The organism is Vreelandella boliviensis LC1 (assembly GCF_000236035.1).
Classification (GTDB): domain Bacteria; phylum Pseudomonadota; class Gammaproteobacteria; order Pseudomonadales; family Halomonadaceae; genus Vreelandella; species Vreelandella boliviensis.
In genome coordinates, this window is the sequence record NZ_JH393257.1 from 1,263,551 (window position 1) to 1,321,221 (window position 57,671).

The 57,671-nt window shown below is 51.7% G+C and carries 54 protein-coding genes and 1 other RNA gene (1 of these 55 cut by a window edge); 30 read left to right on the forward strand and 25 right to left on the reverse strand.

The genetic code is table 11. From position 1 onward, the window contains the following. The 4 genes from KUC_RS05575 to KUC_RS05590 form a co-directional block, all read right to left on the reverse strand. Window positions 1–1,229: UbiH/UbiF/VisC/COQ6 family ubiquinone biosynthesis hydroxylase (locus KUC_RS05575; protein ID WP_040480298.1), on the reverse strand; the 1,229-nt coding region annotated here is incomplete at its 3' end. A gap of 92 nt (window positions 1,230–1,321) precedes the next feature. Beyond that, complete coding sequence (gene ubiH, locus KUC_RS05580; protein WP_007112158.1) at window positions 1,322–2,551, reverse strand: 2-octaprenyl-6-methoxyphenyl hydroxylase; 1,230 nt, start codon at window positions 2,549–2,551, stop codon at window positions 1,322–1,324. Window positions 2,552–2,646: 95 nt separating this feature from the next. Next, window positions 2,647–3,987: a Xaa-Pro aminopeptidase gene (gene pepP / locus KUC_RS05585; protein WP_040479621.1), complete on the reverse strand. Its 1,341-nt coding sequence runs from the start codon at window positions 3,985–3,987 to the stop codon at window positions 2,647–2,649. 35 nt (window positions 3,988–4,022) lie between these two features. Then, window positions 4,023–4,601, reverse strand: a complete 579-nt coding sequence (locus KUC_RS05590) for a UPF0149 family protein (protein ID WP_007112160.1) — start codon at window positions 4,599–4,601, stop codon at window positions 4,023–4,025. Between the two features lie 286 nt (window positions 4,602–4,887). On the opposite strand from KUC_RS05590, the gene KUC_RS05595 reads away from it, so the two are divergent. The 3 genes from KUC_RS05595 to KUC_RS05600 all read left to right on the forward strand — a co-directional run bounded on the left by KUC_RS05595 (window position 4,888) and on the right by KUC_RS05600 (window position 6,100). Further along, a complete protein-coding gene (locus KUC_RS05595; protein ID WP_040479624.1) occupies window positions 4,888–5,187 on the forward strand; it encodes a cell division protein ZapA in 300 nt (99 codons plus the stop codon). Between the two features lie 92 nt (window positions 5,188–5,279). After that, window positions 5,280–5,462, forward strand: a non-coding RNA gene (gene ssrS, locus KUC_RS19265) — 6S RNA. A gap of 23 nt (window positions 5,463–5,485) precedes the next feature. After that, window positions 5,486–6,100: a 5-formyltetrahydrofolate cyclo-ligase gene (locus tag KUC_RS05600; RefSeq protein WP_007112162.1), complete on the forward strand. Its 615-nt coding sequence runs from the start codon at window positions 5,486–5,488 to the stop codon at window positions 6,098–6,100. A gap of 498 nt (window positions 6,101–6,598) precedes the next feature. On the opposite strand, the gene ilvA is transcribed toward KUC_RS05600, so the two are convergent. From ilvA to KUC_RS05615, 3 genes are all read right to left on the reverse strand, one after another. Then, window positions 6,599–8,113, reverse strand: coding sequence for a threonine ammonia-lyase, biosynthetic (gene ilvA, locus KUC_RS05605; RefSeq protein WP_007112163.1), 1,515 nt, complete (start codon window positions 8,111–8,113; stop codon window positions 6,599–6,601). A 179-nt stretch (window positions 8,114–8,292) separates the two neighbouring features. Continuing rightward, window positions 8,293–9,132, reverse strand: a complete 840-nt coding sequence (locus KUC_RS05610) for a MotB family protein (protein ID WP_040479627.1) — start codon at window positions 9,130–9,132, stop codon at window positions 8,293–8,295. Beyond that, window positions 9,125–9,931 carry a MotA/TolQ/ExbB proton channel family protein gene (locus KUC_RS05615; RefSeq protein ID WP_040479637.1) on the reverse strand — a complete coding sequence of 269 codons (807 nt, stop codon included), beginning with the start codon at window positions 9,929–9,931 and terminating at the stop codon, window positions 9,125–9,127. The genes KUC_RS05610 and KUC_RS05615 overlap by 8 nt, the downstream gene beginning before the upstream one ends. Before the next feature lie 243 nt (window positions 9,932–10,174). Here KUC_RS05615 and rpiA point away from each other — a divergent pair, with 243 nt between their 5' ends. Next, entirely contained in the window at window positions 10,175–10,849 is a 675-nt protein-coding gene (gene rpiA, locus KUC_RS05620; protein ID WP_007112167.1) for a ribose-5-phosphate isomerase RpiA, read from the forward strand. Between the two features lie 25 nt (window positions 10,850–10,874). Here the strand turns inward: rpiA and waaA are convergent, their stop codons facing one another. Genes waaA through KUC_RS05635 form a run of 3 tightly spaced genes read right to left on the reverse strand, consistent with a single transcriptional unit; the run spans window position 10,875 to window position 14,684 of the window. Continuing rightward, window positions 10,875–12,167, reverse strand: coding sequence for a lipid IV(A) 3-deoxy-D-manno-octulosonic acid transferase (waaA, locus tag KUC_RS05625; RefSeq protein WP_007112168.1), 1,293 nt, complete (start codon window positions 12,165–12,167; stop codon window positions 10,875–10,877). Further along, complete coding sequence (hldE, locus tag KUC_RS05630; protein ID WP_007112169.1) at window positions 12,167–13,597, reverse strand: bifunctional D-glycero-beta-D-manno-heptose-7-phosphate kinase/D-glycero-beta-D-manno-heptose 1-phosphate adenylyltransferase HldE; 1,431 nt, start codon at window positions 13,595–13,597, stop codon at window positions 12,167–12,169. Before hldE ends, waaA begins: the two co-directional genes overlap by 1 nt. Next, a complete protein-coding gene (locus KUC_RS05635) occupies window positions 13,587–14,684 on the reverse strand; it encodes a glycosyltransferase family 9 protein (protein WP_007112170.1) in 1,098 nt (365 codons plus the stop codon). The genes hldE and KUC_RS05635 overlap by 11 nt, the downstream gene beginning before the upstream one ends. On the opposite strand from KUC_RS05635, the gene KUC_RS05640 reads away from it, so the two are divergent. The 6 genes from KUC_RS05640 to KUC_RS05665 all read left to right on the forward strand — a co-directional run bounded on the left by KUC_RS05640 (window position 14,683) and on the right by KUC_RS05665 (window position 20,788). Beyond that, on the forward strand, window positions 14,683–15,390 hold the full coding sequence (locus KUC_RS05640; protein ID WP_040479641.1) for a 3-deoxy-D-manno-octulosonic acid kinase: 708 nt from the start codon (window positions 14,683–14,685) through the stop codon (window positions 15,388–15,390). The two genes, KUC_RS05635 and KUC_RS05640, sit on opposite strands and share 2 nt — an antisense overlap. A gap of 77 nt (window positions 15,391–15,467) precedes the next feature. Next, on the forward strand, window positions 15,468–16,232 hold the full coding sequence (locus KUC_RS05645; protein WP_007112172.1) for a glycosyltransferase family 2 protein: 765 nt from the start codon (window positions 15,468–15,470) through the stop codon (window positions 16,230–16,232). After that, window positions 16,229–17,047, forward strand: coding sequence for a glycosyltransferase family 2 protein (locus tag KUC_RS05650; RefSeq protein ID WP_007112173.1), 819 nt, complete (start codon window positions 16,229–16,231; stop codon window positions 17,045–17,047). The genes KUC_RS05645 and KUC_RS05650 overlap by 4 nt, the downstream gene beginning before the upstream one ends. Before the next feature lie 9 nt (window positions 17,048–17,056). Then, on the forward strand, window positions 17,057–18,070 hold the full coding sequence (locus KUC_RS05655) for a glycosyl transferase family 90 (RefSeq protein WP_007112174.1): 1,014 nt from the start codon (window positions 17,057–17,059) through the stop codon (window positions 18,068–18,070). Continuing rightward, a complete protein-coding gene (locus KUC_RS05660; protein WP_007112175.1) occupies window positions 18,057–19,067 on the forward strand; it encodes a glycosyltransferase family 4 protein in 1,011 nt (336 codons plus the stop codon). Before KUC_RS05655 ends, KUC_RS05660 begins: the two co-directional genes overlap by 14 nt. Before the next feature lie 44 nt (window positions 19,068–19,111). Next, a complete protein-coding gene (locus KUC_RS05665; RefSeq protein WP_040479644.1) occupies window positions 19,112–20,788 on the forward strand; it encodes a sulfatase-like hydrolase/transferase in 1,677 nt (558 codons plus the stop codon). Here the strand turns inward: KUC_RS05665 and waaF are convergent. Then, window positions 20,778–21,821, reverse strand: a complete 1,044-nt coding sequence (waaF, locus tag KUC_RS05670) for a lipopolysaccharide heptosyltransferase II (RefSeq protein WP_007112177.1) — start codon at window positions 21,819–21,821, stop codon at window positions 20,778–20,780. The two genes, KUC_RS05665 and waaF, sit on opposite strands and share 11 nt — an antisense overlap. Beyond that, window positions 21,814–22,770: an ADP-glyceromanno-heptose 6-epimerase gene (gene rfaD, locus KUC_RS05675; protein WP_007112178.1), complete on the reverse strand. Its 957-nt coding sequence runs from the start codon at window positions 22,768–22,770 to the stop codon at window positions 21,814–21,816. The genes waaF and rfaD overlap by 8 nt, the downstream gene beginning before the upstream one ends. Before the next feature lie 109 nt (window positions 22,771–22,879). On the opposite strand from rfaD, the gene glyQ reads away from it, so the two are divergent. From glyQ to gmhB, 4 genes are all read left to right on the forward strand, one after another. Next, window positions 22,880–23,851: a glycine--tRNA ligase subunit alpha gene (glyQ, locus tag KUC_RS05680; RefSeq protein WP_040479647.1), complete on the forward strand. Its 972-nt coding sequence runs from the start codon at window positions 22,880–22,882 to the stop codon at window positions 23,849–23,851. Continuing rightward, window positions 23,851–25,917: a glycine--tRNA ligase subunit beta gene (gene glyS / locus KUC_RS05685; protein ID WP_007112180.1), complete on the forward strand. Its 2,067-nt coding sequence runs from the start codon at window positions 23,851–23,853 to the stop codon at window positions 25,915–25,917. Before glyQ ends, glyS begins: the two co-directional genes overlap by 1 nt. A 214-nt stretch (window positions 25,918–26,131) precedes the next feature. Next, entirely contained in the window at window positions 26,132–26,932 is an 801-nt protein-coding gene (locus KUC_RS05690) for a BUD32 family EKC/KEOPS complex subunit (RefSeq protein WP_007112181.1), read from the forward strand. A 9-nt stretch (window positions 26,933–26,941) separates the two neighbouring features. Continuing rightward, window positions 26,942–27,520, forward strand: a complete 579-nt coding sequence (gene gmhB, locus KUC_RS05695) for a D-glycero-beta-D-manno-heptose 1,7-bisphosphate 7-phosphatase (protein WP_007112182.1) — start codon at window positions 26,942–26,944, stop codon at window positions 27,518–27,520. A gap of 198 nt (window positions 27,521–27,718) precedes the next feature. Here gmhB and gyrB read toward each other — a convergent pair whose 3' ends face one another. The 4 genes from gyrB to dnaA all read right to left on the reverse strand — a co-directional run bounded on the left by gyrB (window position 27,719) and on the right by dnaA (window position 34,041). Next, entirely contained in the window at window positions 27,719–30,139 is a 2,421-nt protein-coding gene (gyrB, locus tag KUC_RS05700; protein ID WP_007112183.1) for a DNA topoisomerase (ATP-hydrolyzing) subunit B, read from the reverse strand. A 40-nt stretch (window positions 30,140–30,179) separates the two neighbouring features. Beyond that, window positions 30,180–31,283: a DNA replication/repair protein RecF gene (gene recF, locus KUC_RS05705; RefSeq protein WP_007112184.1), complete on the reverse strand. Its 1,104-nt coding sequence runs from the start codon at window positions 31,281–31,283 to the stop codon at window positions 30,180–30,182. Window positions 31,284–31,410: 127 nt separating this feature from the next. After that, window positions 31,411–32,514 (reverse strand): DNA polymerase III subunit beta, encoded by a 1,104-nt coding sequence (gene dnaN / locus KUC_RS05710; RefSeq protein ID WP_007112185.1) that lies wholly within the window; start codon window positions 32,512–32,514, stop codon window positions 31,411–31,413. Between the two features lie 60 nt (window positions 32,515–32,574). Next, window positions 32,575–34,041: a chromosomal replication initiator protein DnaA gene (gene dnaA, locus KUC_RS05715; RefSeq protein ID WP_007112186.1), complete on the reverse strand. Its 1,467-nt coding sequence runs from the start codon at window positions 34,039–34,041 to the stop codon at window positions 32,575–32,577. A 534-nt stretch (window positions 34,042–34,575) separates the two neighbouring features. Between dnaA and rpmH the strand changes: the two genes are divergently transcribed. The 4 genes from rpmH (at window position 34,576) to mnmE (ending at window position 38,419) form a co-directional block, all read left to right on the forward strand. After that, on the forward strand, window positions 34,576–34,710 hold the full coding sequence (rpmH, locus tag KUC_RS05720) for a 50S ribosomal protein L34 (RefSeq protein ID WP_008959105.1): 135 nt from the start codon (window positions 34,576–34,578) through the stop codon (window positions 34,708–34,710). Between the two features lie 13 nt (window positions 34,711–34,723). Then, window positions 34,724–35,116: a ribonuclease P protein component gene (gene rnpA, locus KUC_RS05725; RefSeq protein ID WP_082906530.1), complete on the forward strand. Its 393-nt coding sequence runs from the start codon at window positions 34,724–34,726 to the stop codon at window positions 35,114–35,116. A 121-nt stretch (window positions 35,117–35,237) separates the two neighbouring features. Further along, a complete protein-coding gene (gene yidC / locus KUC_RS05730; protein WP_007112188.1) occupies window positions 35,238–36,926 on the forward strand; it encodes a membrane protein insertase YidC in 1,689 nt (562 codons plus the stop codon). Between the two features lie 122 nt (window positions 36,927–37,048). After that, window positions 37,049–38,419 (forward strand): tRNA uridine-5-carboxymethylaminomethyl(34) synthesis GTPase MnmE, encoded by a 1,371-nt coding sequence (gene mnmE / locus KUC_RS05735; RefSeq protein WP_007112189.1) that lies wholly within the window; start codon window positions 37,049–37,051, stop codon window positions 38,417–38,419. Between the two features lie 19 nt (window positions 38,420–38,438). On the opposite strand, the gene KUC_RS05740 is transcribed toward mnmE, so the two are convergent. The 4 genes from KUC_RS05740 to rdgB form a co-directional block, all read right to left on the reverse strand. Then, window positions 38,439–39,284, reverse strand: a complete 846-nt coding sequence (locus KUC_RS05740; RefSeq protein ID WP_007112190.1) for a 23S rRNA (adenine(2030)-N(6))-methyltransferase RlmJ — start codon at window positions 39,282–39,284, stop codon at window positions 38,439–38,441. A gap of 90 nt (window positions 39,285–39,374) precedes the next feature. After that, window positions 39,375–40,049, reverse strand: coding sequence for a YiaD family glycine zipper/OmpA-like lipoprotein (locus KUC_RS05745; protein ID WP_007112191.1), 675 nt, complete (start codon window positions 40,047–40,049; stop codon window positions 39,375–39,377). Window positions 40,050–40,086: 37 nt separating this feature from the next. Beyond that, the gene (hemW, locus tag KUC_RS05750; protein WP_040479654.1) at window positions 40,087–41,295 is read right to left on the reverse strand and encodes a radical SAM family heme chaperone HemW; all 1,209 of its coding nucleotides are present in this window, start codon (window positions 41,293–41,295) and stop codon (window positions 40,087–40,089) included. Then, window positions 41,288–41,896 (reverse strand): RdgB/HAM1 family non-canonical purine NTP pyrophosphatase, encoded by a 609-nt coding sequence (rdgB, locus tag KUC_RS05755; protein WP_007112193.1) that lies wholly within the window; start codon window positions 41,894–41,896, stop codon window positions 41,288–41,290. Before rdgB ends, hemW begins: the two co-directional genes overlap by 8 nt. A gap of 280 nt (window positions 41,897–42,176) precedes the next feature. On the opposite strand from rdgB, the gene KUC_RS05760 reads away from it, so the two are divergent. The 6 genes from KUC_RS05760 (at window position 42,177) to KUC_RS05785 (ending at window position 46,437) form a co-directional block, all read left to right on the forward strand. Further along, window positions 42,177–42,875, forward strand: a complete 699-nt coding sequence (locus KUC_RS05760) for a response regulator transcription factor (protein ID WP_040479658.1) — start codon at window positions 42,177–42,179, stop codon at window positions 42,873–42,875. Between the two features lie 17 nt (window positions 42,876–42,892). Beyond that, the gene (locus tag KUC_RS05765) at window positions 42,893–43,411 is read left to right on the forward strand and encodes a CsgE family curli-type amyloid fiber assembly protein (RefSeq protein WP_007112195.1); all 519 of its coding nucleotides are present in this window, start codon (window positions 42,893–42,895) and stop codon (window positions 43,409–43,411) included. Next, the gene (locus tag KUC_RS05770) at window positions 43,411–43,842 is read left to right on the forward strand and encodes a curli assembly protein CsgF (RefSeq protein ID WP_040479662.1); all 432 of its coding nucleotides are present in this window, start codon (window positions 43,411–43,413) and stop codon (window positions 43,840–43,842) included. The genes KUC_RS05765 and KUC_RS05770 overlap by 1 nt, the downstream gene beginning before the upstream one ends. A gap of 81 nt (window positions 43,843–43,923) precedes the next feature. Further along, entirely contained in the window at window positions 43,924–44,754 is an 831-nt protein-coding gene (locus KUC_RS05775; RefSeq protein WP_040479665.1) for a CsgG/HfaB family protein, read from the forward strand. 289 nt (window positions 44,755–45,043) lie between these two features. After that, complete coding sequence (locus tag KUC_RS05780; RefSeq protein ID WP_007112198.1) at window positions 45,044–45,544, forward strand: hypothetical protein; 501 nt, start codon at window positions 45,044–45,046, stop codon at window positions 45,542–45,544. A gap of 56 nt (window positions 45,545–45,600) precedes the next feature. Continuing rightward, complete coding sequence (locus KUC_RS05785; RefSeq protein WP_007112199.1) at window positions 45,601–46,437, forward strand: Minor curlin subunit; 837 nt, start codon at window positions 45,601–45,603, stop codon at window positions 46,435–46,437. Between the two features lie 79 nt (window positions 46,438–46,516). Here KUC_RS05785 and KUC_RS05790 read toward each other — a convergent pair whose 3' ends face one another. The 5 genes from KUC_RS05790 to KUC_RS05810 all read right to left on the reverse strand — a co-directional run bounded on the left by KUC_RS05790 (window position 46,517) and on the right by KUC_RS05810 (window position 51,346). Beyond that, window positions 46,517–46,786: a hypothetical protein gene (locus tag KUC_RS05790; RefSeq protein ID WP_141243448.1), complete on the reverse strand. Its 270-nt coding sequence runs from the start codon at window positions 46,784–46,786 to the stop codon at window positions 46,517–46,519. Between the two features lie 172 nt (window positions 46,787–46,958). Beyond that, window positions 46,959–48,239: a glutamate-1-semialdehyde 2,1-aminomutase gene (gene hemL, locus KUC_RS05795; protein WP_040479668.1), complete on the reverse strand. Its 1,281-nt coding sequence runs from the start codon at window positions 48,237–48,239 to the stop codon at window positions 46,959–46,961. A 36-nt stretch (window positions 48,240–48,275) separates the two neighbouring features. Continuing rightward, a complete protein-coding gene (thiD, locus tag KUC_RS05800) occupies window positions 48,276–49,085 on the reverse strand; it encodes a bifunctional hydroxymethylpyrimidine kinase/phosphomethylpyrimidine kinase (protein WP_007112202.1) in 810 nt (269 codons plus the stop codon). Further along, window positions 49,085–49,516 (reverse strand): protoporphyrinogen oxidase HemJ, encoded by a 432-nt coding sequence (gene hemJ, locus KUC_RS05805; protein ID WP_007112203.1) that lies wholly within the window; start codon window positions 49,514–49,516, stop codon window positions 49,085–49,087. The genes thiD and hemJ overlap by 1 nt, the downstream gene beginning before the upstream one ends. A 9-nt stretch (window positions 49,517–49,525) precedes the next feature. After that, on the reverse strand, window positions 49,526–51,346 hold the full coding sequence (locus KUC_RS05810) for a chloride channel protein (RefSeq protein ID WP_007112204.1): 1,821 nt from the start codon (window positions 51,344–51,346) through the stop codon (window positions 49,526–49,528). Between the two features lie 156 nt (window positions 51,347–51,502). Here KUC_RS05810 and argC point away from each other — a divergent pair, with 156 nt between their 5' ends. The 6 genes from argC to mnmG all read left to right on the forward strand — a co-directional run. Further along, window positions 51,503–52,537, forward strand: coding sequence for an N-acetyl-gamma-glutamyl-phosphate reductase (argC, locus tag KUC_RS05815; RefSeq protein WP_007112205.1), 1,035 nt, complete (start codon window positions 51,503–51,505; stop codon window positions 52,535–52,537). Between the two features lie 327 nt (window positions 52,538–52,864). Beyond that, window positions 52,865–53,218 carry an iron-sulfur cluster insertion protein ErpA gene (gene erpA, locus KUC_RS05825; RefSeq protein ID WP_007112206.1) on the forward strand — a complete coding sequence of 118 codons (354 nt, stop codon included), beginning with the start codon at window positions 52,865–52,867 and terminating at the stop codon, window positions 53,216–53,218. Between the two features lie 174 nt (window positions 53,219–53,392). After that, the gene (locus tag KUC_RS05830; protein WP_007112207.1) at window positions 53,393–54,169 is read left to right on the forward strand and encodes a transporter substrate-binding domain-containing protein; all 777 of its coding nucleotides are present in this window, start codon (window positions 53,393–53,395) and stop codon (window positions 54,167–54,169) included. A gap of 117 nt (window positions 54,170–54,286) precedes the next feature. Further along, window positions 54,287–54,958 (forward strand): amino acid ABC transporter permease, encoded by a 672-nt coding sequence (locus KUC_RS05835; protein ID WP_007112208.1) that lies wholly within the window; start codon window positions 54,287–54,289, stop codon window positions 54,956–54,958. A 23-nt stretch (window positions 54,959–54,981) separates the two neighbouring features. Next, window positions 54,982–55,740 carry an amino acid ABC transporter ATP-binding protein gene (locus tag KUC_RS05840; RefSeq protein ID WP_040479674.1) on the forward strand — a complete coding sequence of 253 codons (759 nt, stop codon included), beginning with the start codon at window positions 54,982–54,984 and terminating at the stop codon, window positions 55,738–55,740. A 595-nt stretch (window positions 55,741–56,335) separates the two neighbouring features. Next, a protein-coding gene (gene mnmG / locus KUC_RS05845; protein ID WP_007112211.1) for a tRNA uridine-5-carboxymethylaminomethyl(34) synthesis enzyme MnmG crosses the window boundary here: on the forward strand, window positions 56,336–57,671 show its 5' portion. The gene runs 569 nt beyond the window's last position; 1,336 of the gene's 1,905 nt are visible here — the first part of the coding sequence; it begins with the start codon at window positions 56,336–56,338; its stop codon lies beyond the right edge, outside the window.

Below are 57,671 nucleotides of genomic sequence, written 5' to 3' on the forward strand. Positions count from 1 at the left end.
AATACCCGCTTCAATGGCACCAACTGGTTCATACCACTCATTCCCAAATTACGCGCCAGCGTCAAAGCCGGGTCGTGGCTGCCAAACAGCACTTTAAAGCCCTTCATGAGCCCCAGCATGGCGCTGTTATCAAAGCGCCGCCGACGCTCATAGCGCCTCAAGGTGCTTAGTTCTCCCCAAGGAGCGCCGCGCTGCCAGGCATGCACCACCTCTTCTGCCAAGACCGCCGCATCCATGAGTCCTAAATTGACGCCCTGGCCCGCCAGCGGATGTATGCTGTGGGCAGCATCCCCCACCAGTGCGAAATGCGGCTGCACATATTGGCGAGCATGGCGCTGCACTAAAGGAAAGCGATGGGCCTTATCGCAGACCGTTACCTCACCTAAGCGGTGGTCAAACGCTTTCCCCAACGCCTCACCAAGCGCTTCTCGAGGCAATTCACTAAGCTCAGCGGCGTGCTCCGGTGTGGTCGACCATACGATTGAGCAGTAATGATCATTACCTTCCATGGTTAAAGGCAGGAATGCCAGTGGTCGGCCATCGATAAATGCTTGCCGTGCCGCTCCACCATGGGGCTTGGCGCACTTAACGGTGGTCACCACGGCCTCCTGCTGCATATCGTCGCTGGCCACCTCAATACCGGCCATTTCGCGCAGCACCGAGTGGGCGCCATCTGCAGCGATTATTAACGGCGCGTGTAGCTGGCGCCCATCGTCAAGTATCAGCCAGTCGCCACGCGAGGCTTGCTTTGAAGGGTTAGCGCTGGTGCGCTGCAGCGCCTGAAGGCGAGCGCCAAAAAACGTGGTGACATTGGGATGGTCAACGACCTGTCTATTGAGTGCGGCCAGTGTAACCTCGTTCTCAACAATATGGCCCAACACTGCTACACCCGCCTCGTCGGCGGAAAAGGCAATTTCACCACTCCCTTCGGCATCCCATACCTGCATGCCTCGGTAGGGGGTTACCCGGGTTTTCTGCATGGCGGGCCAAGCGCCCAAATGGGTTAGCAAGCGTTGAGAGACCGGCGTTAACGCACTGACCCGCGGGGCTGGCAACTTGCTACTGGCATGTTCAATGCTTAAAGGCGCGGCCTTTGCCTCAACAAGTGCCACCTGCATGCCCGCCTGGGCTAACAGCGCACAGAGCGCGGTACCGACCATGCCGCCACCAACAATGATCGCCTCAAAGCATTCCACCGGCGGCTTTGCAATAGATGAGTCCGTATGCATAGAAAAAACCTCTTAAGTAGAGCAAGTGAGCTTTGGGTGATCCGAGGCTTCGTCTGAAAAGTCAGCGAGCGCAGCTATTGCTTATAAATAGCCTAGCGTTCTAACCCCATGGCGCGACGAGCCAGCCCTCGCCGTAGCGGCCCAACCAGATTCAGGCCGATTAACCCCGCTGCGCGGGCATGGGGCAACAGCGGAAAGGAGAGCCCAAACAGCCGCACTAGGCCGTCGCTAAAGCGGATCACGTTGGCGCGATCTCGGGAGCGCTGCTTTTCAAAAGATTGCAGCGTTATCATATCGCCCAATGGTCGCTTGGCCTGCTCACCCTGCTCCAGTGCTTCGACCAGATCCATTACCCCACGCAGGGCTAAGTTAAACCCCTGCCCCGCAACCGGGTGCAAAGCGTGGGCAGCGTTACCTAATACCGCCAGTCCTGGGCGCACCGGTTCTTCAGCGGTAACCAGTGAAAGTGGATAGGCGTGTCGGGTGCCTACCCGGGTAAAGCGACCTACCCGATCACCAAAGGCACGCTGAAGTTGCAGCAGAAACTCACGCTCTGGAAGCTCCATGCGTGCTGTTTCGCTACCACTGGGGTGCGTCCAGATTAGCTCCATGGCCTGGCCGGGCAGGGGCAATAAGGCCATTGGCCCTTGGGAGGTAAAACGCTCGTAAGCGACCCCACGATGGGGCTGGCTCACCCCTACGTGAGCGATAAGCGCCGTCTGCTGGTAAGATTCATGGCGGCTGCCAATACCTAATTGCTCTTTCAGCCCAGAGCGCCCTCCGTCTGCCAATATCGTTAGCCCTGCCGTCAACTGGCTACCGTCTGAGAGTTGCAGATCATGCCCATTAGCCACGGGGGTTAGCCGCTCAACCTTCGCCGGGCAGTGCCACTCCAGCGGCAGCTGGGTAAGCCGTTGGTGCAGCACACGACCCATCCAGGCATTGGGGATTACATGGCCCAACGCTGCGACGCCCAGCTCGTTAGCACTCAGCCGTGTCGCTCCTAAGCGGCCGCGCTCACTAATATGAATGCGCTTGATAGGCGTGGCCTCACCGCGCATCGCTTCCCACACACCCAACTGCTGGAAGCGCTGGGCTGAACCTTCCGCAATCGCGCTGGCCCGGGCATCAAAACTAGGCTGCCAGACATTTTCCTGCGGCTGATCAGCAATAGGCGCCGACTCAATGATCGCCACACGCCAGCCATAGCGCTCAATCAGCGGCGCCAGGGCGCAGCCTAAGCTGGCGCCTACCAGTCCTCCGCCCACAATCACAATGTCATGCGTCAGCGCTCCCTTAATCGCCTGATTAGACTGCTGCATTGGCTTCTCCCGACCACGACGCCGCTTCATAAAAGAGGTAATGATAATTTCGTAACGTAATTTACATAAAGGCTATTGCAAATATTTATGGCTGGTTACTTTTTAGCCATCAATGCTTCGATTTCGACGACCTGTTTAGGTACGTCTGCGGTCAGTACTTCATGACCCTCTTTAGTAACGACTACATTGTCTTCAATACGAATACCCATACCCTGATAAGCGTCAGGAATATCGTCATCACTGGGAATATACAGGCCAGGCTCTACAGTGAGCACCATGCCTGCGGCCAGTGGCCGAGGTGTTTGTTCATCCAACCGGTAGGTGCCGACATCGTGTACATCCAACCCCAACCAGTGTGACGTTGAGTGCAGGTAAAAGCGTCGATAACTCTCGTCATCGATGCGCGCTTGAACTTCGCCCTCCAGCAGGCCAAGCTCAATCAGCCCGGCAGTTAAGTCGTGCACCACGCCCTGGTGGATATCAGCAAGGGTGGCACCCGGCAGGACGGCACTAACAGCGCGCTGCTGGGCGTTGAGCACCACTTGGTAGAGCGCTCGTTGGGCGTCATTAAACCGCCCAGACACCGGGAGTGTGCGAGTGATGTCACCGGCATATAACTCAAACTCGGCACCCGCATCGATTAGCACCAAGCCGTCTTCACACAGCGGTGCGCTGTTTTCAATATAGTGCAGTATGCAGGCGTTGGCACCGCTACCCACAATCGTACTGTAGGCAGGGCCACTGGCCCCATGCCAGACAAACTCATGCTCTAACTCAGCCTGGAGCTGAAATTCGTTCAGCCCTGGGCGCGACACCTGCATGGCGCGCCGGTGAGCATGGGCAGATATCAGCGCCGCATGGCGGAGCAAGGCAATTTCAGCGTCGCTTTTGATTAGCCGCATGGCGTGAATCAACGGGCTGATGTCTAGCCAACCTTTTAGCGGCGGCCGACCACGTCTGAGCCCGGCCTGGGCTTCTTGTAAAGCATCTTCAGCCATGCTGACGGCTTCGGCATTGTCTAGCGGCAGATAAAGCAGCTCGCGACCTGCCAACAATTCGGGCAGCCACTCATCGCGTACTGCGTTTTCAAACGCCTGATTGATGCCGTATTCAGCTACCACGCCTTCGGCGCCCAAGCGGCGCCCCGTCCACGCTTCCATGGTGGGGTCACGATTCTGACAGAACACCACGCTTTCACCTTCAGCGCGCCCAGGTAGCAGCACCAGTAGCGCATCCGGTTCTCGAATGCCCGTCAGGTAGTAAAAATCGCTGTTCTGTCGGAAGGCAAACTCACTATCCCGTGAACGGGTCATCAACCCGGCACCGGGAAGCACCACTGCTGCGTTTTCCGGCAGCTGGGCCATTAAGGCGTCACGGCGGTGGCGATACTCGGCCACGCTGATCGCAGGGGGGGGAGGTAACATTTCGGGCCGCATTGAGGCTCCTAGCATAGTGGTTCAGGCAGAGGCGATTAATGAACGGGCGCGTCGGTTTGTTCGACTTGCGGCATCCCAGGGTGTTGCTCGGTATACAGCAGCATAGCGGCCATGCGGGCATGCTCGGTAAGCGCAAACAGATCGTTTTCATTTTCGGGGCTATCGTCGATATCGGCATCGATACGCCCTAGCGCCTGCAAGTCATCAATCGCCTCACGGAGCGCCTGGGACCAACGCTCGCGCAGCTCGTTGTCGGCAACTTCATCGACTACCTCAATAAAGCCCAGCGTCCACTCTTTAAGGCCCTGCGCCTGCTCGCCCAATGAAAACAGTTCATCAGGTAACAGCGGCGTATAATCCAGGTCGCTGGCGCTGAGCGCCTCCACGGTTTGCCGCCGCCAGCCTAATAGCCGCTCGGCACTGGCTTGATCGCGGGGCTGCTCGACGCCAAGGCTCTGGCAGACTTCGTCCAACCAAGCCTCTGCATTCACATCCCGAAGCGCCAACAGTGCACATAAGCGGCCATCCAAAAAAGCCGGGGACTGCATGCTGCCATGCAGAAGAAAAACATCCGCCACATCAGAGAAGTCCTGACGCTCATCAATCAATGACATAGTCGTTAATAACCTCGTATTCACTGGGTGTATGGCACATCTAGGGTTCGGCACGAGGGCAGGTTTCCGCGAGGGCGCTGTGAAACCATCCCTGGGCGCTACTTTAGCCATCCCTGGGCGAAAGACCCTCGCTTCAACCTGCCCACGTGCTCCTTGGATAATATGTGTAACCGAGATATCTGCGCGTTGACCGCGCACAAGCGCCTCTCTTATAGTGAGCGACACCTATTCCTATGCTGTGATGTTAACGCATTGGGCCCCTTGCTGGCCCGTGCTGGAGTCTTTGATGAGCAACGCCAAGCGGCCAACCAAAGAAATAACCCTGTTAGGGCGCGGCTATATCATTGCCTGCGACACGGGCGAAGAAGCCAAACTTGACCGCGCCGCGCGCTACTTAGACCGCGCCATGCAGGGCATCAATGCCCAAAGCAGCGTGCTGGGGAGTGAGCGTGTGGCGATCATGGCGGCCCTCAATATCGCCCACGAACTTCTTGAAGCCATGGATGAACACCGTGCCGGTGAAGAGAACCTGAACCGATTAAATGATCGCCTTGAGCAAGCATTGGCCAAAACACGCCAGTCCTAGGTATTGTCTAAAAGCGCTGTGAACGGCCTAAAAGCTCTGCGAACGTTTAACCCAGACCTTTGGCATTAGCCGTCGCTCTGTTAGGATGGCGAGGTTCTCTGGGGTGTACGCCAGTCGTTATAGTCCCTCGAGCCTATGCGTAATACCCAGGGGGCCAAATGCTAGCCAGACCCGTGTGCATGTCCGTGCGTCGGAAAGCCTGACGGTCTGGCTGCGGCCACCCACCTGAACCAGTAGGTTCAGGGCCAGAATGACAGCGGCACTCTGGAGAACACCCTCGGTATAAGAGAACATACGAATGGAAAGCCTCCATCTGGATGACGATAAGCGCGCGCTACGCCGCTTTTTACGTCATCAACGCCGAGCCCTTTCTCAGCATCAGCAGCGCCTTGCGGCCCAGCGCTTGTGCCAGCAATTGAAAACCCTGCCTGAAATCCGCCGAGCGCGACGCTTAAGCCTCTATCTGCCCGTCAACGGTGAAATTGATCCTACCCCACTACTTCCCTGGCTGCTTCAGCGTAACATCGATATTTACCTACCGGTTTTACGTCCGTTTAGCGTTAACCACCTCTGGTTTGTTGCCTACCGCCCTGACACCCCAATGGTGAAAAACCGTTTCGGCATTTGGGAGCCTGACGTGCGATTCAGCGCCCAGCGGCGCAATCGGCTGCCGACCTGGGCGCTAGATACGCTGATTGTGCCGGTAGTAGGGTTTGATGCCAACGCTAACCGCATGGGCATGGGGGGGGGATTTTATGACCGCAGCTTGGCGTTTATGCATCGCCCAGGCCCGTCGCCTACCTTGATTGGCGTCGCCCATGCCTGCCAGCAGGTGGCGTCTCTACCCGTAGAGCCATGGGATGTGCCTTTACAGGTGGTGGTCAGTGACCTAGGTTGCGTACGCCGCCAATAATAAGCTGCCCAAGAAAAAGGGCTGACCTGCTAAAGGATCAGCCCCTTCCATATGGTATCTGATATCTGTCACCTTACAGTTGAAAGCGTTGTTGCTGCCATTGTAGGTGTTAACTTGCAGGGGCTAACTTGCAAGGATTAGCTTCCTGACAACGCCTGTGCATAGCCGGTAGCAAGCACCCCTAATGCAAACACCACCATCAACGCCATTACCATATCAGGCTTTTTCCGCCGCATGCCGCTTCTCCAACACCTTTGCCGTTGCCGAATGTGTTAAATCAACCACCCTTTACTGTTTTAAAAGGGTGGCAAACTTGATTAATTTCACTCACGACTATAGGGCTATATGGCTATCGCTGACAACTGGTTTAGCGGCATTTTTTAACCTCATTTCTGAGGATTAAGTTACGTTATGTTACTAGCAGCTCTTACGTTCAAGGTAAGCAACCACTTACCCACAGCTATTTACTCACACCTATACCCTCACCGCTGTGCAACACTAAGCCATAAACAATCGGTAGGCAGGATTATCGCTCTCGCGCCAGTAACGGTAGCCGATTGCGTCTAAATACTCAGCCACATGAGTGCGGTCACCGTTAGGCACTTGCATACCCACCAACACTCGACCATAGGCAGCGCCATGGTTGCGATAATGAAATAGCGAGATATTCCAATCGTGAGGTAATTGCGTCAAAAAGTTCATCAGCGCGCCTGGGCGCTCGGGGAACTCAAAACGGTATACTTCTTCTTCAAAATGTTCGCTTGGGCGACCGCCGCTTAGGTGACGTATATGCAGCTTCGCCAACTCATTTTCGGTCAGGTCTTCCACTTGGTAGCCACCTTCACGCAGCTTGTCGATCACTGCCTGACGGTCTTCACCGCCGGGCTTCACTTGTACGCCCACATAAATATGCGCTTCGCCGCTGTCAGCGTAGCGATAGCTAAATTCGGTCACCATGCGCTTGCCTAGCGTGCGGCAAAACTTTTTAAAACTGCCGGGTTTCTCGGCGATGGTCACCGCCAGAATCGCTTCACGCTGCTCGCCTAGCTCCGTGCGTTCGGCAATGTGCTGTAGGCGATCAAAATTGGTATTGGCGCCAGAGTTAATGCACAGCAGCGTCTCGCCTTCAGCGCCGGACTGCTGGATATATTTTTTCAGTCCCGCCAGAGATAACGCACCGGAGGTTTCCGCCACCGCGCGGGTATCCTCAAAAATATCTTTCACCGCTGCGCAGATTTCATCGGTATTGACGGTAATAACGCCGTCGATAAGGTCTTTCACTAGCGAAAACGGCACCTCGCCAATTTGCGCGACCGCAACGCCTTCGGCAAATACGCCCACTTGATCGAGCACTACCCGCTCACCCGCCTCTAATGCGGCTTTAAGGCAGGCGCTGTCCTCGGCTTCGACACCAATCACTTTGATATCCGGGCGCAGGTACTTCACATAGGCGGCCACACCTGCGATTAGTCCACCGCCACCGACCGGCACGAAGATGGCGTCTAAGCGCCCAGCATGTTGACGTAAAATTTCCACGCCGATGGTGCCTTGACCGGCCACCACATCGATATCGTCAAATGGCGGAATATAAGTGTAGCCGTGCTCTTTAATCAATTCCTGAGCATGCTCGGCAGCAGCGGCGAAGGCGTCTCCTTTGAGGATGACCTTAGCGCCCCGGGCGCGCACCGCCTGTACTTTGATATCCGGCGTGATCCGCGGCATAACAATGACAGCTTTGACGCCCATCAGCTTAGCGGCCATGGCCAGCCCTTGAGCATGGTTACCGGCGGAAGCGGCAATCACGCCTTTATCTTTCTGCTCCTGCGATAACTGCGCCATTTTGTTATAGGCGCCACGAATTTTGAACGAAAACACCGGCTGTAGATCTTCGCGCTTAATCAAAATCTGGTTGTTGAAACGACGCGACAAAAAGGGTGCAGGGGAAATCGGGGTCTCACAAGCGGCTTCATAAACGCGGGCTTGGAGGATCTTTTTGACGGTTGCTTCTAGCATGCGGGTATCCCAAGGGAAGAACGTGAACGTACAAAGCTTTTATTGGTAGCAGATTACGTATAGCGCCGTCTAGGAAACTGACAGACTTTCCGTTTCTCAATGAGATACTGCCTACCGTCATTACCACTCACTAGTACTTAGGACATTGCGTGATAATGACGTCTAGGGGTCTCTACAGTCTAATCCTCGGAAGGTGGTGGCATGGCAGCAGCAAGCACTTCACGCTCCACCGCCTCACCAAGCTGCAAAGTGATCTCCACGCGGCGGTTACTCGCCCTCGCCGCCTCAGAGTCATTGGGTCCCAGCGGACGAGTATCAGCGTGACCTATCACTGTCAGTCGGCCAGATTCTAACTCATCATTATCCAGAAGAATATTTGCTACCGTGGCCGAACGCATGGCCGAGAGGTCCCAGTTGCTGCGAAAGCGGGAGCTGCGAATGGGCACATCATCGGTATAGCCATCAATGGCAATGTCGCCCGGCATCTCTGCTAACGTCACGGAGAGCATTTGCAGCAATTCAGCAAAGTCATCTGTAACTTCAGCGGAACCCGATGGGAAATAGCCTTGCTCATCAATGCGAATCAATACGTTAAAGCCGTGCCGCTCTACCCGCACGCCACCTTCGTCGATGGCAGCACGTAGCGCATCATTGACCTTGAGATGCCACTGATCAAGCAGATGCTCGACCTGTTTCTGAAACTGCTGGCGATAAGTAGCGTGGCGAGTTTGTTCAGCCATTGTCGACTGACGCACCTCATCACGTAAGGTGGGTTCCGGTTCAGCCGGTGAGAAACGGTCGAAGACCGCACTTGTGCCCATGGGAATCACTTCCGCTGGCACTTGGCGCTGCACCCCAAATGCTTCCGACATCTCGCCAGCCAGCTGCTTGAATCGAATCAGATCAATCTCAGCAAACGAGAGCAGCAATACAAAGAAGCAGAGCAGCAGCGACATCAGGTCAGCATAAGTGACCATCCAGGGAGGAATCAGCCCGCTCCTTCGGCCTCGCTTAGCCATTGGGCTCTTCACTAGACGTTGCCTTAGCTGGCTTGACTTCTTTAACATTACGACGATCTCGTACTTCATCTGGCAAGTAGGCCAGCAGCATCTGCTCGACAATTCGAGGATTCTTATCTTCCTGAATCACCAGCAGCGCATCCGTCCATAGCGCTTGTAGCTTTTCCTGCTGATGCATTCGCGTTTCCAGCTTCTCGGCTATCGGCTTGGCAATCACGTTAGCGATCAACACCCCATAGAGTGTTGTCAGCAAGGCCACTGCCATCGCAGGGCCGATGGAAGAGGGATCATCCATGTTAGCAAGCATCTGCACCAGACCGATGAGGGTACCGATCATGCCCATGGCGGGCGCCACTTCATTGAGCATGGTGAAGGCCCTGGCCCCGGCCTGATTGCGGTCCAGGGTCATCAGGCGCTCTTTATCAAGTACTTCCTTAACCGTCTCTGCTGAAAACCCATCGGCAAGCATCTGCAAACCCTGCTTGAGATAGCGGGAACTGGCCTCAAAATCCTCCAATGATAGCAAGCCTCTCTTGCGTGCCAGCTTAGAGATCTCCAACACCTCTTCGATGGTAGAAGCCGTATCGGGGAGGCTGTGTTTAAATGCTCGGCTCACGGCATGCAGTGCCATGCGGCATTCAGAGAAGCGCAGCTGGGAGAGCACTACCATTAGACTTCCTCCCACCACAATCAGCAGACTGATTGGGTTAAGGAAGATCATCGGAGAAGCGCCGAGAGAAATCGCCCCAGTTACCATTGCTATGGCACCGACCATGCCGACTATAGTGGCTAGATCCATCGTTATCCTCTGAGCTTATCTGGGCCAACACACTACTTAAAATTGTCCGTGTACACCTTGATGCCCATCAACAAACAACCTTTATAAGCAGCCGAACGCTCAGCTTTAGCGCTATGCGGCAGCAACATGCTAGACACGCAGATAAACCAAACCGAAAAACGACTAGCTGCATTACCATCGGCAGGCAACGACTAGGTCGCTATACTAGCGCCACTAACTTATCTCTGACCCACAAGGCTTACTATGAACCAGGATGAATTGAAGGCCGCCGTGGCGGACGCCGCGATTAAAGAAATTGCGTCTCAGCTAGAAAAAGACACTGTTTTAGGCATTGGCACCGGCTCCACGGCTAACCTGTTTATCGATCGTCTAGGGCCGTTGCGCGACCGTTTTAAAGGCGCGGTAGCGAGTTCTAAGGCGAGCGCCGAGCGTCTTGAGAGACTGGGCATTGAGGTGTTTGAGCTCAATGACGTTGGCACAGTGCCTTTTTATATAGACGGTGCAGACGAAGTAAATGCTCACTTACATATGATTAAAGGCGGTGGCGCCGCGCTTACCCGCGAAAAGATTGTGGCTGCCTGTGCTAAGCGTTTTATCTGCATTGCCGATGGCTCAAAGTACGTGTCTCAGTTAGGTAATTTTCCGCTGCCGGTAGAAGTCATCCCCATGGCGCGCTCCTATGTCGCCCGTGAGTTGGTAGTGCTAGGGGCTGAGCCTGTCTACCGCCAAGGGGTGGTGACCGACAACGGCAACCAAATTATCGACTGCTTTGAATTTATGATTGCAGACCCGGTGGCTATGGAAGCGCGCATCAACGCTATCGTAGGTGTTGTTACCAATGGTCTGTTTGCCGCCCGCGGCGCCGATGTTCTGCTGCTGGGCAAAGAAGATGGCGTGGAGCGAATAGCGTTGACATAACAGCTCTTCACTTAGCGACACAGCGTTAACGGGGTAGTAGCGATGCCAACCCTGCCAGGGTGCGGGACAGTGCGCCTTTTTGTGCCTTAATCACCTCGCGCCCTGCTTGCCCGGCCTTTTTAGTCCGCTCTGGAGCAGCAAAGTAGCCCGCCAAAACTTCTGCCAAGGCGTCAGGGCTATCGATCAAGGTCAGGGCGCCAACGCTTTTCAGCGGCTCGGCCACATCGGCAAAGTTTTCAATGGAAAGGCCGCTGAGTACAGGTCGGCCTAACGAAGCTGGCTCAAGCACATTGTGCCCGCCCAACGGCACTAGACTGCCCCCCACAAAGGCCACATGGCCTGCCGCATAAAGCATAGCCAGCTCACCGAGCGTATCCCCTAGGTAAACCTGGGTTTGCGCCGTCACGGGCTGCTGTTGGCTGCGGCGGCTAAGTGTCCAGCCTTCTGTTTGGCAAAGCTTTGCTACCTCATCAAAGCGCTGGGGGTGACGTGGCACCAGCACAAGCAGCGCATCAGGGTAACTTTGCAGCAGTTGGCGATGGGCCTTAAGCAGTAGCGCTTCTTCGCCTTCCCGGGAGGAGCCAGCCACCCAAACCGGACGCCCCTTCCACTTTTGAAGTAAGCGCTCACTCTCTTTTATTGCCATGCTTGAAGTGACTAGCTCAAATTTTAACGATCCGACTATGCTAGTGATATCCGTGCTGCAGCCGAGGGTGTTAAAGCGTTCGGCGTCTGCCTGTGATTTTGCAGCTAGCCAGCTAATCTCGGCGAGCGTGCAGGCCATCAGCGGGCGTAGGCGTTGGTAACGCTTAAAGGCACGAGGCGATAAACGCCCATTGACCACTGCCATGGGAATCCCCTGCTGGTGACAGGCGTGGATCAAGTTGGGCCATAGCTCGGTTTCAAACAGAATCGCGAGTTCAGGTTGAACGCTACGTACAAAGCGTTTGGCAGCGCCAGGAAAGTCCAGTGGCAGGAAACGGTGGGCAAGCCTTGTTGCATCGACGGTTGGTTGCTCGCTAATGAGCGCTTGAGTTTGCTGGGCACCCGTCGCGGTCATGGTGGTGAGCAGCAGGCTATGCGATGGATAACATTCTAATAGCCCCTCAATCAGCGGACGAGCGGCGCGCACTTCTCCCACCGATGCACAGTGCAGCCAAATGCGCGGCGCGGGAGGAAGCGGCTGAAGGCTTAAACCCAGCCGCTGAAAACGCGAGTAAGTGGGCACTTGCTCACGCCAGATACGCCAACCAATTAACGGTGAGAGCGCATACAGCGCCGCCGAATAGGCAAGCCGAGGCCAAGTGGGTAAAGCCATTAGCGCTCGCGATCTAAAATTGAACTAATCATCGCCGAGGTCGAAACGCCATCTTCAAAACCCAGTACTTTAACGTTACCACCATTGGCCATAACCGCCGCGCCCCCGGCGATATTTTCCGGGCGGTAGTCGCCACCTTTGACCAAAATATCAGGAAGCACAGCTTCGATTAGCGCCTGGGGGGTATCGTCACTAAACGGCACGACCCAATCGACAGCGCCTAACCCCGCCAATACCTGCATACGACGGTTTAAGGCATTAATCGGCCGCTTAGGCCCTTTTAAGCGACCAATGGAGGCGTCATCGTTAACCGCGACTATCAAACGGTCGCCCAAGCGTTTGGCCTGCTCCAGGTACGCGACGTGGCCAGCATGCAAAATATCAAAGCAGCCGTTGGTCATTACCACCCGCTCACCGCGTAGCTGGGCTGCTCTTACAGCCTCTATCAGCACAGCAGGCTCAATTACCCCAAACTCGGCTAACTTATCGCCGTGTAGCGCAGTGTAGAGCTCGGCGATGGAAAGCGTGGCCGTGCCCGGTTTGGCCACTACCAACCCAGCCCCCAAATTAGCCAACATCATCGCTTCAGGAAAAGCATGACCTGACGCTAGCGCTAATCCCATTAGGCCAATAACGGTATCGCCCGCCCCTGTCACATCGAAAACTTCTTGAGCGCGGGTAGGTAAGTGCAGCGGCGCGTGCCCTTCGCGAATAAGCGTCATGCCTTTTTCGCTGCGCGTGATCAATAGCGCTTCCAACTCAAGCTCAGCGCGCAGCGCTTCGCCCCGGCTAGATAGCTCCGCATCCGTCGCACAGGGGCCAACCACGGCTTCAAACTCAGCGAGATTGGGGGTGATTAAACTTGCCCCACGATATTTGCTGAAATCATGCCCTTTCGGATCGATCAGCACGCGCTTGCCGTGTGCTCGCGCCTTGGCAATCAGGTTTTCCACCTGATTTAGGGTGCCTTTACCGTAGTCGGAAAGAATGACTACATCGCAGTCGGGGAGCGCCTTTTCTACCTGGGACACTAACTCACTGGTCTCGACACTGTCCAAACGCTGCTCAAAATCCAGACGCAACAGCTGCTGGTTGCGACTCATCACACGCAGTTTAGTGATCGTGGGTATCTCAGCGTTACACTGAAAGTAAGTACTTACACCAGAGGCAGTCAAGCTGGCTTGTAGAATCTGCGCGTTCTCATCGACTCCGATCACGCCCGCCAGCACCGCATATCCGCCGAGGGAGGTAATATTCAATGCCACGTTAGCCGCCCCGCCAGGGCGATCTTCGACATCTTCCACGCGCACCACCGGCACAGGTGCCTCTGGGGAAATGCGCGAGGTACCGCCATGCCAGTAGCGATCGAGCATTACATCGCCGACCACTAGCACCCGGGCATGTTCTAAGGCGGTTAAATCAATTTTCATCGGTGCTCCCTGCGCTGGAGGTTGAAGCGGTATGCGAAAGCAACGCATCCAGCTTGACAATGACTTCGTCTGCTTTAATCAGCATCATGGCGTTGGGGTGGCGCACTCGCTGGCCCCAGCTCACTTCGTCTACCGATTTATGCAGATAAGTACGCACCGCCTCGGGGTATGCGTTAACTGCAAAATCACGCCACAAATAGGGCGCGGCACGCTGGGGATTGGTGGATGCATAAAGACCCAGAGCGGGCGTTCCCATGGCATTGGCCATATGGATTGGCCCGGTATCCGGTGCAATCACAGCACGCGCTTGATCAATTAGCGCTAATACCCCTTTCAAAGAGGTGCCCCCAATCGCGTTAATCACGCTTGCAGGCTGGCAAAGCGCTTCGATTTGATCGCCTATCTCCCGCTCCAAGGCACTTCCGCTACCGGTCAATACGCTTTTAAGACCGTGCTGTACCCAAGCGTGTTCAATAACGCTAGCGTAACCCTCCACCGACCAGTTGCGAAAATTACGCAGGCGTATGTTACTGCACGGGTTAATAACTAAGTAGGGCGCCTCACCGCTGATGACCTGTGCTTCATTCCGTGCCGTATATGACACAGGCAAATCCCACGTTAAGCGGTCATCTTCTATTCCGAGCACCCGGGCGAAGTCCATAAAGGACTCCAACACATGGGCATTGGGGTGCGGCGCGAGCTGATGCTGGGTGAACCAGTGTTGAGCATCTTTGGCGCGAGCCTTGTCATAGCCCACACGTACGTTAGCCTTCAGCCCGAGCGACAATACGCTGGCACGGATGGCTTGCTGCATGTGTAGCAACACATCGAAACGCGTATCAGCAAGCTGGCGCCACAACGCGCGCATACCGGCAATACCGGTCGCCTTGTCGTAAACAACGAACTCGACCCCGGAAAGCCCCGCCAGTAGACTGTGCTCCCCCTTGCCGATAATCCAGGTAATGCGCGCATCGGGCCACTGGCGCTGCAACGCCCGTACCGTAGGCACGAGATTGCACACGTCTCCAAGGGCGGAGAGGCGCAAAATGGCAATGTGGTTAGGCTGAACAGGCAGAGAGGGCTTCATGCGCTTAGCGGCACTCCGGAAGAAAAATTGGCTGATTTTACATGATGTAGACAGTTTATGTGACGTGCCGGGAACACACCAAATGGATCCAGATCTATTCACTAGTGATTACTGGCGTGAACGTGGATTAATTGTAGGCGAAGCCCCTGGGCGAGGTAATAGCCTTTTCTTGCAGGCAACACCTAAAGAGCAATGGGCGTTGAGGGCTTATCGTCGTGGTGGCATGGTGGCTAAAATCAGTGAAAAACGCTACTTATGGGCCGGCGCTGAACGTACTCGAGCATTTCGCGAACTTCGATTAACTAGCGCACTTTTTGAACAAGGGTTACCTGTACCGCGCCCGGTCGCGAGCTGTGTTACCCGCTACGGTTTTTGCTATGAGGCAGCGATAATCACTGTTCGCATAGAAGGTGCGCAAGCGCTAGCCGAACGGCTGATTAAGGACTCGGTGAACGAAACGCTATTGCAGCAAGTAGGGTTGATGATTAAGCGCTTTCATCAAGTAGGCTTGGACCATGTTGATTTAAATGCACGTAATATTTTGGTCGACTCCAGCGACACCCCATGGCTGATTGACTTTGACCGCTGCCGGTTGCGCGCACCAGGTAAATGGAAGGCAAACAATCTGGATCGACTGGCTCGCTCATTAGAAAAGTTAAAAGTAGGCTCGGCAATTCATTCAATAAAGACAGGGTATACGAATTAGGGTCTTTGCTAACGGTTTTTAAAAAAAAGCTATCACATGAACAAAAGACCTAACGTTTATTAGATATAGGTATAGCTATGAAAATAAGTCATGTAACACCTGTCTTGATAGTTAAAAATGGAGAGGCCACTATTGGTGATACGTTAGACGCTCTCTCCTCATTTAAAAAAGTGATTGTTTATGACAATGGTTCAGAAGACCGTACTTTATTAATAGTCAATGAATACGCTAACGTTCAGCTAGTTCAAGGTGCTTTCTTCGGTTTTGGGATTACCAAAAATGTGGCAGCCAGCCACGCAGAAACTGCATGGATTTTTTCGCTGGACTGTGACGAAACCCCTGATCAAGCATTGATCAATAACATAGCAGATTGGCATCCAAAGGATGACAACTGCGTCGTTGAAATCCACCGGGAGAATTTCTTCTGTGGTAAACCCATCAAAACCAACGGCTGGGGAAACGACATTTTAATAAGAATTTACAATAAAGAAAAACATAGTTTTACCAAAAGCCAAGTGCATGAGAAAGTAGCTCTTCACTCAGACTCATGTAAAATAAAACTATCTGGAAAGCTCCAACATACTGCCATTACAGACTTGAAACAAATATTAGATAAAGCACAGTTGTATTCTGAAATCTATGCCAACTCAAACAAAGCAAAGCTTTATTCATTTCCAATTATTATATTGAAGACTTGTTTTGCATTTTTGCGCTCATATTTACTAAAATTAGGCTTTCTGTCGGGGTGGCGTGGTTTCGTTATTTCAGTGGGTGACACTATTGGTGTTTTTTTCAAGTACGCTAAAGTCTATCAAAAAAATAAAAGTGGGTATATCCAATGAAAGTCAGTTTAATTATCACTACGTATAATTGGCCTGACGCGCTGAAACTAGTTCTTTTAAGTGCAACACGTCAGTCATACGATAACTATGAAGTGATTGTCGCCGATGATGGGTCTGAGTCAACTACTAAAACTACTATTGCGAATATACAAAAATTATCCCATACGCCTATCATACATGTTTGGCAGAAGGATAAGGGATTTCGTGCGGCAGCTATAAGAAACAGAGCGGTCGCTAAAAGCAGTGGCGATTACATTATATTTATTGATGGGGACTGCATTCTTCACTCTCACTTTATCAGTGATCATGCTGCTCTCTCTGAAAAAGGCTTCTTTATCCCCGGCTCTAGGGTAAAGTTAAAAAAAACGTATTCTGAAAAACTTTTAAATAGTCAGCATCCTTTTACTTTTTTCACAAGAGCATCCATTGTTAAGCTTTGGTTGTTAGGCAAAGTAAAAAGAATTCATCCCATAATAAAACTACCTGCCACTAAGTTTCGATATAAAAGACCGAAACGCTGGCAGGGTGCCGTAACTTGTAACTTAGGTTTATGGCGTGAAGACTTTTTATCAGTTAATGGCTTTAACAATGATTTTATAGGTTGGGGCCTTGAGGATAGTGACCTAATAGTGAGATTGATCAACAATGGCATCTATCGCAAAGATGGAAAATTGAATAGCTTTATTATTCACCTCTTTCATCAAGAGGCCTCTAGAGAAAATGAAAGTATCAACAGAAAAAAGTTTGAGCTTTCAATTCAGCATAACATCAAGGTAACGCCATTTGGCTTTTTTCAAATCGAAAATATTGAATAGACCAAACCGATGATAGATACTCAGCGGCTACAAAAAAACATGCGCAAAGCAAAACCATATTTTACATTGATTAATGTGTTACTAAAGCCTAAAAAATTTTCGCGTTTTGAGATGCGAAAGCTTTACACTAAGCACTATTTGACTGCCACAACGTCTCAAAAAGAAGATATCGATAAGCGAGTCGCTTACTATAACAAATCTAGCATTAAAAACGACTCAAATTATATACCACAATATAAAGTTGGAAGTTTTAAAAAAGATCATGCTTGGTCGTATTACGTAGATATGAAGGAGCTATTATCTTACTTCGACGATAACCTTTTATTTGACTATCTACCTGGTGATATTCAAATAGTGCCTAAAAATCCTGCTTTTGTAAAAAGCAGGCCCATTGTAGAAAACAATGATAACTCCATTCTATTAAAGCTAAACAAGATACGGCATTATAATTTTATCCAGGATAATAAAAACTATGATGCTAAAAAAGATCTTCTTGTTTGGCGAGGAGCTTGCCACCAACCTCATCGACAGTATTTTATTGAACTTTATCATGGGCATCAACTTTGTGATGTCGGAGATGTGCGTGACAATATGATAGGGTCACCTTTACATAAACCTTTTATGAACATCAAAGAACAACTTGATTATAAATTTATATTAAGCATTGAAGGGAACGATGTCGCTACTAATTTAAAATGGATCATGTCATCTAACTCTATCTGCTTTATGACAAAACCAAAATTTGAAACTTGGTTCATGGAGGGCGCGCTAGTACCTGGCAAACATTATGTTGAATTAAATGAAGATTACTCGGATTTACAGGAAAAAATAATTTATTATCTTGCTAATCCAGATGAGGCAAAAAGAATTATAAAAAATGCAAATAAATATGTTAAAAAATTCAAAGATAGTGGCAGAGAAAAATTGATTTCTTTTCTAGTTATGCAAAAATATTTTATATCTTTCAGTGATCTCGATTTCAAGCTAATAACCAAGAGCGCATTTTCTAGTGAAAAACTTTGAACCCAAGACAGAAAAAAAACCAAACATACATATCTTCAATAGCTTCCGGACAGAGTTTGGAGGAAGTGAGCAAGAAGCATTAAACTTAGCAGCCATATTGAGTAAGCATGCACATATCTCATTATGGGCCAGCTCTTCACGTGCTTGTCCAACTCTGATGTCAAAAAACAATATAAAACATATAGACATTTTTAAAAAAGATAAAAAACCTAATGGAGGAATCTATATTTTTGTAGGTTGCCATTGGAGAAACAAGTTTTGGCCTTACTTTATACCACGACCTTCAAGGCTGATTAACATATACAATACTTTTCATCCAAAGCATATTGCGCTAACGAAAAAAAGCCCTCTCTTGTTAAAATGGCCGACGACAGAATATGTGCTAATTTCACACTTCCAAAAGCAAGAATTAAACATTGATGCTAAAATCTTCCCCTCTCCTATTGATTTAAATCATTTCAATAATTTTAATAGAAAGCCTGCTAAAAAACAAATACATGTTGGTCGAATGAGTAGAGACACTCTGGAAAAACACAATCTTGAAGATTTAAGAATATATACTTGGCTTGCTAATAATAACGCTAAAGTTATGCTACAAGGTGCTTCTTCTTTAAACAATAAAATTGAGCCTCATGAAAATATAACTCTATTAAAGAGCGGAGCTATTGACGCAAAATTATTTTTAGAAAACTTAGATATCTTTTATTATCGAACCGGGGCCCATATTGAAACATTTGGTCGTGTCATATTTGAGGCAATGGCCTGTGGTGTTCCTGTAGTTGCTGAAAATCGGGGTGGCTACACTGACTGGATAGAAAATGGGAAAAATGGCTTTTTATTCAATACCACTCAAGAAGCAATAGATTGTCTAGAATTATTAATGAGCGACAATGAGCTTAGAGAAAAAATATCAACCGAAGCTATAAATACAGTGCATGAAATGTACGGAGCTAAGGCACAAGCCGCTCAAATTTCTTATTATTTATACGGACATTGATTCGTGGGCATTATACGTATGCTCCACATTTTTAAAGGAACACCATGATTCCTAGGCTAAATAAGACAAATGTAAGATTTGGTTCGATAATACTAATCGGCCTCTGCCTGGGTTACACCGTCACGGTAATGACCCGCCTGCCCTGGTGGACGCTATTTTTTGTTGCCGCCGCTTGGATTGGAGTGGGGGTTAAGCTACGTTGGGGCAAGCCTGTCAACGCCCGTTATCGTAAAATGTGGCCCTGGTCGCTTGTTCCGTTAAGTCTTTGGGGTGTTTATGTTTACTTGGCGGACAGCTTTGGCATTGTCGATTTGGGTGCGGTGTTTTTTCACCTCCAGGCAGGCATGGCAGAGCATGGTGGTGCAGGCAAAATGATGTCCGCGGTGCTCTACACGCTGACAATGATCGGCATTCTCGCGGCCGTGACGTGGTTATCACGCCACGACCAGCGATGGCGTTTAGCCGAGCGCTTTTTTGCTATTTTGTTGTTGGCTAGTAACCCATTACTTTATGGCCTAGGCCAACGCAGTGCGGCGATAGTCACCGATGACGGTGCCTGGCTTGATCGCCGCTACAAGCCGCCCCCCGTTGAGGAGCTAAGGGACACCCCTAACTTACTCATCCTGTATCTGGAAAGCATTGAGCGCACCTACTCCAATGAGCTATTTGGTGATGCCTACGCCGACCTCAACGCACTGGGTGAACGAGGTGCCGTCTTTGAGGGCGTGCGCCAAATGAATAATACAGGCTGGACAATGGCCGGCATGATTGCCAGCCAGTGCGGCGTGCCATTGATGCCCGCAGGTCTCCTCCACGATAGCCAGTTTGATCCCCTATCTAAGGTTGTCCCAGGCGTCGATTGCCTTGGCGACATCCTTGCTGCACGGGGCTACCAACTAAGCTATCTAGGCGGTGCTAGCACGCAGTTCGCGGGTAAAGGACTGTTCTATCGTGGCCACCAATTCAATACAGTGAAGGGACGTGAAGATTTAGAGCCCCTTCTAGAGGATCCTGAGTATGTGAATAGTTGGGGCCTGTATGACGACACTCTGTATGACATCACCGCCGATGAGATCAGACGCTTAGACAAACAAGAGAACGGCCCCTGGGGCGTGGTTAGCCTGAATTTGGCAGGTCATGCGCCTAACGGATACCCCTCTCAGTCCTGCGTCGAAAACCAGGGTGAATTTGATGGGCAAGATATTCTTTACTCGGTGGAATGCGCAGCGTGGCTTGCCCGAGATTTGGTTAAACGCTTGGAGTCCGAGGGTCTTCTCGATAATACCTTGGTGGTCATACTCAGCGACCATTTGACGATGCGAGTTTCAGTGTGGGATCAACTGACCGCATTAGACCGCGACAATACGCTGATTATGCTGGGTAACGGTATTGAGCCCCAGCGTATTCGCCGAGACGCTACCATGCTGGATGTTTTTCCCACGCTGTTAGATGCACTGGGCTTTCATTTGGAACGCGACCGTGCTGGATTGGGTACTTCACTTTTCAGCAATAACCGAACGCTAGTAGAGGCGCATGGCATCGAAGTACTCAATGAACGCTTGCGGGAAGAGACGGCGCTTCAGCACCGCCTTTGGGAAGGCATCTCCCCTCAGCGGCGCGATCCCGATGAGCTCTCTCAAAAACCTTCACAAGAGCCCTCTCAAGAGCAAATATTAGAGACGCCTGCGGACATGGCAGACGAAGTTGAGCTCATCCATTAACTATCACACTCTCCCACTGTTGAGCCGCTCGTATCTGTTGATAGACTTGCTCAACGCTGAGTTGATTAAGGCAATTGGTGTGCTCCAACGGGCAAGTTCGCTGAAAGCAGGGAGAGCAGGAGAGCGCTAGGTAATGGATGACCGCGTTATCGGTCAATGGCGGCGTGTAGGCGGGCGATGAGGAGCCGTATAGCGCATGGATACGAACGCCTACCGCTGCGGCTACATGCATTAATCCCGAGTCATTAGTGACTACCTGCCGACAATCTGCCAGCAGATCAACTGCATCTGCCAACTGCGTTTTACCGCACAAATTATGAGCATGGGAAAGTCCCTGAGTAATCTCCTCTCCCGCCGGGTGATCCTTTGCCCCACCTAGTACACGTACTTCAAAACCCTCTTCCACCAGCCGTTTGGCTAATGTATGAAAATAACTAACCGGCCATTGCTTGGCAGGGCCGTACTCGGCGCCCGGCATCATGCCAATTGCAGAACGCGATGAAAGCGAGTGAGTCAGCCGTAAATTGACCAAATTATCGCGGTCAATCTGCAGTCTCGGCTTGGGCAGTGCAAAGTCACCGCTAGCCGCTTCTTCCAAGGGTAGGCCAAGCGATACAAAGCGTTTTACCGTTTGATCCAGCACCTGTTTGTCGAGTTTGCGGCGCTCTTTGAGGAGTCCATATCGGTGTTCGCCTAAAAAGCCTATACGCTCGGGAATGCGCGCCATAAAGGGCACCAAAGCAGCTTTCCAAGAACGTGGTAGTACAATGGCGCGATCAAAACGTCCGCGCAGGCGGTTGGCGAGTTCACGGCGGCTGGCCAAGCCAAATTCGCCGTGACCCACTGCCAGCGGCAGCACTTCATCCACCTCAGGCATGCGCTCCAAAATAGGCTGAGACCACGCCGGGGCAACCACGCCTATCGTCGCGCCTGGCTGACGGGCTTTTAAAGTCATAAACAGGCTTTGTGCCATGACCATATCGCCCACCCAAGAGGGGCCAATCACCAGCAGGCGCTGATTTGAGTTAGCCATTTAACCACTCCAAGTAGGCCTTCACCCCTTGAGCAACGGTTTTGAACTCAATATCACAGCCGCTCTTGCGTAACTGGCCAATATCGGCACGGGTATAGCTCTGATAGCGTCCTTTGAGTTCTTCGGGGAAGGCAATGTAGTCAATCTCACCTTTACCGTAAAAGCCGATAACCGCCTCGCCGATGGCTTTAAAAGGCTCAGCTCGACCGGTGCCAAGATTAAAAATGCCGGATTGATCAGGGTGATCCAAAAACCATAGGTTCACATCAACCACATCGCCGACATAAACAAAGTCCCGGCTCTGCATACCGGCCTCGTAGCCGTCATAGCCGCCAAACAGCTTGAGCGTTTCGCCATTACGAATTTGCAGGTGGTTATGATAGGCCACACTGGCCATTTTGCCCTTATGCTGCTCACGGGGGCCGTAGACATTAAAGTAACGAAAGCCCACCACTTGGGTGGTTAACTCGCTCCAGCGCGAACGCACATGCTGATCAAACAGCAGCTTGGAATAGCCGTATACGTTAAGCGGCTTTTCGCACTCGGGCACCTCTTTGAAGACCTCGCTGCCTCCATAGGTGGCGGCTGACGAGGCATATAAAAAAGGAATACTCTGCTGCTCGCAGTAATTAAGCAGCACTTTGGAGTATTCGAAGTTATTCTCCATCATGTAGTGGCCATCCCACTCGGTGGTATCCGAGCAGGCGCCTTCATGGAAAATAGCATCGATCTTAGGTAGTTCGACACTTTCACCGCGCAGGGCAGCTTTTACTCTGGCGAGGAAATCGTCCTTATCGAGATAGTCCGCCAGCGTGCAGTCGGCCAAATTGACGAATTTGGTACCATCGCGTAAATCATCAACGACCAACACATCGTTTCGACCGCGGGCGTTCAATGCTTTAACTATGTTGGCCCCGATAAAACCGGCACCGCCTGTTACCACAATCATACTGTTCTCCTTACCTAAAGCGGCTTGTTGGCATACGTGCCTATAACCCATCTGCCTAGGATTGTATACTTGACGCCTTATGAATTCATGGCCAACGGTGCTTTCCGCGATGAGTGTCTCGACAAACCAATCGACACCCGATGTGTCGACCTTTCAAGGCTTGATCCTTGCTCTGCAGCAGTACTGGGCAGAACAGGGTTGCGTCATCCTACAACCGCTCGATATGGAAGTCGGCGCGGGCACCTTCCACCCCGCCACCTTCCTGCGGGCGATTGGTCCCGAAACCTGGAATGCTGCCTATGTACAGCCTTCCCGGCGTCCTACTGACGGCCGCTATGGCGAGAACCCAAACCGCCTTCAGCACTACTACCAGTTCCAGGTAGTGATGAAGCCATCGCCGAGCAACCTGCAGGATCTCTATCTGGGCTCACTCAAACGCCTTGGTCTTGATCCGCTGGTTCACGATGTGCGCTTTGTCGAAGATAACTGGGAATCTCCTACCCTGGGCGCCTGGGGCCTGGGCTGGGAAATCTGGCTAAACGGCATGGAAGTGACCCAGTTTACCTACTTCCAGCAGGCAGGTGGCATCGAATGCTACCCGGTCACCGGCGAACTGACCTACGGGCTTGAGCGCATCGCCATGTACCTACAGGACGTCGACAGTGTTTACGACCTCGTTTGGGCCATTGCCCCCGATGGCAGCAAAGTGACTTACGGCGATGTCTACCTGCAAAACGAGCGCGAACAATCCGCTTACAATTTTGAGCACGCTGATGTCGACCAGCTGTTTGCCAACTTTGACCATCAGGAACAAGAGTGCGGCAAACTGCTCGCCGCCAGCCTGCCGCTACCAGCTTATGAACAAGTTCTGAAGGCATCGCACACGTTCAATCTGCTGGATGCCCGTCACGCAATTTCGGTCACCGAGCGTCAGCGCTTTATCCTGCGCGTACGTACTATGGCCCGAGATGTGGCGACTGCTTACTTTGAGTCGCGTAAGGCCGAAGGTTTCCCCATGGCGCCAGAAAAGCTTCGCCGTGAACTGTTACAAGAGCTACTCGCCGATCAGGGAGACAACTAATGGCTGTTAATACGCTTTTACTAGAACTCGGTGCAGAAGAGCTACCGCCCACGGCCCTGGATGCTCTTTCCGATGCGTTCGCCGCGGGAATAGTGAAAGGCCTGCAAGAAGCCGATGTTCCCTTCTCCAGCGTTTCCGCTTTTGCGACGCCACGGCGTTTAGCGGTACAAGTGCGTGAACTGGCTGATAAACAGCCTGATCGTGACGTTGAGCGCCGTGGCCCAGCGCTGGCGGCTGCCTTTAAGGATGGCGTTGCCACTAAAGCCGCGGAAGGCTTTGCCCGCTCTTGCGGTGTAAGCATCGACGAGCTGATTCATTTAGAAACCGATAAAGGTACTTGGCTAGGTTTTCGTGAACAGCAGCAAGGCGAATCTATTCAAGCGCTGCTGCCCGAAATTATCCGCAAATCAATCAGCACCCTGCCCGTGCCTAAAAATATGCGCTGGGGTGCTTCACGGGTTGAGTTTTCGCGCCCGGTTCACTGGCTGGTAGCACTTTATGGTAGCGATGTAGTGGCCGCTGAGGCGCTTGGCCTAGAGGCTAGCTGTACGACCTACGGACACCGCTTCCACGCCCCTGATGCTATTCAACTGGCGCACGCCGACGAATATGTGGCTACTCTGGAAAATGCCTATGTACTGGTGGATCGAGAGCAGCGCCGCGAGCGCATCCGTGAACAGGTATTAGCAGAAGCCGAAGTGCAGGAGGCCAATGCCGTAATCGACGAAGACCTCCTGGTCGAAGTGAGCGGTTTGGTTGAATGGCCGGTAGCCCTTACCGGCAGCTTTGATGAGCGCTTTCTGGAAGTGCCCGCCGAGTGTTTGATTTCCTCAATGAAGGCTAACCAAAAATATTTTCACCTGCTGGACGACGCTGGCAAGCTGAAACCGCTGTTTATCACTATTGCCAATATCGACAGCGCTGACCCCGACCAGGTCATTGCCGGTAACGAGAAAGTCATTCGCCCGCGCTTAGCCGATGCGGCATTTTTCTACGACACCGACCGCAAGCGCACACTTGCTTCGCGCACTCCTCAGTTAGAGAGCGTGGTATTCCAGCAGCAGCTAGGCACCCTGGCGGATAAAGCCCGACGCAGCAAGGTTATTGCAACTTTTATTGCCGAGCGTATCAATGGTGACGTTGCTCACGCCCAGCGTGCTGTGGCGCTTGCCAAATGCGACCTTGTGACGGAGATGGTGCTCGAATTCCCTGAGCTTCAGGGCATTATGGGACGCTACTACGCCCAGCAGGATGGCGAACCCGCAGAGGTTGCCCAAGCGCTTGAGGAGCAGTACCTGCCGCGCTTTGCTACCGATGTTATTCCTGAAAGCGCCACAGGAAAGGCGTTAGCCCTGGCTGACCGCTTGGATACCCTGGTAGGTATCTTCGGGATTGGCCAGCGTCCTACCGGTGCAAAAGATCCTTTCGCTCTACGTCGTGCTTCGATTGGCGTGCTTAACATTCTGGTTAAAGGTGAGCTCAACCTTGACCTACGCGAATTACTCACCGTTGCCGTAGAACAGCACCAGGACCTACCTAAGGCCGATGGACTGGTTGAGGATGTGCTGGCTTATATGCTGGATCGCTTCCGCGCCTGGGGCCAGGAAGAGGGCATCAGCGCTGAAATGTACCTTGCCGTGCGTGCACGCCCGGTCACTAACCCTCTCGACTTCGCACGCCGCCTGCGCGCTGTGAAGGCCTTCGCCCAGCGTGACGAAGCCGCAGCGCTGGCGGCTGCTAACAAGCGCGTTTCGAATATTCTAAGCAAGCAAGAGCATGACAGCAGCACACAGGTCGATCAAAACTTGCTGCAGGAAGATGCCGAACATGCGCTGTTCGACGCAGTGATAGGTAGCCAGGCGCAGGTGGCACCGCTATTTGCTGCGGGTGACTACCAGCATGCCCTCGATGAACTTGCCACACTGCGCGATCCGGTGGATGCTTTCTTTGATCGTGTAATGGTGATGGCGGACGACCCGGCTATCCAGCGTAATCGATTAGCGCTTCTTGCTAGCCTTCAAGCGCTGTTTTTAGAAGTCGCCGATATCTCGTTGCTCCCTCAGTAAAATCTTTCGTGCGTTCCCTTAGCCCGACTGCATTGTGATGTGGTCGGGCTTTTTGATGTGGCTCCTCCACTCTTGGATGCGATAAGGGAAATCGTACCTGACGGTTTTTTTGTTTCACGTGAAACATCATTGTAAAATTAGTGAAAGGTCTAAACTGAGTTAGATTCCGCGGGATACTCGCAAGTCACTCAACCAACCGCCCAGGAGTGGCTTTATGTACGACACCTTTCTTTTTGATACCCTCCATCACCAACAAGCGACGATGGCACCGCATTTCTTTAACGGACAGAAAGTGTGGCTAAAAAAAGCAGGCAAACGTAACTCGCGCTTCAGCTACCTTCCTCTTACGCTTTTAGCCCGATGGTTAGGTATTGATGCGCTCAAGCCAGTACCCAACCTTGGGGGCCCCCTTAGCATTGCTAAGGAAGCGGCCCGAATTAAAACCCTTTTTCTGGCAGGAGTACCGGTTCCCACTATACTTGCCGAGTCTCCCGAGGCACTGTTAATTGCCGATGCCACCATCAGTGAAGGGCAACCGTTTCAAACGCTGCAAGAAAAACTCGTGGCTGCACAACGTACTGAAGAAATTAATTATTACCTTGAGATGAGCATTCATGCGCTAAACGATGTTCATGCCCGGCAGTGTTATCTCAGCGAAGCTTTTACCCGTAATATTCTGGTCAACAGGAAAGGTGTCACATTTATTGATTTTGAAACTGACCCGGGGGAATATCACCAGCTAACCACCTGTATGGTTAGAGATTGGTACTGCTTTATTTTTTCACTTTATGGAAAACTCAGTAAACGGCAGCCGCACCTTGACCTTCTAGCACCTGCATTGATAAGCGGCTTAAAACAAGCGCCCCCTGAAGTGCAGGATAACTTTCTCGTCACACTGCAGCGGCTTAAAAGCTTAGAGCGCTTCCCCTTTCATCGCTTTGGTAGCGATGGTAAGAAAATTGCTGTCACACTTCACGCATTATCATTGCTGGATCAACAATTACGAATCCATTAGAGAAGCTGAATGTCCGCTACTTCAAACGTCCTAACGCCGCTACTATCAGATACGCTAATAACGTTGGATCGAGATGGGGTCATCAACCATGACTCCGATAACTACATCAAATCCCTCGATGAGTGGGTTCCTTACCCCTCTTCAATCACGGCTATTGCCCGACTCACACGCGCGGGATACACCGTTGCCGTTGCAACGAATCAATCGGGCATCGCCCGTGGTTATTATGATGAAACAACGCTTCATGCTATGCATGATTACTTAATTGCGTTAGTAGAAGCGGAAGGCGGTCATATCGCCCATATCGCTTATTGCCCCCATGGGCCAGATGATATGTGCCAATGCCGTAAACCTCTGCCAGGCATGCTGCTCCAGATCCAGCAGCAGTTGGGGATAGAAAGCTTAACAGGAAGTTGGATGGTCGGTGATAGCCTGCGAGATCTACAGGCAGGCGAGGCGGTAGGCTGCAAAACGGCGCTGGTGAGAACCGGAAAAGGGATTAAAACGGAGCAAAAAGGCGTTGGCCTTGAAAAGACTCACATCTTCGATGATTTAGCACAATTTGTTGAGTGGCTAATTGTTAGCTAAACAGAGTACCGCGCAATAAACTTGATCTTCTACCAAGCTAAACGTTTCACTCTCCTACAGCAATGCTCTATCTGCCAATAAAAAAGCACCGCCATGGAATCCATAGCGGCGCTTTTCATGGTGCAATTAAATCATAGTATCGTTAATGCTCGTTATGGTGATGTTTCACGTGAAACATCTTAACAATTAAGGCCAGTCCTACACGTCCAAATTTGCCACAAGAGCGTTGGTCTCAATAAAGTCGCGGCGGGGTTCAACATCGTCACCCATTAGAGTGTTGAACATCATATCCGCACCCACGGCATCTTCGATAGTCACGCGCAGCATGCGCCGCGTTTCCGGATCCATAGTGGTATCCCAGAGCTGGTCTGGATTCATTTCACCCAAGCCCTTATAGCGCTGGAACGACAAACCACGCTGGCCTTCCTGCATTAACCACGCCAATACTTCAGAGAAGTGGGATACAGGCTTCTGTCGCTCACCACGGGCAATATAGGCGCCCTCCTCCAGGAAGCCATCCAGGGTTTCACCCAACTCGGCGATTCCCCGGTAGTCGGCGCTTTCAAAGAAGTCGAGGCCCCACACATACTCAGTCGTCACTCCATGAGCAACCAGCGATACGGTAGGTAAGAAAAGGGCACGCTCAGAATCTTCTTGAAGATGGAAGTGATAACGAGGGCCACCTTCATAGGCCACCATATCGTCCATAATCTTCTGTAGCTCGGCTATCCAGTTCTCCATAGTAACCCGATCTTTCAGGCTTGCCTCACCTTTCAATGCTGAAGCATGAACGATCTGCTTAAGTACTTCATTAGGATAAACCCGTGACAAACGATCAATCCGTTTCATCACGTTGCGGTACTGGTTCACCAATTCTTCAAGCTGCGAGCCGGAAATCCCCGGTGCATTGGCATTAACGTGCAAGCCTGCACCGTCTAGGGCCGTCGTTGTTAAGTAATCCACCATCGCCTGCTCATCTTTCAGGTAGAGCTCCTGCTTACCGCGCTTAATTTTATAAAGTGGCGGTTGAGCGATGAAAATATGACCACGCTCGATCAATTCCGGCATTTGACGGAAGAAGAACGTCAACAGCAACGTACGAATGTGCGACCCGTCGACATCGGCATCGGTCATGATAATAACCGAGTGGTAACGCAACTTATCGGGGTTAAACTCTTCACGGCCAATACCGCAGCCCAGCGCGGTGATTAGCGTGCCGACTTCTACAGATGAGAGCATTTTATCGAAACGCGCTTTCTCGACGTTAAGGATTTTACCTTTGAGCGGTAAAATTGCCTGCGTGCGACGGTCGCGCCCCTGTTTGGCACTGCCACCTGCCGAGTCACCCTCCACCAAGTAAAGCTCTGACTGGCTGGGGTCTTTTTCTTGGCAATCCGCCAACTTGCCAGGTAATCCGGCAATATCCAACGCGCCTTTGCGGCGGGTCATATCGCGCGCTTTGCGGGCGGCTTCACGGGCGCGTGCCGCGTCCAGCATCTTATTAACAATCGCCTTGGCTTCGTTTGGCTTTTCAACAAGATACTCGGAAAACAAGCGGCTCATTTCCTGCTCAACCGCGGTCTTCACTTCGCTGGAGACTAGCTTGTCCTTGGTTTGAGACGAAAATTTAGGATCTGGGACTTTGACCGAAATAATCGCCGTCAGGCCCTCGCGGGCATCATCACCGGTGGTATTGACCTTAGCCTTTTTGAGCAGGTTTTCAGCTTCAATATAGTTATTGAGCGTACGGGTAAGCCCGGCACGGAAACCAGCTAAGTGCGCGCCGCCATCTCGCTGTGGGATATTATTGGTGTAGCAGAAAATACTTTCAGTGAAGGCTTCGCTCCACTGCATAGCAACTTCTACTTCAACGCCATCGTCACGAACAGCGTTAAAGTGGAATACCGGATTAATCACACTCTTATTGGTATTCAAGTGATCAACAAAGGCGCGCAAACCACCTTCGTAGTGGAACAGCTCCTCTTTTCCGTTGCGCTCATCCAGTAAGCGGATAGCCACACCAGAGTTCAAAAAGGAGAGTTCGCGAAGACGTTTGGCTAAAATATCGAAATGAAACTCGATATTGCCAAAGGTATCTGGCGATGGACGGAAGTGAACCCGGGTACCGCTTTTTTCGGTTTTACCCACAACACCCAATGGTGCTTGAGGTACACCATGACGGTACATTTGTTCGAACACTTCGCCCTGACGCCAAATGGTTAACCGCAGTTCAGCGGAAAGCGCGTTAACAACAGAGACACCGACGCCGTGCAAGCCACCGGAAACTTTGTAGGAGTTATCATCGAATTTACCGCCTGCGTGCAGAACCGTCATAATAACTTCAGCAGCGGAAACCCCCTCCCCTTCGTGAAGTTCGGTGGGTACGCCGCGGCCGTCATCACTCACGGTGACCGACTCATCCGGGTGGATGACAACACGAATTTCACTACAATGCCCAGCCAACGCCTCGTCGATGGAGTTATCCACCAACTCGAAGACCATGTGGTGGAGACCAGTACCGTCGTCGGTGTCACCAATATACATACCTGGCCGCTTACGCACCGCGTCCAGTCCCTTGAGCACCTTGATGCTTGATGAATCGTAAGCCTGCTCGCTCATTGACCACTCCGTTGTGAAGTCTGTCTCATCCTGTATCGTCCTACCCTTCCTGCACTAGCTGGCTTAGCCCCTGTTCGGCATGTTTCACGTGAAACATCTTAACTAAGGTATCAGGCCTCCAAGTGCTTCTTAAAGCGGAAGGTTCGACACTGGTAATAAATGCTTGGCACTGCATATCTTCGAGTAATCCACAGAACTGGTGACGATTCTGCTCGTCGAGTTCTGCTGGTAAATCATCAATAAGAAAAATACAGTGCCGCTGTGCTGTTCTTTCCAGAAACCGCCCTTGGGCAAGCTTTAAAGCGCTCACCACTAATTTTTGCTGGCCTCTGGAAAGCACTTCTACAGCAGGCTGTTTGTTTATCCTGATGCGTAAGTCTGCGCGTTGTGGACCTTGCTGAGTAAACCCCATCTGCTGATCAGTTGGCCGACTATCATGTAGCACTGCGGCAAGAGATCGCTCTTTATCCCAACCTCTGGCGTAATGTAACGACAAACCCGGTAAAGGCAGTAACACCTTCAGCGTCTCTTCAAAGACTGGCAAAAAGTCACTAAACCAAGCGCGACGCAATGTATCCATCTGCTCGCCCCAAATGGCTAGCTCTTGCTCCCACACCACCATTTCCTGTGGTTGTATTCTACCACGCCTGAGTAGTGCATTCCGATGTTTCAACGCACGTCGGGTGCGCTTCCAGATTGCTAAAAAGTCATGTTTCACGTGAAACACACCCCAGTCGAGAAACTCTCGACGACCTGCGGGAGAACCTTCAAGCAGTCGGAAAGCATCTGGGTTGATTAATTGAAGCGGCATTGCCTCTACCAGTTCCGCCAACCGAGCGTTTTTATCACCCTTTAAACGAAGCTCAAGCTCCCGTTGAGCTCTTAATCGGCGCACGCCAAGGGTAACCTCCGGCTCACCACTTAAACGGCCGTATAGCGTCATATATGGCTCGTCTGTTTGGATCGCGTGCTTTAACTGGCGCGTACGAAATGAACGGCCCATGCCTAGAATATGCACACCTTCCAACAGACTGGTTTTTCCACTGCCATTAGCACCGCTAATAACATTGATGCGCGAAGAGGGGGTCATCTCAACCGGCTTGAGATTGCGCAAAGCGTGGAAATTAAGCAGTGTCAGGCTCATCCAATTATCACCACTTAAAAGTTCCTCGCAAAAAGGGAGTATTGCCCAAAACGAGCTAGCGGCACTCCTGCTACCAGAAGCGCCGCTAAGATAGCCTGCTTATGTTGCACCCAAAATAAAATATTGTTTACAGACGCATCGGCATAACCACATAGAGCGCATCACCGCCGCCTGGCTCTTCAAGTAGTGCACTGCTATTGGGATCGGCCAAGGTAATCTGCACGCGCTCTTCATTAAGCACTGTCAGCACATCAACCAAGTAGCCAACGTTAAAACCGACTTCCATAGCTCCACCGTTGTACTCAACGGCGATATTCTCCTCGGCTTCTTCCTGCTCAGGGTTGTTGGCCATCACTTTAAGGTTGTTCTCCTCAAGATAAAGGCGCACACCACGGTACTTCTCATTAGAGAGGATGGCAGTACGTGAAAGCACTTGGCGCAGCTCGGCGCGCTCGGCAATCAGCACTTTATCGCCATTGCGCGGCACTACACGCTCATAGTCAGGAAATTTACCGTCGATTAACTTAGAGGTGAAGGTAAAGTCCCCTGTATGGGCACGCACATGGCTGGAGCCAAGCGTTAGGCTGACAGGCTCATCGCTGTCGTCTAATAGACGAGATAGTTCTAAAATCCCCTTACGCGGCACAATCAGCTTTTGAGACTGGCTAACAGACACTTCGATTGGGCGCGAGCACATCGCCAAGCGGTGCCCGTCAGTGGCTACCGTGCGCAATAAATTACTTTGAATTTCCAGCAGCATACCATTCAGGTAATAACGCACATCCTGCTGCGCCATGGCAAACGAGGTTGCTTCAATCAGGTGCTTTAAGGTACCGCGGGGTACGCTAATCTCCTGACTGCCATCCGCATCTTCGATGTTGGGAAATTCAGCGACAGGGAGAGTCGACAGAGTAAAACGTGAACGACCACTGCGTAATACTGCGCGACCCTCTTCAACGGCAAGCTGAATGTCAGAATGATCGGGCAATGATTTACAAATATCCATCAGCTTACGCGCGGGCACTGTCGCGGAACCCATCTGATCGACTTGACTGGCCACGGTGCGGCCAACGAGCTCGACTTCTAAGTCAGTGCCGGTGAGCGAGACCTGGTCTCCCTCTACTTGAATCAGCACATTAGAAAGTACTGGCAGCGTTTGGCGGCGCTCAACAACACCAGCGACCAGAGTCAGCGGACGTAGCAGCGCCTCTCGGGAAATCGAAAATTTCATCAATACTCCGGTTCTATATCCTGAAAGACCTGCGCGTAACAGGCCCGTCCCATGGGGTTATTAACTGGTCAACAGGCGCAGTAAATTCTTGTAATCCTCACGAATATCCGCGCTCTCTTCCTGCAATGATTTCACTTTTCGGCAAGCGTGCAACACTGTTGTATGGTCACGCCCACCAAAGGCATCGCCAATCTCAGGTAAGCTGTGATTGGTTAGCTCCTTAGCAAGCGCCATCGCCACCTGACGAGGGCGGGCAACTGAGCGCGATCGGCGCTTAGAAAGCAGATCCGCCACCTTAATCTTGTAATATTCGGCAACCGTACGCTGAATATTATCAACCCCTACCTGTTTATCCTGAAGCGCTAACAGATCTTTCAAAGACTCGCGAATAAAGTCTTGGGTAATCGTTTTACCCATGAAGTGCGAATCGGCGATAACTTTTTTCAGCGCGCCTTCCAATTCACGCACGTTGGAACGAATTTTCTGGGCAATAAAGAAAGCCGCATCGTGAGGCAAATCGACCTTAGCTTGGTCGGCCTTTTTCATCAAAATAGCAACGCGGGTTTCAAGCTCCGGCGGTTCAATCGCTACCGTTAGGCCCCAACCAAAGCGTGATTTAAGGCGCTCCTCTACACCACTGATCTCTTTAGGATAACGATCAGAGGTGAGGATCATTTGCTGCCCACCTTCCAAAAGTGCATTGAAGGTATGAAAGAATTCTTCTTGCGAGCGCTCTTTTCCAGCAAAAAACTGAATGTCATCAATAAGTAGCGCATCAACACTGCGGTAAAAGCGTTTAAAATCATTAATCGCGTTAAGCTGAAGCGCTTTAACCATATCGGCGACGAACCGCTCTGAGTGCAGGTACACCACCCGGGCGTTTTCACGCCGGGTTGCCAGTGCGTTCCCCACCGCATGCATTAAGTGGGTTTTACCAAGGCCCACGCCACCGTATAAAAACAAAGGGTTATAAGCGCCGCCAGGGTTTTCAGATACTTGGCGGGAGGCAGCGCGAGCCAGTTGGTTCGATTTACCTTCCACAAATGTATCGAAAGTAAAATTTGGATTAAGCCCACTGCCATGTTTCAGGCTGCCTTCTACCTGTACCTGACGTTCATTATTGCGCCGACTCGGCGCTTCATCGCGCAGCCTATCGATTTCGCGTTCATCGGCAATATCGCCGCGTGGCGGCGTATGAACCGCTGGCGATACGGGCCGCGATGGTGAAGCGGATACAGGATTACCTAAATCACGATGCTGAGGGGCCTGGGTTGCCAAGCGGCGGCTACCCACCGTCAGGCTTACCTTTGGCGGTTTGGCCGGTGCGAGTTCACGCATCAGCTCACTAATCCGCTTGGCATACTTATCGCTCACCCAATCGCGCACAAAGCGATTCGGCGCTAATAAGCGCAGCTCGTTGGACTCTCCTTCCTCTGCCTGCAGCGGGCGTATCCAGGTATTGAACTGCTGTGAATTCAGCTCATCCTGCAGGTTGTCCAGGCACTGTTGCCAAAGCGTCAGTGACACTCATCTCACCATCGGTTGAAAACGGCCGACCATTGTAGCGCCCAAAGCCTCGGTTATCCACACGGGTTTAGTCCTCAATGTTGACCTGTGGACAACTACCGATGAGCCTATGGGAAAACCATGTGGAGGAACGAGGACAATCGATAGAAATGCTCATTACGCAATGGTTAATCACATCTAGCCAACACCTTATGGACTGCTTATACGAGACTTACACACAGATTTTTTATGACTACATACTATTGAAAAATAACAATTAAAAGCAGTTATCCACAAATAGTATCCCCACTATTAATAACAATAGTTTTAGAACTACCTATTAGTAATAATAGTGACCTTATTGGCTGCTACTCTTTCAGCATCAAGCAAGCTGGCTGGGGCGTGATAAGGCTTTTTATGCAAGGAAAAATTGCACCCAGCAGAGGAAGTCTTTACAATTTCCGGTCTTGAATTGAATCTCCCCGGCTAGTTCCTCACTGGACCGGGCTTTTTGGAATTTACTTTCCGTCCTAAACCACGTGGGAATAACGAGTTATGAAACGCACTTTTCAACCTAGCGTTCTCAAGCGCAAGCGCGCGCATGGCTTCCGTGCTCGTATGGCTACCAAAAACGGTCGCGCCGTCCTCGCACGTCGTCGTGCCAAGGGCCGCAAGCGTCTGAGCGCCTGATCTCAGATTGCGTGTGCCGCAGCAAGGCTTTCCCCGGCAATTACGGTTATTAAATGCTGGGGATTTTAGTCACGTGTTTGAACAAGCCGACCTGAAAGTACATGGCAAAGGTATGATGGCGTTAGTCCGCTTGAGTACCCGGGGACACCCCCGCCTTGGACTGGTGGTCAGCAAAAAGAATGTTAAACGCGCCGTAGATCGCAACCGTTTCAAGCGTCTGGTTAGAGAATCCGTTCGCCTTCGACAAGATCACCTACCCTCTGTGGATATAGTGGTGCTTGCACGACGCGGTGTTCAGGATATAGATAACGAAACCTTGCATCGCCAGTTACACGGCATGTGGAAGCGACTTCAGCGTGACGCACAGGCGATGATCGCAGTACCAACGCCTAAGCGTGACACGTGACCTTTGGTGCACCTCTCGCCGCTCGACCTTGGCCTGCCAACTGGCAGGCTTTCGTGTGTCAAGAGTCGAGTAAATAACACTGCGCCATTAGCATGTTCACCACCCAGCGGGCAGAACCCTCATGGACGTAAAACGACTTTTATTACTGATTCCACTAGCCGTACTAGCGTACTTGCTAGTCGTCCAGTGGAATCAGGATTACGGGCAACCGAATTATGATTCAGTGCCTGAAACAACCCAACGCAGCAATTCGGCGTCTCCTAGCAACGGTGAAGATCAAGAGGGCAGCTTAGCTGTTCCGAGTACTTCTTCACCGCAAAGCGCCGTTGGTGAAGGTATCCCGGATACCCAAAGCGAGACATCAAGCCGCGACTTCATTGCGGTTACTACCGATGTTCTTGATGTGCGCATTGATCCACACGGTGGCGATATTGTTTATGCCGCATTACCGCAGCACAAACTATCCCTCGATTCAGACCGTAACTATGTCCTGTTATCCGATAACAGCAGCCGTAGCTACGTGGCTCGCTCCGGCCTGCAACTTGATGGTCAAGCCAGTCGTATCACCTTTACACCGGAAAACTCAGAGTATCGTTTAGGCGATAACGATGACGAGCTAAGCGTTGATCTAACCGCTGACGTCAACGGCGTAGAGGTCATTAAGCGGCTTACCTTTGAGCGTGGCAGCTACGCGGTCAACGTCAATTATTACCTCGCTAATAATACCGACGCGCCCGTCAGCGCACGCTTTATTGGCCAGTTGGCACGCGACAATAGCCCTGACCCGTCTAGCGGTGTCTCGATGGGTATGAAATCCTATTTGGGCGCCGCTTACTCAACGCCGGATGCGCGTTACGAGAAAGTCGACTTTGACGATATTCAAAGCAGAAACTTTGAAAACCGTGAAGCACAGGGCGGCTGGATAGCCATCATCCAGCACTACTTTGTATCTGCATGGGCGCCTCAGCAGGATCAGCAAAACCTTTACTACGTCACCACTGATTCTAGTAACCGTAACGTCGTCGCTTTTGCTGGCCCCACCAGCACCGTTGCAGCCGACAGTGAAGCAACACTGGGTGCAACCCTCTACATGGGCCCAAAAGTGCAGGATTACCTTGAGCAAGTCGCTCCCAACCTGCAATTAACCGTGGATTATGGCTGGCTGTGGTTTATTGCTAACCCACTGTTTTGGCTGCTTGATCACATCCATGACATTGTCGGCAACTGGGGTTGGTCGATTGTTCTGTTAACCGTGCTGGTTAAGACGGTGCTGTTCCCGCTTTCCGCCAAAGCGTACAAATCCATGGGCCGGATGCGTAAACTTGGCCCGGAAATGCAGCGTCTGAAAGAGATGTATGGCGACGACCGGCAAAAAATGTCGCAAGAGATGATGAAGTTCTACCAGAAGGAGAAAATCAATCCGCTGGGGGGCTGTCTACCTATTGTGATCCAGATGCCCGTTTTCATCGCGCTCTACTGGATGTTGCTGGAGTCAGTGGAACTTCGCCACGCACCGTTCATCTTCTGGATTCAGGATCTATCGGTGAAGGATCCGTACTTCATTCTGCCGATTCTGATGGGCATTTCGATGTTCGTTCAGCAGATGCTGAACCCGACACCTCCAGATCCTATGCAGGCGAAGATCATGAAGATGCTACCTATCATCTTTACCTTCTTCTTCCTGTGGTTCCCGGCCGGTCTGGTTATTTACTGGGTGGTCAACAACATCATTTCGGTTGCGCAGCAGTACTACATTACGCGTAAAATCGAAAATGATCCGAGTATCGGCAAGGGCATGAAAACCAAATAGCCCGCCGTTTTAATTAGCGCCTTCAGACCCCCGCCTTGAGCGGGGGTCTGGCGTTTTAAGGCCGAAAAATTCACACTAGGTCGATTAATTTCGCTACCTGCCAATTTAAAAAGAGATTCACCATGGCCGATCGCCTCTATACACCTGACACCATTGCGGCGCTGGCAACCCCCCCTGGACGCGGTGGCGTGGGTATAATCCGCGTTTCTGGCCCCGCCTGCCGCGAGATCGCTGAGGCTATGGTTGGGCATTGCCCTGCCCCGCGATACGCTCACTACGGCCCATTCCAAGGCGCAGAAGAGAGCATTGATGAAGGCATCGCCCTGTTCTTCAACGGCCCCCACTCGTTTACCGGTGAAGACGTACTGGAACTCCAGGGACACGGCGGCCCGATTATTATGGATATGCTGTTGGAGCGCTGTGTGGCCTTGGGTGCCCGCCTGGCGCGGCCGGGGGAGTTTTCCGAACGGGCGTTTTTAAACGATAAGCTCGACCTGGCCCAGGCAGAAGCCATTGCCGACCTCATCGAAGCTACTTCTCGTTCGGCGGCGGAAAACGCCGTGCGCTCGTTACAGGGCGAATTCTCGAAGCGCGTCTCTACGCTGGTGGAGCGGCTGATCGAACTGCGCGTCTACGTAGAAGCGGCAATCGACTTCCCCGAAGAGGAGATCGACTTTCTAGCCGACGGCCATGTTGCCCAGCATTTAAGCAGCGTCCAGCAAGCGCTGAGTGACGTACGCCAAGCGGCAGGCCAAGGCGCACTGCTGCGCGAAGGGATGAGCGTCGTCATCGCCGGGCGACCCAATGCGGGCAAGTCGAGCCTGCTTAACGCGCTTACAGAACAAGATACCGCCATTGTGACGGATATCGCTGGTACGACCCGGGACGTACTCCGTGAGCACATCCATATCGACGGTATGCCGCTACATATCATCGACACCGCTGGATTGCGCGATACGCCCGATGCTGTTGAGAAAATTGGTGTCGCACGTGCCTGGGCCGAGATAGAGAAAGCCGATCGGGTGCTGCTACTGGTTGATGCCAGCACCACCGCCTCGACTGACCCTATGGCCATCTGGCCCGATTTCGTTGCTCGCTTGCCTGACCAGGCGCGTTTAACCCTGGTGCGCAATAAAATCGATACCAGTGCCGAACCGGCTGGCATTGATTTATCCACAACGCCACCAACGCTACGCTTATCCGCCAAAACCGGGGTGGGTGTGGATAACTTAAAAGCTCACCTAAAGGACGTGATGGGCTTTGCTGCTACCACAGAGGGTCGCTTCTCCGCTCGCCGACGGCACCTGGACGCTCTAGATCGCGCCATGGCAGCCCTTGATACCGGCCGTGCTCAGCTTGATGGCTATGGCGCAGGTGAACTGCTGGCAGAAGATTTGCGCGACGCCCAACAGGCCTTAGGCGAGATCACCGGCGAATTCAGCGCTGATGATTTACTCGGCGAGATTTTCGGCAGTTTTTGTATCGGCAAATAGAGCTACTTTTTTACAACAACTACTCTCCCACCCACCAGTCCGCCAGATAGCGGCTATTTGCACCTAGCAGCGGGGTAATTTCCGCCATCGCCGCTGCCAAGCGCTTATCCAATCCCCAGGGCGGATTAATTACCAGCATACCGCTACCGAACATGCCGTGAGCCTGCTCTCCAGGTTCGCGCAGCAGCAGCTCGCTGCGCCATATCTTGCGTATTCCGCTCTCCTTGAGGCTGCTTAATAGCGTGTGATGATTGCCTGCTGGCAGCAGCGGGTACCAAATCAATACCACTCCATGGCGCGCTTTATCTAGCGTATAAACCACTGTCTCGGCAACTTCCTGGTACTCAGCTTTACGCTCATAGCTGGGATCGATCAGCACACACAAGCGTGGAGATGTGGCGGGCAGCATGGCCGTTAGTCCGGACAAGCCATCACCAAACACGCGTTGTGCGTGTGGCGGTAACCCTTGGCCGCTTAGCTGTTCATGCTCGCCAGGGTGTAGTTCAAACAGCCGCAGATGATCCTGTTCACGCAATGAATGGCTAAGCCACCAAGGAGAGCCAGGGTAGTGAGTCAGTGTCTCTTGCATCGGTTGAGCGCTTGATAGCGCTGCTTGCCAAGCGTTTAGTAGCTCATCACTAAACCCGGCGCGGGCTTGCCACACTGGCCATATCCCCACGCGATACTCTTGCAAGCGTTGCGTCTCTTGAGCGTTGAGGGGATAGAGCCCTCGCCCTGCATGAGTATCGACATATGTAATGGCGGTTTTTTTACGTAATAAATAATCAATCACCGCGTAAAGCGTTAGATGTTTATGCACATCCGCAAAGTTACCGGCATGGTAGGCATGTTGATAAGACAGCATGGAGATTCATCGGCAGTTAAATGAAAAAAAACCCGCAATGTGAGCATAGCGGGCTTGGGGCGACAATAGCCAGATTAATTCAGTAGTGTATTAACGTTGTCCGTCGCCGGTAGGTGTTAGGGTTATTTCTACTCGGCGATTCTGAGCACGGCCTTGCTCATTGTCATTACTGGCAACGGGCTGAGTAGCGCCATACCCAGAAGTATTAAGACGCATAGATGAAACACCGTTCTGAGTTAAGTAACTGCCCACGGATTGAGCACGGCGCTCAGACAAGCGCTGGTTGTAGCTTGCATCACCGGTGCTATCGGTGTGGCCTGCAATATTGACACGGGTGTCTTGGTACTGGGTGAGTACATTAGCGACTTCGTTAAGAGATCTACGCGCCTCGCTGGTAAGCTCCGCAGAGTCAAAGCCAAAGGTAACGCCGCTTGGCATATTAAGCACAATATCGTCGCCACGACGATCAATCTCAATACGTGACCCTTGCAGGTTTTCACGCAGTTGCTGCTCTTGGCGATCCATATAAACACCAATACCAGCGCCCGCCGCTGCACCCACAGCCGCACCGATTAACGCACGGTCGCGGCGACTGGTGCTACCGTCGCCAGAAAGTGCACCAGCAGCAGCACCGACGGCGGCACCAATCCCAGAGCCCATCGCCGTGCTAGAGCGCTGCGTTTGGCCACCGTAAGGGTCCGATGTGGCACAACCAGCCAGTAAAATAGCGGCCGCCAGCGGTGTCAGTAGTCGAGAAATACGCATTGCTCACTCCTTGTTTGTGTTCGGGACATCTTTTTATTCATCGCTGGTCTCTCACCAAAGAGCCATCGTCACAGATCGATGCCAGCAACTCATTCAAGAATAATAGACCTTGAGGTGATGCACGCAGTTTTTCAGGCATTTGCATCAAAAGTCCTTTTTTCTCTGCGGATTGTAAACGCGACAGTAACATAGCAGTGGACAGCCCGGTATTAGCTTTCCATGTCTCCAGCGACACCCCGCCGATGAGCCGTAGAGCATTCATAGCAAACTCCAACGGCAGCTCGTCCGCTTGTATAAGCTGCTTACCGGCGATAAAGCCACGCAGATCATCCGTGCGCTTTAAATAAGCGGACGGCTGGCGGGTTTTCCAGCGCCGCTCGATGCGCCACTCCCCATTTTGGTCAATATGGCTAAGCTTGCCATGGGCTCCAGCGCCAATTCCAAGATAGTCACCAAACTGCCAGTAGTTAATGTTATGCCTACTCTGATGATCAGCGCTGGCATAGGCTGAAATTTCGTAGCGCTTAAAACCCGCTTGCTCCAAAAGCTGATGACCCTTGTCCTGAATATCCCAAAGCGCCTCTTCCTCTGGCAGCAACGGCGGGTGAGAGTGAAAGGCGGTATTTGGCTCAACGGTCAACTGATACCAAGAGAGATGCTCAGGTGCCAATGCCAGCGCTTGCGCAATATCATCCATCGCCAATTGAGGCGTTTGGTCGGGCAAACCGTGCATAAGGTCAATATTAATGTTGGTAAAGCCCGCTTGGCGAGCCTGCACTACCGCAGTGATCGCTTCGTCACCGCTATGAATACGCCCAAGAGCATGCAGCTGATCGGGCTGAAAACTTTGAATACCCAACGAGAGGCGATTTATGCCTGCTTTTCTGTAACCAATAAAACGCGCTTGCTCCGTGGTACCTGGATTCGCCTCCAAGGTAACTTCTATATCCTTAGCGAAGGATAAACGGGCCTTGATCTCTTTCAGTAAACGATCATAAAACGCGGGCGACAGTAGGCTGGGCGTCCCACCGCCAATAAAGATGGTCTGAATTTCTCGCCCAGCCGCCAAAGCAAGATCGCTATCCAGATCTTGTAACAGCGCATCAAGATAAGCGGCTTCGGGCAAATTCCGTGGCGTAAAACCGTGCGTCCCCGGCTCATGAGAATTGAAATCACAGTAGGGGCATTTGCGGACACACCACGGTGTGTGGATATATAGAGATAGTGGCGGCAGCGTATCAGCCATGCGCCACCTTCAATAACTCCACCAACCCCTGCAGCGCGCGACCACGATGGCTAAGGCGATTTTTGCTTTCGCTAGTAAGCTCGGCAACGCTCATGCCCTGATCGGGTAACCAGAAAAGCGGGTCATAGCCGAATCCTTCCTTCCCCCGGGGATGAGCAAGAATCTCACCTTCCCAACTGCGTTGAACGATGACCGGCACCGGATCTTTCGGGTGGCGCAAATAGACAAGCACACACCAGTAACGACCGCTACGTTGACCTTCCGCACATTCACTTAGCGCGGCTAGCAATGTTTGATTATTTTTCTCATCGCTTCTGGGGTCACCTCCATAGCGGGCGGAATAGATGCCGGGAGCACCGTTCAGTGCGTCTACTTCTAGCCCGGAATCGTCAGCTAATGCCGGCAGTCCACTTAAGAGGCTCGCTTCACGAGCTTTTAACAGTGCATTTTCGACGAAGGTTAGCCCCGTCTCTTCCACATCAGTGACACCAAAATCAGCTTGGGGGCGAACATCGAACCCTAAAGGGGAAAGTAATTGATTGAATTCTTTTAATTTTCCTGTATTGCCACTGGCAAGAACAAGGGTATTGACGGCGGCCATGGTACGTACTCCAAACAGTAAGACATTAGTTTACGCGCTCATTGATCGTATCAAAAGCCACCATAATGTTACTCAACGTATCTATAAATATCTGTTTAATTATCTTCTAATTTAACTATTAGCTACTGTTTTTAAAGTAAAAAAAAAGATGCACGAAAAATTATCGACTTAGATTGATTATTTTTACCAATTTTTTAATAACAAAACTTTACGAAGTGCATCTTATGGTCAACACTTCAGAGGTTACCTGCTCACTCTTTCTTTCCACGAGGGCTACCCAATGTCGCAGGAAAAGTCCACCGGTACGGTGTACGTCGTTACCGAAGGAAGTCCCCAAGCTCAGCTGTTCGCTGAGTACTTGAACAAGCACACTGGCTGTCAAATTAGTATCCATTCTCCCCATGCGGCGTTACCTATTTCCGCGTCGGGCAACATGTTGATTCTTATTGATAGCGATCATATCGGCGTTGATGCACTTCCGGAGTGGCAAGATAAGTTACCCGATGCGCTAACTAAAACGCCCCTAGCGGCCTTCAACATTCACGATATGGATCACGCGCTTGAAGCTCTGTCATGCGCTCAGCTAAAAGGCGTGTTTTATCGCAATGAAAGCCTTGAAGTAATCTGTAAAGGCATACACGCGCTGCTTGAAGGGGAACTGTGGATGTCGCGGGATTTAATGGCGCGTTTGATTCTGTTTTATCGCAAATACCAAAGTAATGCCTTCCGCCCAGCCTGTGGACTAACTAACCGAGAAATGGAGATTATTTCACTGCTTAGCGCAGGTTCCTCCAATCAACACATTGCCGAAAAGCTATTTGTTAGCGAACACACCGTTAAGTCACATCTTTACAACATTTTTCGCAAAATTAACGTTCACAACCGTATTCAAGCGCTCAATTGGATTCATCAAAATTTAGGACCAATTCTGCCCAATATTGAAACCGCACGCAGCCTACAGCGGCAACGTCCCCGCTAAAGCGAAAGGGTACTGTTATGTCATTAATACACCGTTTATCAACCGGCTTTTTCATCGTGGCGATGTGGGTCATGTCATCTTTAGTAGTGGTAGTAGCGAACGAGCCCACTGATGCGTTGCCCGCCGACGAACAAGAAGCGATTGATGCTATTAATCAGCTCTCCAGCCCTGATGGACCTGAAATGCAAGGCAATACTAACGGGGGAAGTGAGCTGACCGGCGTGTTGGTAGATAGAACAATCACCATGGCCGGTAAAACCTTCTATCGTGCCTTTAGCCAACGGGCACTGGATAACCTGATTATCGGCAATGCCACCATCACAATTAATGAGCGACCTGATGCACGCTGGGGTAGCCAAATATGGGTGATGGAAGGCAACCGTATGTATTTCCGTACACAGCTCTCCCCTAGGATCAGCGAAGCTGGCCGGGCCGCCGGGGAAGCCGTACAAACCGTCGAAGAAGCGCTGCTACGGCAACAACTGACTTCAGCACTTAACTCAGACAAAGACCTTGGAAAAGAGGAGCTACGCTAATGAAAAACATACTTAAATCAACAGCTGGCAGTGTCATGGCAACCACCATCTTGGCAAGTGTGCTAACTCTGCAAGCTAGCGCAGGGGAACTGATTTATACACCGATAAACCCGTCATTTGGCGGCGACCCCTTTATGGGTAGCTATTTACTGGGAAAAGCCCAGTCGCAAGATACCAACACGGATCCTGATGCCAGGGGAATTGAATCACTCTCTTCAACAGAACGGCTTATTCAAAGCCTTGAGAGCCGCTTAATATCACAACTAATCAGCGATGTAGGTTCAGGGAACGTTGGTCAAGGGTCGTTTGACAGCGGAGATTTTAGCGTTGTGGTTAGTGATGAAGGGGGACAGCTCATAGTAAGAGTGATCGATAAAGTCACCGGTGATGTTACCAACATTAGTGTAGGTGGCTTGTTGTTCAATCCCTGATGTATTAACTGCTTCTATAACTAAGAAAAAATAATATGGCTGCCAATCGGCCTAATGTTGCGTGTCATAAAGGGGATCATCATGAAAATTATTGCTTCGCTGCTTATGATAAGTTTGCTCAGCGGCTGTGCTGGAATGGTCGCTACATCTGAAAATTTGGAAGGTGCACAAGCAACGCTCACGCCACGCGGCGCAACCTACCAAGATTTAGTATCGCTACCGCCTCCGGCTGGGCAAATTTTTGTCTCAGTCTATGACTTCCGGGATCAAACAGGCCAGTACCGCCCTGCACCGGCCAGCACCTTTTCTACCGCCGTAACGCAGGGAGCGGCAGCGATGCTCACCGGTGCATTGGCGGATTCCGGTTGGTTTATACCGCTTGAGCGTGTTGGATTACAGAACTTGCTTACCGAGAGGCGCATTATTCGCGCCGAGTTCGAGCGTTTTGGCCAGCCTGATACACTGCCATCACTTCGTGCTGCCTCGGTGATGCTTGAAGGTGGCATTATTGCCTACGAGTCCAACGTGCGAACCGGTGGTGCTGGGGCTGAGTACTTTGGTATAGGGGCTTCTGGGCAATACCAGGTTGACCAGGTAACGGTTAATCTACGCGCGGTAGAAATTTCAACCGGCGAGGTACTCGCTAACGTCACCACGACTAAAACGATTTACTCTAAAGAGATGCGAGCAGGTGTTTATCGTTTTATCGATTTTCGACGTTTGTTAGAGGCTGAAGTAGGTCTTACCACCAACGAACCAGTACAACTCGCCGTCATGTCGGCCATTGAGTCAGCAGTTATACATTTGGTGGCCCGAGGCGTAGAGAACAACCTTTGGAATCTCTCAAATGGTGTTAATTTTAAAGACACTATTTTGTCTGAGTACCTAGATGCACCAATCCCTTTGCTTTAATCTGTTTAAAACTAGCTTTAAAATCATAAAACAGCGCATGTAATAAAATTTCAGTTACAATCTAATATCAATATATTTAGCATGGAAGCTGAAGCTAATCAACGGCTATGCATACTGCATAGCCGTTTTTTTTAGTATTTTTTATTAGAAAAATAATACTTTTTTATTATTAAATTATTAATAAATACATAATGGGAATAATAAAAAGTTTGATAGCGTAAATTTCAAAATGGTCCAAACTCAACACAAGAAATACAAATTGACACAAACCGTTTCAGAGGGAATTAACATGAAGCTGAATATTACCGCAACCAAACGATCTGCCCTAATGGCTGCGCTGTTGACGGCAACCCTTTCAGTTTCTTTGACAATCAACGCAGACAATAATCGTGTTGAACAGTTCACTAAACATGCAGCCGCCAAACATAACCTAGGCAACTACAGCATTATTGCGCAGATTGGAAACAATAACCGTACCCATGTTTCGCAATCAGCTAGTTACCAAGCCGGTAACTTTTCCAGCATTTATCAATTTGGAAATTACAATGCGGCAATGGTGACCCAAACAGGTGGTAATAACGTAAGTAATGTCTCTCAAATAGGTAGATATCATAAAGCGGACATTACTCAGTCAGGAAGCACATCAAGACAACTAAATTCTTATGTGCGACAACTTGGCAACCGGAGTGACGTACAGATTTCACAATCGGGGAGTGGCTACCGTGGCATTAGTGTTGAACAACAAGCGTTTTCAAACAATGCACGCCCGGTCACCGTCGAAACCTACTGAGCAACATACGTTGTCTCAGTGATAACTAAAGCAAGTATGACTTAAGGGGAAACACCATGAAAACTCAAATCACCGCTATTGCTGCCGCTGTTGCCTTCGCTATGAGCAGTGCTGCTTTTGCACAGTATTCAGGTGGTAGCGACTCTTACATCTACCAAAGCGGTAACAACAATACGAACGATGTTACTCAGTGGGGATCGCAAAACTCACGTATTCATCAACAAGGTAACTATAACTCAGCAACAGTATCACAAGATGATATTTCCGGCGTTGCTACAACACTACCCGGTCTTAATGACTCTGGAATAGAACAATTTGGTAGCGGCAACTCGGCAGACGTTACTCAATTAGGCACTAAGAATGACTCTACCGTCTATCAAGAGCGTCTATTTAACAGTGCAACTGTTGATCAAGAAGGTTATAAAAATGTTTCAGTAGTTGAGCAAATTGGTTACTACAATGACGCTGATATTACCCAAAGTGGTAAATTTAATGATAGCTACGCATACATTGAAGGATTTGGTAATGAAACGACCGTTAACCAAGATGGCTTTGCAAATAAGTCTGTAGTAGAGCAAAACGGTGCTTTCAATGATGCTGAAATCAACCAGACTGGCTCATATAACGATAGCTATGCCTATATGGGCGGCGTCCGTAATGACGCCGTTGTAAATCAAAATGGTTACTCTCTAGAGAGCACCATTCTAGCTAATGGTGATCACAACACCTATGACGTAGCTCAGTCAGGCTATGGTCACGATTCTTATATCGAAACTCACGGCAGCTATAACAACAATACCGTTAAGCAAAGCGGTGCTTTCTGGGGTCAGCATACTTCAAGCATCGTTACTTACGGTAATGGCAACGTTAATACTGTAAGCCAAGGCCACTAAGCAAAACGGTGCTTAATTAAGCCCCCTTGCTCATATAAACCGCCCCGGATGGGGCGGTTTTTTAATGGCCCAAATATCATTAACGAATCATCAGCGTCAATGTGCCTCCGGCCCCCTGAGTCGATGAACGCGACCGGTTACTGCCTTTTTGTATGTCCACTTCTAGCCGCTCATCATCACTTAACAGCTTTACTGTGCCTTCAAGCTCTGTACCGGTAAAAGTGTACTCAGCAGGTACTGTCCCGCTCTCTTCAACGTGCTCGGTCGTTTCGCCTTCGTGGGTAATCCGCCAGTTGGCAGAAAACTCTGCGCCCGGCGAACCGCTCATGGTGATATGGATCTGGGTCATGTCCTGCTCCTGAGGCGACTGTGCAGCGAGCGGGAAGCAGGCTAGCAACCCCGCTGCGCAGATCACGTATCGCCAAACCTTTGGTCGTGTCATGAGTGTAACTCTCATCTAAGCTAAGAGCCGCTCAACGCGAGCGGCTCTTGCAGTATAGCGGGCTTTTAGTTACTTGCCGTTACATAACCGCAAAGGCTTTTTCTGCTGCGTCCAGGGTGAACTGAATATCTTCCGGGGTGTGGGCGCTTGACATAAAGCCTGCTTCGTAGGCAGAAGGCGCCAAGTAAACGCCGTGATCAAGCATCGCGCCAAAGAAGCGGCGGAAGGCATCCGGGCTACAAGCAGTGGCTTGGGCAAAGTTATCCACACGGCTTTGAGATGTAAAGAAGAGCCCAAACATACCTCCAGCAGACTGCGTCATCATCGGCACTCGTGCAGCATTGGCACGCTCCTGAAGACCCGTACACAGGGTGTTAACCCGCTGGGTGAGCGCATCGTGAAAGCCCGGCACTTGTAGCTTGGTCAGCAAAGCCACACCCGCCGCCATGGCCAGCGGATTACCCGACAACGTGCCCGCTTGGTAAACCGGCCCCAGGGGAGAAATATTTTGCATTATTTCACGCTTGCCGCCAAAAGCGCCCACTGGCATACCACCACCGACAATTTTTCCCAGGCAGGTTAGGTCAGGCACTATGCCGTAGTGAGCCTGGGCACCACCTAATGCCACACGAAAGCCAGTCATCACTTCATCAAAAATCAGCACGCTGCCGTGCTCGTTACATACCCGGCGCAGCGTTTCCAAAAAGCCTGGCTGGGGTGGAATGCAATTCATATTGCCAGCAACGGGTTCAACAATAATGCAGGCAATCTGATCGCCGATTTCGCTGAAACACGCTTCAACCCCTTCAGGGTCATTAAACGACAGGGTAATGGTATGTTCAGCCAACGAAGCAGGCACGCCCGGAGAGCTGGGCTCGCCGTGGGTAAGTGCACCGGAGCCCGCTTTTACCAGCAGCGAATCGGAGTGACCGTGGTAGTTACCTTCAAACTTAACGATCTTATCGCGGCCGGTGGTGCCTCGCGCCAGGCGTATCGCCGACATAGTGGCTTCGGTGCCGGAACTGGTCATCCGCACCATATCCATGGAGGGGATCATCTCGCAGATCAAATCCGCCATGGTAGTTTCGACTGCTGTAGGAGTACCAAATGACAGGCCGTTATCTAATCGCGCCCGCACGGCTTCCAATACGTCTTGGTCGGCATGCCCAGTGATCATAGGTCCCCAGGAACCGACATAATCCACGTAGCGATTACCTTCGACGTCAAACAGAAAGGCACCTTGAGCACGCTCCATAAAGACCGGCGGTCGGTGTAACCCTTTAAACGCACGAACGGGTGAGTTTACCCCGCCCGGTATATGACGACTGGCAAGATCGAACAGTTCAGCTGATGTAGTCATGGCATCCTCTCGGTCAATGGCGTACAGAAGATAGGATCAAAAACGTACAGCCCGTGAAAATCGATTTGGCAAACACTGCCCACTGGGCGGTTGAAAGCCTTGAGACAGACTTTGCCAAGTAAAGTGCTGCGCCTGCTCACAAGCTGTTGGTAAGCGCTCACCAACAGCGAGACGAGCTGCAATGGCCGATGCCAGCGTGCAGCCAGAGCCATGAAACAGTTCAGGCAAACGTGGCCATTGCCACTGGCGAGTGGTGTCGGGCGAGTGCAGGGTATGCACTACCTGCTGGTCATTGCCGGGCAGCGGCTCATCCGTGGCCGTCACTAGAATGGCTTGGCATCCCTTTGACATCAGTACCACCGCGCGGGCCGTATCATCGAAAGGGGTGATTATGTCGGGCGCAAGTTGGGCCAACTCAGCGCGATTGGGAGTTAAGATATCCACAAGCGGCAACAAGCGATCAATAAATAATTGACGCAAACCAGGTGTGGATAACTCAGTTCCACCACCGGCCTTAAAGACCGGATCCGCGACCACGGGAATGCCAGGAAAGCGGCGAATAATTTGCTCCGCTGCGCGCAGGGTGTCTTCGTCAGCGAGCAAGCCAATCTTAATCGCCGCGACCTGCATCTCACTAATTGCCTCGGCCATTTGGCGCATCGCGGTAGGATCGGCAGGGATCACTCGTGTCACATTATGGCAATTTTGTACCGTCAGCGCAGTGGGAATTGTAACCGCCCATCCACCACAGGCAGCAATGGATTCGCTGTCAGCGATTAAACCTGCGCCACCCGTCGGGTCGTGTCCAGCGAGTACCAATACCACGGGAGGAAGCGGTTGGCGCATCAAAAGGGCTTCACAACGGCGAGCAGTATAATCGCCACCAGCGCAATCACTGGCGCTTCGTTAAACCAGCGGAAAAACACATGACCTTTGGTACAACGATCCTGGGCAAACTGCTTTAAATAGATCAAACAAACGTGATGATAGGCAATGAGCAAGACCACTAGCGCCAGCTTGGCGTGCATCCAGCCCTGGCTAAACCATGCGGGCACTAAGTAGAGCATCCAGCCACCAAAAATCAGTACCGCAATCATCGATGGCGTCATGATGCCACGGTAGAGTTTACGCTCCATGGTTTTGAAATAGCTGATGGCCTGTTCGTCGCCGTTATCCCGCGCAGTGGCGTGATACACATACAACCTTGGTAAATAGAACAGCGCAGCGAACCAGGTCACTACGGCCATTAAGTGAATAGCCTTCACCCATAGGTACATTGTCGCTCCTTAAAGAGATGAATCCTTCTCGCGTTTATTAGTGCCAAGGGCATCGGCACCGCGGGGGTCAGTGTAGTGATAATAACGTTCGATAGCGCCGCGGGTGATAATACCTGAAATCCGCCGCTGCTTTGGGCTATAGCCATGAACAACGTAGAGCGCCCCCAGAGCGTCGTCCTGAAGTTTTAGAAACGCTTCGGAAAGCGTCGCCTGTAAGCCAATCGGCGCCAGCTCCAAACGCTGCCCAGGGATTTCCAGCAGATCAATCAGTTCATCCGCAGGCGGCTCTTCCCCCTGAAGAGCCTCATCGTGCTCAAGTAGCCAGCGCGCCAGTTCAGCGGCTTTTAGCGCCAGCACAGTTTTTTCCTCGGTTGAGCGCTCAATTACTAACCACACCGGGTTGGTTGCTAATAAAAGTCGCGCTCGATCAGGCGTGATCATTCGCTCAGTACGCACCAATTGACGCTCCATCACCGCAGGCACCGAAACCCTTGAGAGCGCCTGCATCAAAGGCTGTTGAAGCGGGTGCAGCCCGTAGCGCACCGTACTGATAAAAAAGCCTTCACAACCAGTCAATTGACGCGAGGTTAAACACGCCACAACTACCGCCAACATCCCAGGAAGCATAATACTCGGCGTGTGGGTTAACTCCAAAAGCGCCAGTAGCGCAGCAAGGGGAGCCTGTAGCACAGCTCCCATCATCGCGGCCATGCCTAGCATCGCGTAAATACCTGGATCGGCGGCTTTAGCTGGCCAAAACCAGCCACCCAGCAGACCAAACAACGAGCCTGTGGCAGCTCCTATGACCAACACTGGGCCGATAATGCCGATAGGCACACCGCCAGCGACGGTTAGCGCCGTAATCAGCAGTTTGGCAATCATCAGGGCCAGCAGTACTTTAATTTCCAGCTGATTATTGAGCGCCGCCGCCACGCTGTCATAGCCGATGCCCTGAATCTGAGGAAACCACCAGGCAACCGCACCAGTCGCCACTCCCACCAATCCAAGACGAATCCAAAGTGGCCACTGCATAATCCGCTGGCTGCGTGAAATATGAATAAACAGACCGGCGAGTAAACCAATCGCCAAGCCCGTCAACACAACCCACGGTAGATTGATCAACGACCCCAGCGCCACTTCGGGAATACGAAAAGCAGGTTCGTTGCCGTAGGCCAACTGCGCCACCAGCGCGCCCATGGTGGAGGCCAAAATAACGGGCATAAAGCTCATCAGGGTGTACTCCATCATCACCACTTCCATGGCGAAGATGACACCTGCGATCGGCGTATTAAAAGAAGCGGAAATAGCTGCTGCAGTACCGCAAGCCACGAGTACTCTCAAGCTATTATTAGGCAAGCGCATCTGCTGACCAAGCCCGCTGGCTGCCGCTGCCCCCAAGTGAATCGCCGGGCCCTCACGACCAGCAGAGAGGCCGCCTAGCACCACCACAACACCAACCCACCATTGGTTGAGCCAGTTACGTAACGGAAAACGGCCTTGATGATAGGTAAGACGCTCAATTACATGGCCAACGCCCAGTTTGCGCGCTGCCGGTTTTTGTCGATACAACAGCACACCCACTAGCGTAACCGCCAACATAGGTAACAGCGCGCGCAGCCAGGGCGTCATGCTTTCAAACGCTTCTGGGTGACCATCGGTCATGTAGAGCGCGGCACCCGCTTCCAATAACAAACGAAACGCCACCATCACCGCGCCGGTAATAATCCCCGAGACAAGACCCAGCAAACAGAGTTGCGGCAAGGCGTCGACGTTAGCCAACTGGCGACGAAAACTCTCTAAAGTAAAATCCGATCGGGAAAAACGCGCCACAGCGACCTTCCTGGTTATTAGTTCTAGTGTTCTTGTGTCTCCACTCCCTTGTGTATCATAGACGGCTAAGCTTCGACAGCGCGCAACAATCCGCTTAGTCTGTAATAACTGAAGCTAATGTGAAAACCGTTCTGCGTAACCCGCAAGGAGTGATTTGTGATTAAGGTCGGCATTGTTGGCGGTACCGGTTACACCGGCGTCGAATTACTGCGGCTACTCGCCCAGCACCCCCACGTCAACGTCGCCATGATTACCTCGCGCTCGGAAACCGGCGTCAAGGTGTGCGATATGTACCCCAACCTACGCGGCCATTACGACACGCTGGCGTTTAGCGAGCCGGATGCCAAACAGCTGGGCGCCATGGATGCGGTATTTTTTGCCACCCCCCATGGCGTTGCCCACGCCCTAGCGGGTGAACTACTCGAAAACGGCACTCGGGTGATTGATCTGTCGGCTGACTTCCGGCTGCGCGATGCAGACGAGTGGAGCCGCTGGTACGACCAAGCCCACGGCGCTCCAGAATTGTTGCAAGAGGCGGTCTACGGGCTGCCAGAAATGCACCGGGAGAAAATCAAAAAAGCACGCTTAATTGCCGTGCCTGGCTGCTACCCAACCGCCGTTCAGTTGGGCTACTTACCGCTTTTAGAAGCGGGTTTAATCGACCCAAGCCAACTGATCGCTGACTGTAAATCCGGCGTTACTGGGGCAGGCCGCGGCGCTAAAGTGGGCTCACTGCTCGCCGAAGCCAGCGAGTCGATGAAAGCCTATGGAGCTTCGGGACACCGCCATCTGCCGGAAATTAGCCAGGGGCTTCGGGATATTCAACAGGCGCCGGTAGGCTTGACGTTTGTGCCCCACCTCACACCTATGATCCGTGGCATTCACGCGACTCTTTACAGCCAGCTAACCGCTGAACCCGGCGATCTGCAGGCGCTATTTGAGCAGCGCTACGCCGACGAGCCGTTTGTCGATGTCATGCCCGCAGGAAGTCACCCCGAAACGCGCAGTGTCAAAGGCATTAACACCTGCCGCTTGGCAGTTCACCGGCCTAACAATGGCAACACAGTCGTGGTGCTGTCGGTGATCGATAACCTGGTCAAAGGCGCCTCGGGCCAGGCGATTCAGAACCTCAACCTAATGTTTGGCTTTGAAGAGAACACTGGCCTCACCGCCCCTGCATTAATGCCCTAAACACCTCACCAAAACCAGCATGCAGAGTGTACCTCAAAGGGGTTCTTGACCAAGGCAGTTAACGTGATGCGAGGGTCTTTTTCCAGGGCCGGAATAATGTTCCCGACAATTCCGGCATTTCCGCCATCCATGGCGGTCAGATGTCGAAAGTAGCGCCCATGGACGGGTTCACAGCGCCCTCGCGGAAACCTGCCCTCGCCAGCTAAGGGCTGCAAGCTAAGCTTCACCAAACTAATTCCCAGCAATAGTTGACCAATTTGCTGGGAATTACCCATAATCATCCCCCAATGCCGATTTATTCGTTCTTAAAGCTCGCGGGAGGTACCCATGAGCGGTGCAGAAGCCTTTGTTCCTACCCCACTACTGCTCTCTGATAGCGCACGCAAACGTATTAATGCGCTGATTGCAGAAGAAAATAATCCATCTCTTAAACTACGGGTCTACGTGACCGGTGGCGGCTGTTCGGGTTTTCAGTACGGTTTCGACTTTGCCGAAAACGTCGCCGACGATGACACTGTGATTGAGTTCGGCAACGCTGCCTTAGTGGTTGACCCGCTCTCTTACCAATATTTGGTAGGCTCCACCGTCGATTACGAAGAGGGCTTGGCGGGCGCGCGTTTTCGCGTGCAAAACCCCAATGCCACCACCACCTGCGGCTGCGGTGCCTCCTTCATGGTTTAACCGCTATGGTCTAAACAGCGTTGGCCCGCAGCGCTCCCCGTGACTTGACGCCCTGACGGTTTCTCGCCAAGGTTAATAGGTCAACAACGGCTTAAATAACGGTTTATAAAGAGTAACAAATGGTGAAAACCGCTTTATAACCCGCCACCAGCCAAACAAAGCACGGGGAAACTTATGAAAGTAGTACTACCACTCAGCCTAACCAAAACCACACTGGTTCTCGCACTGGGATTGGGCAGCGCCACTGCCGCCATGGCCCAAACGCCATCGGTGAACGTAGCCACTGACCCAAGCTTTGTGCCGTTTGAAATGATGGATCAAGAGACCGGCGAAATGGTCGGCTTCGATATGGATATCATCAACGAAGTCGCCGAACGCGCAGGCTTTGAAGTCAATCTCACCACCATGGAATTCTCCGGCATCATTCCCGCCGTGCAAACCGGTAGCCAAGAGATCGCCATTGCCGGCACCACCATTACCGAAGAACGTGCACAAGTCGTCGATTTTTCAGACCCCTACTACGATTCAGGTCTGCGCATTATTGTTCGCGCCGATAATGACAGCGTCGAGACACTCGAAGACCTTCAAGACCTTGCCGTCGGTACCAAAATCGGTTCCACCAGTTATGACTACCTGCAGCAAGAACTCGGCGAAGATGCGGACATTACTCCCTTCCCTGGTACTGCTGACATGTACATGGCGCTGCTAGGCCGCAACGTCGACGCAGTGCTCTACGACGCTCCTAACGTCTCCTACTTCTCGCAGACCCGTGGCGAAGGCCGTACCAAGGTCGTCGGACCACTGTATGAAGGCCAACAGTACGGCATCGTGTTCCACAAGGGCAGTGAGTGGGTAGAACCCACCAACGAAGCACTGGCTGCTATGCGTGAAGATGGCACCTACGATGAGATCTACACCAAGTGGTTTGGTGAAGCGCCCAGCGAAGAATGAGTGTAAACACCCAATAATAGCGTAACGCCGTTACAGGGCCGGGTGGCCACAACCCCCGGCCCTGCTGCGTTTCTTATCTGCTTTTAGTCAGCTGTTTTCTGTTTCAGGAGTCTACGCGTGGACGTCAATTTTCAATTTGATTGGTCGGCAGCGTTTGGGTCTATCCCTTACCTCTTGCCGGGTATTCCCTGGACGTTACTTATCTCATTTGGCGGTTTGGCCATTGGTTTCTTTATTGGCATATTCTTTGGCCTGTTACGCATTAGCCGCCTGCGCTGGCTACGCTGGCCGGCCATCGTTTACGTCGAGGTATTCCGTGGCACGCCTATCCTGGTGCAAGTGCTGTTTATTTTTTACGGCTTGCCGCAGCTGTTAGGTAGCCCCATCAATGCTCTGGTCGCTGGCATTGCTGCCATTGCGGTCAACTCCGGTGCTTATATCTCGGAAATTGTCCGCGGCGGCGTACAGTCAATTGAACGCGGCCAAGGTGAAGCTTCGCTCTCCCTGGGGCTCTCCCGCACCCAGGCGTTTCGCTACGTTATCTGGCCCCAGGCATTTCGGCGCATGATTCCACCTCTCGGTAACCAGGGCATTATCAGCATCAAAGACACCTCACTGTTCTCAGTCATTGGCGTCGGCGAGCTGGTGCGCCAGGGGCAAATCTATATCGCCACCACCTTTACGGCCCTTGAGGTCTACTTCATGGTCGCCCTGATGTATCTGGCGATCACCTGGACGCTCTCCATCATCCTGCGCCAACTTGAGCGCAGAGGCCTGGCCGGACAATAAGGACACGCGCAATGAGCAATACAATGAACAGCGCAACGCACCCCATTGTGCGTATGCAGAAGCTCAATAAACACTTTGGCAGCCTGCACGTACTCAACGATATTGATCTTACCATTGTGCCTGGTGAGGTGGTCGTGATTATCGGTGCCAGTGGCTCAGGCAAATCGACGCTAATTCGCTGTATTAATGGCTTGGAAGAGTTCCAGTCCGGCAGTCTAGTAGTCGATAGCAATGAGCTACTGCCCCATGGCAAGAGCACCAAAGCGCTGCAAACCATTCGCACCGAAGTCGGCATGGTCTTTCAGCAGTTCAATCTCTTTCCCCACCTCAGCGTCATCGATAACGTCACCCTGGCGCCGATGAAAGTACGCGGTTTAAGCCGTGACGAGGCGGTCAGCAATGCCAAACGATTGCTTGATCGGGTGGGTATCGCCGACCAGGCCGATAAGTACCCCAGCCAGCTCTCAGGCGGCCAGCAGCAGCGTGTGGCGCTGGCTCGCGCCTTGGCCATGGAGCCGCGTCTGATGCTGTTTGACGAGCCCACATCGGCGCTTGACCCGGAAATGATCGGTGAAGTGCTGGATGCCATGCGCGAGCTGGCCAAAGAAGGCATGACCATGGTGATTGTCACCCATGAAATGGGCTTTGCCCGCGAGGTCGCCGACCGGGTTATTTTTATCCATAAAGGCGAGATTACTGAAGAGGGCCACCCTGAGAAACTGTTCGATTCTCCGCAACACGAACGCACCCAATCCTTCCTTGCGCGCGTGCTTAAACATTAAATTAAACACCCTTTGAGGCTTTAAAATAACCGCTTATTCGCGCTGAATTACGCTTTTTTGCTGGCCTGTCGACACGACAGGCCATTTTTTTGCCTGTGGATAACCTTTTTTTTCATCGATCGTTTTTTTGCTCGTAAGGCCTATCATGGGAGTCTCTTAGCGTTAGATCCACACCCAACGGAGGTTGTTCACAGCTGCGGTAACAACCCAGGTACTGGCCGGTGGATAAGCCGTGCCTAATTACATCTGTGGATAAAGCGCTATTCCATCCACAGGCTTAACACCCTTTCTGCCCAGGCACTCCCGCTTTCAAACATGTAGAAGTCAACAATATAAACACCTGAAATTATTGAATATAAGTGGCTTATGCACAGAAATTGTCCACACTAGTAGTTACAACATTTACAGAACTTCTCTTATTTTATATTTATGTTGTTATTAATAGAGGCTGTTTAGGGATTGTGGGTGTGGAAAAACCTGACGGTTACCCACAGGGGGTTTATACTTGCCGCCTCATTGATCTAAGGTGGCCGCGTCTTAAACCGACTGCGCAGGTCACATCATCCGTGCCGATGGGCACAAGACGAGGTGTCTCTTGAATTACCCCGACCGCTTTGACGTGATTGTCATCGGCGGTGGCCATGCGGGAACCGAAGCCGCACTGGCCTCTGCTCGCATGGGCTGTCAGACCCTGCTGCTCACCCACAACATCGAAACCCTGGGCCAAATGTCGTGTAATCCCGCCATTGGCGGCATCGGTAAAAGTCATTTGGTCAAGGAAATTGATGCATTGGGCGGCGCCATGGGGCTTGCCACGGATTTAGGTGGCATCCAGTTTCGTGTGCTCAATGCCAGCAAAGGGCCTGCGGTTCGGGCCACCCGTGCCCAGGCTGACCGTATCCGCTATAAATCCGCTATCCGCGGAATGCTGGAAAACCAGCCCAACTTGACGATTTTTCAACAGGCCGCTGGCGATCTGATTGTGGATAACGACACCGTTCGCGGTGTCGTCACGGAAACCGGCATTCGTTTTAACGCCGAAAGCGTCGTGCTGTGCACCGGGACGTTTTTGGGTGGCGTGATTCATATTGGTCTGGATCAAAGCAAAGGTGGTCGCGCCGGTGATCCGCCTTCCAATGCGCTGGCCGAACGACTACGCGCACTGCCGTTTCGCGTTGATCGTCTGAAAACCGGCACACCACCGCGGATTGATGCTAAAACGGTAGATTTTTCTCAGCTGGAAGAGCAAGCCGGCGATAGCCCGACGCCCGTTATGTCCTACCTGGGGTCACGGGAAATGCACCCGGAGCAGGTCAGTTGTCACATAGCGCATACCAATCAGCAGACCCACGATCTCATCCTGGCAAACCTTGATCGCTCGCCAATGTATTCGGGCGTGATCGAAGGGATTGGGCCGCGCTATTGCCCGTCAATCGAAGACAAGGTTCATCGCTTTGCCGATAAATCCAGCCATCAGGTGTTTATTGAACCCGAAGGCTTGGATACCCATGAGCTCTACCCCAACGGCATCTCGACGTCGCTGCCCTTTGACGTGCAGATTCAGGTGGTGCGCTCCATCAAAGGCCTGGAAAACGCGCATATCACCCGGCCTGGCTACGCCATTGAGTATGATTTTTTTGATCCACGGGACTTAAAACACTCGTTGGAAACCAAATTTATCCACAACCTGTTTTTCGCGGGCCAAATCAACGGCACGACCGGCTACGAAGAAGCCGGTGCACAAGGTTTGCTGGCAGGCTTGAATGCTGCTCGCCGTGCGCAAGAGATGGACGCCTGGTATCCCCGTCGCGATGAAGCCTATCTTGGTGTACTGGTCGACGACCTGATTACCATGGGCACCAAAGAGCCTTACCGCATGTTTACTTCCCGTGCGGAGTACCGCTTGCTGCTACGGGAAGACAATGCCGATC

Bases quoted from the DNA above. Each gene is read 5' to 3' on its own strand.
- waaF (WP_007112177.1), bottom strand. From the start codon at position 21,821: ATGGCTAACTCAAATCAGCGCCTGCTGGTGATTGGCCCCTCTTGGGTG.
- KUC_RS05785 (WP_007112199.1), top strand. From the start codon at position 45,601: ATGAAAACTCAAATCACCGCTATTGCTGCCGCTGTTGCCTTCGCTATG.
- hemJ (WP_007112203.1), bottom strand. From the start codon at position 49,516: ATGTACCTATGGGTGAAGGCTATTCACTTAATGGCCGTAGTGACCTGG.
- KUC_RS05600 (WP_007112162.1), top strand. From the start codon at position 5,486: ATGGAAAGCCTCCATCTGGATGACGATAAGCGCGCGCTACGCCGCTTT.
- gmhB (WP_007112182.1), top strand. From the start codon at position 26,942: ATGTCCGCTACTTCAAACGTCCTAACGCCGCTACTATCAGATACGCTA.
- KUC_RS05590 (WP_007112160.1), bottom strand. From the start codon at position 4,601: ATGTCATTGATTGATGAGCGTCAGGACTTCTCTGATGTGGCGGATGTT.
- gyrB (WP_007112183.1), bottom strand. From the start codon at position 30,139: ATGAGCGAGCAGGCTTACGATTCATCAAGCATCAAGGTGCTCAAGGGA.
- recF (WP_007112184.1), bottom strand. From the start codon at position 31,283: ATGAGCCTGACACTGCTTAATTTCCACGCTTTGCGCAATCTCAAGCCG.
- ubiH (WP_007112158.1), bottom strand. From the start codon at position 2,551: ATGCAGCAGTCTAATCAGGCGATTAAGGGAGCGCTGACGCATGACATT.
- KUC_RS05665 (WP_040479644.1), top strand. From the start codon at position 19,112: ATGATTCCTAGGCTAAATAAGACAAATGTAAGATTTGGTTCGATAATA.
- KUC_RS05610 (WP_040479627.1), bottom strand. From the start codon at position 9,132: ATGGCTAAGCGAGGCCGAAGGAGCGGGCTGATTCCTCCCTGGATGGTC.
- KUC_RS05650 (WP_007112173.1), top strand. From the start codon at position 16,229: ATGAAAGTCAGTTTAATTATCACTACGTATAATTGGCCTGACGCGCTG.
- yidC (WP_007112188.1), top strand. From the start codon at position 35,238: ATGGACGTAAAACGACTTTTATTACTGATTCCACTAGCCGTACTAGCG.
- KUC_RS05595 (WP_040479624.1), top strand. From the start codon at position 4,888: ATGAGCAACGCCAAGCGGCCAACCAAAGAAATAACCCTGTTAGGGCGC.
- KUC_RS05740 (WP_007112190.1), bottom strand. From the start codon at position 39,284: ATGCTGTCTTATCAACATGCCTACCATGCCGGTAACTTTGCGGATGTG.
- KUC_RS05635 (WP_007112170.1), bottom strand. From the start codon at position 14,684: ATGAAGCCCTCTCTGCCTGTTCAGCCTAACCACATTGCCATTTTGCGC.
- KUC_RS05830 (WP_007112207.1), top strand. From the start codon at position 53,393: ATGAAAGTAGTACTACCACTCAGCCTAACCAAAACCACACTGGTTCTC.
- KUC_RS05645 (WP_007112172.1), top strand. From the start codon at position 15,468: ATGAAAATAAGTCATGTAACACCTGTCTTGATAGTTAAAAATGGAGAG.
- rdgB (WP_007112193.1), bottom strand. From the start codon at position 41,896: ATGGCCGCCGTCAATACCCTTGTTCTTGCCAGTGGCAATACAGGAAAA.
- KUC_RS05775 (WP_040479665.1), top strand. From the start codon at position 43,924: ATGAAAATTATTGCTTCGCTGCTTATGATAAGTTTGCTCAGCGGCTGT.
- KUC_RS05615 (WP_040479637.1), bottom strand. From the start codon at position 9,931: ATGGATCTAGCCACTATAGTCGGCATGGTCGGTGCCATAGCAATGGTA.
- hemL (WP_040479668.1), bottom strand. From the start codon at position 48,239: ATGACTACATCAGCTGAACTGTTCGATCTTGCCAGTCGTCATATACCG.
- rpiA (WP_007112167.1), top strand. From the start codon at position 10,175: ATGAACCAGGATGAATTGAAGGCCGCCGTGGCGGACGCCGCGATTAAA.
- waaA (WP_007112168.1), bottom strand. From the start codon at position 12,167: ATGGCTTTACCCACTTGGCCTCGGCTTGCCTATTCGGCGGCGCTGTAT.
- KUC_RS05770 (WP_040479662.1), top strand. From the start codon at position 43,411: ATGAAAAACATACTTAAATCAACAGCTGGCAGTGTCATGGCAACCACC.
- mnmE (WP_007112189.1), top strand. From the start codon at position 37,049: ATGGCCGATCGCCTCTATACACCTGACACCATTGCGGCGCTGGCAACC.
- rfaD (WP_007112178.1), bottom strand. From the start codon at position 22,770: ATGATTGTGGTAACAGGCGGTGCCGGTTTTATCGGGGCCAACATAGTT.
- dnaN (WP_007112185.1), bottom strand. From the start codon at position 32,514: ATGAAATTTTCGATTTCCCGAGAGGCGCTGCTACGTCCGCTGACTCTG.
- thiD (WP_007112202.1), bottom strand. From the start codon at position 49,085: ATGCGCCAACCGCTTCCTCCCGTGGTATTGGTACTCGCTGGACACGAC.
- pepP (WP_040479621.1), bottom strand. From the start codon at position 3,987: ATGCGGCCCGAAATGTTACCTCCCCCCCCTGCGATCAGCGTGGCCGAG.
- ilvA (WP_007112163.1), bottom strand. From the start codon at position 8,113: ATGCTAGAAGCAACCGTCAAAAAGATCCTCCAAGCCCGCGTTTATGAA.
- KUC_RS05655 (WP_007112174.1), top strand. From the start codon at position 17,057: ATGATAGATACTCAGCGGCTACAAAAAAACATGCGCAAAGCAAAACCA.
- KUC_RS05745 (WP_007112191.1), bottom strand. From the start codon at position 40,049: ATGCGTATTTCTCGACTACTGACACCGCTGGCGGCCGCTATTTTACTG.
- erpA (WP_007112206.1), top strand. From the start codon at position 52,865: ATGAGCGGTGCAGAAGCCTTTGTTCCTACCCCACTACTGCTCTCTGAT.
- KUC_RS05790 (WP_141243448.1), bottom strand. From the start codon at position 46,786: ATGACCCAGATCCATATCACCATGAGCGGTTCGCCGGGCGCAGAGTTT.
- KUC_RS05765 (WP_007112195.1), top strand. From the start codon at position 42,893: ATGTCATTAATACACCGTTTATCAACCGGCTTTTTCATCGTGGCGATG.
- hemW (WP_040479654.1), bottom strand. From the start codon at position 41,295: ATGGCTGATACGCTGCCGCCACTATCTCTATATATCCACACACCGTGG.
- KUC_RS05640 (WP_040479641.1), top strand. From the start codon at position 14,683: ATGCGCTTAGCGGCACTCCGGAAGAAAAATTGGCTGATTTTACATGAT.
- rpmH (WP_008959105.1), top strand. From the start codon at position 34,576: ATGAAACGCACTTTTCAACCTAGCGTTCTCAAGCGCAAGCGCGCGCAT.
- KUC_RS05780 (WP_007112198.1), top strand. From the start codon at position 45,044: ATGAAGCTGAATATTACCGCAACCAAACGATCTGCCCTAATGGCTGCG.
- glyS (WP_007112180.1), top strand. From the start codon at position 23,851: ATGGCTGTTAATACGCTTTTACTAGAACTCGGTGCAGAAGAGCTACCG.
- KUC_RS05690 (WP_007112181.1), top strand. From the start codon at position 26,132: ATGTACGACACCTTTCTTTTTGATACCCTCCATCACCAACAAGCGACG.
- KUC_RS05760 (WP_040479658.1), top strand. From the start codon at position 42,177: ATGTCGCAGGAAAAGTCCACCGGTACGGTGTACGTCGTTACCGAAGGA.
- glyQ (WP_040479647.1), top strand. From the start codon at position 22,880: ATGAGTGTCTCGACAAACCAATCGACACCCGATGTGTCGACCTTTCAA.
- KUC_RS05840 (WP_040479674.1), top strand. From the start codon at position 54,982: ATGAACAGCGCAACGCACCCCATTGTGCGTATGCAGAAGCTCAATAAA.
- hldE (WP_007112169.1), bottom strand. From the start codon at position 13,597: ATGAAAATTGATTTAACCGCCTTAGAACATGCCCGGGTGCTAGTGGTC.